Source organism: Lyngbya sp. PCC 8106, assembly GCF_000169095.1.
Classification (GTDB): domain Bacteria; phylum Cyanobacteriota; class Cyanobacteriia; order Cyanobacteriales; family Microcoleaceae; genus Capilliphycus.
On sequence record NZ_AAVU01000036.1, the window covers coordinates 1 to 57671 of the forward strand.

Consider the following 57671-nt stretch of genomic DNA (forward strand, 5'->3'; position numbering starts at 1 on the left):
ACCCTAGCGGTAAGCTATGATCATGATTTATTGTGTTGTTTAGTTAAAGATAGGTTCACTGAACTTCATCATTATTTCACGATTCCTACTCGGTACTACGCTCCTACTCCCAAAAATACTCTGCATCTACTTCTGACACTCACGAACCGAGTATCGTTGCACGCAAATGTCATACTTGAAGTAAAGACTCTTGTTGACTGACCACTACACCAATAAACCCTATGCTACGCACCTTCTTTGGAAAAACTTTACTCGTAGGGATAGCAACTCTTTTACTGAGTTGTAATACGCAGACAACGGCTGAAAACCCAGAATCAACTGAACCTCCCGTCAACTCGGAGTTAACAGGAACCATCATCGTTGGAGATGTCACCAGTCAACCGGCCAAAAAAATTAAGCGTTTTCAACCCTTAGCTGACTATTTAGCGGCGAATCTGGGAGAATTCGGCATCGGTATTGGCGAAGTCAAAGTTGCCCCGGATGTAGAAGCAATGGCAAGCTTGCTCAAGTCAGGTCAGGTTGATATCTACTTCGACAGTCCCTATCCATCGATGCTAGTGAGCGAACTCTCAAATGCCCAACCCATTCTTCGACGGTGGAAAGGAGGCGATGCGGCTTATTATACGATCATCTTCGCGATGACAGACAGTGGATTTACCAGTTTACAGGATTTAACCGGTCACAAGATCGCGTTTGATGACCCCACCTCCACTTCGGGCTATGTGTTACCGATGGTTCACATGATGGAAGCGGGTTTAAATATGGTCAAGAAAGAATCTTCTGATGAAAGCGTAGAATCTGATCAGGTGGGTTATGTCTTTAGTCAAGACGACCAAAACAATATTCAATGGGTAATTAGTAGTCGAGTTGATGCGGCAGCTATCGATCATCGCAGTTTTTTAAACATTCCCGCTGAAAGTCGCGAAGCCATGACCGTATTGGCGGAAACTGAAGAAGTTGCTCGTCACGTCGTTTTAGTCAGAGGTGGACTTGATCCGAAATTGGTTGAACAAATTAAACAAATTCTACTCAATATGGATCAGTCTCCTGAAGGACGGGAGGTGATGGAGAAATTTGAAGAAACAACTAAATTTGATAATTTCCCCACCGAGGGAGATATCGACAGAATGCGAGAATTGTATGAGAAGGTCAAAAACAAGTGAGTTGGATGCGCCTTTTTGGGATCAGACGGGTGTCGCTAGCAACCAAGTTAACATTGGCGATGACAAGCTTGGTCATTGTTGCTGTGGTCAGCGTTACTTGGCTATCCCTACGTCGTGAACAACAAACCTTTCGCAAAGAACTTGAACAACAAGCCAGAATTCTTTTAGATGCGTTGGCAGTGACAACAGCGGACTCTCTGTATACGCTCAATGCTGACTTCATGGAAGAAATTATGGAGCAACTCGGAGCCGATCAAGTTCTCTCCGCCGGACGTATTTATGAAAGGCAAGGTCGAATTGTTGCTGATGCTTACAGTGATAGTGTCTTGGTGCATCGAGTTAAAGCTGATCCCTTTGGTCAAACCTTGGTTCAAAGTGATAAAACGATATTTCTCTGGGAAGAAGATCAGTTACTCGCCGGAAAAGCGGTTAAAGTCGGGCGTCAACGCTTAGGAGCGGTTAGTGTTGGTTTATCGACAGATCCTTTAGAAGCAAAAATGGCAGCCGTTCGTAACCAAGGGTTGATCGTTGCTCTAACGGCGGCAACAGCCGGAACTGCTCTGGCTTTGATTTTGAGTCGTTCGATCACTGAACCGCTTAAGCAAATGACTTCTGCAACCCAACGTTTAGCTAAGGGGGATTTGACTCAAAAAATTACGATTCAAACTCAAGATGAATTGGAGTTATTAGCTGATTCTTTTAATCGGATGACTGATCAGTTGCGAGAACTGATTGAAAGTAAGGAAAAATTGATTCAAAGTTTGGAACATCGAGCCGAAGCTCTCCGTCAAAGTGAAGCTAAAAATCGCGCCTTACTGAATGCGATTCCAGATTTAATGTTTCGCTTCAGTCGAGAAGGTATTTTTCTAGATTTTAAAGTGCCTCGAAATGAAGATTTGCTTAAGTCTTTGAGTAAGTATCTCAATAAAACAGTCTATGATCTGTTCCCGGAACACGTCGCTAAACAGTATATGGAATACGTTCTAGAGAGTCTGAGAACGAATGAGATACAAATTTTTGAATATGAATGGTTTATCAAGGGAAAGCGACACCATTTTGAAGCTCGAATTGTTGTGAGTGGTCGAGATGAAGTTCTGGCTATTGTTCGAGATATTACAGATAATAAGTTAGCTCAAATTGAGTTACAACAAGCTAAAGAAGCGGCTGAAGCGGCCAACCAAGCAAAAAGTGAATTTTTAGCCAGTATGAGCCATGAGTTACGGACTCCTTTAAATGCAATTATTGGATATAGTGATTTACTCCGAGAAGATGCTGAAGATTATGGTTATACGGATTTTGTTCCCGACTTAGAACAGATTAAATCTTCGGGTTTACATTTGCTTTCTCTGATTCAAGATATTTTAGATATTTCTAAATTAGAATCGGGGGAGATGAATCTTTATTTGGAACATTTTGATATTGCAACGTTGATCAATGAAGTTCAAGCGATTATTCAACCCTTAGTTAATCAAAACCAGAATCAATTTAAGATAGATTGTGTTCAGCCTATTGGTTCTATGTATGCTGATCGTACTAAAGTTAAGCAAGCTTTGTTGAATTTATTGAGTAATGCGGCAAAGTTTACCAAAGAAGGGACGGTGACTTTAAAAGTAACTCGTACCCTGTTTCCCCTTCAAAATGGTCAAACTCACTCTGACCCAAAATCTATCAATCATTCTCATCATTCTGAAAAAAGATTGTCTGAAGATTGGGTCACTTTTTCGGTAGAAGATACAGGAATTGGGATGACTCCCGAACAAGTTGAAAAGATATTTGATCCGTTTGTTCAAGCTGATAATTCCACCACGAAGCAATATGGTGGGACAGGTTTAGGATTATCCATCAGTCAGCGTTTTTGTGAGATGATGATGGGTAAAATTACCGTTGAAAGTACAATAAAGGTTGGTTCCACTTTTAGCATTAAACTTCCGGCTGTTGTGCCTGAATTTTTAACTAAAAAAGAAAAAAAGAAGCTGGCTTCTCATTAGGCAATAGGCAATAGGCAACAGGCAATAGGCAATAGGCAATAGGCAACGGGCAATTCTAAACCTCAGACTTCTGACTTCTCAATTCCCCAGGTGTGCATCTGTTCAATTAAAGGCTGAAGACTCTCTCCCTTTGGGGTTAGCGAATATTCAACTTTCGGGGGAATCTCTGCATAAACTTTTCGATTGACCAGACCATCGGCTTCCATTTCTCGTAGATGTTGTGTTAACATCTTTTGAGTAATTCCAGTTAGCGATCGCTGAAGTTCATTAAACCGTTTTACCTGGGAAAACAATTCTCGCCAAATCAACAACTTCCACCGTCCATTAATCATTGATAGTGTCGTCTCAGCCGGACAATGTTCTTTCTTAGACTTTTCTTTGGGAGCTTGCATAGTTACTTTTTGGATACAGACTGACATCAAAGTGCTTCCTTCACAGTTTACCCCAATTTGATCTACCCTCAAAGTAGAAAGATTTATCTCAATAAATTTTAGGAGTGTTAAACAATGATTACCCTTCGTAAATCTCAAGAAAGAGGACAGGTAAACTTTGGATGGTTAAACAGTTTTCATACCTTTTCTTTTGGTCATTATTATAACCCAAAACTGATGGGCTTTCATGCTTTACGAGTCATTAACGAAGATCGAATTAGTCCCAGTAAAGGCTTTGGCACCCACGGACATCAAGATATGGAAATTATTACTTATATCTTAGAAGGTTCACTCAAACATCAAGATAGCACCGGAACGGGTACAATCATACAAAAGGGAGAAGTTCAACGAATGAGTGCTGGAACTGGGATTTTTCACAGTGAGTTCAACGCTTCTCAAACCGAACCCGTTCATTTGCTACAAATTTGGATACTTCCCAATCAAACCGGACTCAAGCCCAGCTACGAACAAAAAGTCTTTAACTTATTAGAAACTCCAGGTCAATTTCAACTGATTGGATCTGCAAACCCTACCAATGGCTCATTAACCATTCATCAAGATGTAAACTTGTATGGTGCTATTTTACCGTCCGGGGGTCGTAATACCTATTCCCTCTCCCCCCAACGCCATGCTTGGGTGCAAGTAGTTCGAGGTGAACTCCGGGTTGATGATATGGCTTTAAAATCAGGGGATGGAGTCGCGATCAGTGATCAAAGACAAATTATCCTTGAAGCAACACAAGAAGCGGAAATATTATTATTCGATCTCGCACTCGTAAAGTCCAAGCCAAAAGATTACCATCTATGAGCCAATTAATGATATTCTAAGCATTAGCGAATCGAAAACTGCGACCCGCAAATAGTCAGTTAGGGGCGGTTTGGACAAAATGTTGATTGATCAAATAGGTTATAAAGTGATCACCGTTCACCCACCAAAACAGATAGAGATAGCCCTATCGTGTTTTGACCCTGAAAAAGACACAACTCAGAAGTCAAAAGTCAAGAATATTTTACAGTTTGTCTCCTCTGGTTAAGGAATTTGAGAGCAAAAACGGCAATATTGGGATCATCCGTCCGCATCCATTACCCCGATGTGTTTCTGTTTCGCTTTAAAATCCAAAGATATTGTAAAGTTATCAGCAAGCCCCTATCTGTTTTCTCTCTACTCAAGTTAAATTACTATGGCTATTGGCTATCTCGCTCTGGTTCTTCATGCTCATCTGCCTTTTGTCCGACATCCAGAGAGCGATTATGTCTTAGAGGAAGAATGGCTGTTTGAAGCGATCTCAGAAACCTATGTCCCCCTGATCAAAATGTTTGAAGGGTTAAAACGGGATGGGGTTGAATTTAAAATGACCATGAGTTTGACACCGCCTTTAGTGTCAATGTTACGTGACCCCCTCTTACAAGACCGCTTTGACAAGCATCTCAGACAACTTCAACACCTTGTCGAACAAGAAGCAACCCGCAACAAACATCACGGCCATCTTCGCTACCTAGCGGAACACTACATTCAAGAATTTATTGAAGTTCGAGAAGTTTGGGAACGCTACCAGGGAGACTTAGTTGCAGCCTTTAAGCAATTTCAAGACACTAATAATCTAGAGATTATCACCTGCGGGGCAACTCATGGTTATTTACCGTTAATGAAAATGTACCCCCAGGCGGTTTGGGCGCAAATCAAAGTCGCCTGTGAACATTATGAGGAAAATTTTGGTTGTCCACCGAGGGGAATTTGGCTCCCGGAATGTGCCTATTTTGATGGTTTAGACCGCCAAATTGCCGATGCAGGTTTACGCTATTTTCTCACCGATTGTCACGGGGTTCTCTACGCCCGTCCTCGTCCCCGTTTTGGCACCTATACTCCCATTTTTACTGAATCGGGTACTGCTGTTTTTGCACGGGATCATGAATCTTCTCAACAGGTGTGGTCTTCGGAGGTGGGCTATCCGGGCGCACCGGAATATCGAGAGTTTTATAAAGATTTGGGTTGGGAAGCCGAATATGAATATATTAAGCCTTATATTATGCCCAACGGCCAACGGAAAAATACGGGCGTTAAATATCACAAAATAACAGGTCGTGGGGTTGGACTCTCTGAAAAAGAATTGTATGATCCCTACTGGGCGCGACAAAAAACAACCGAACACGCTGAAAACTTTATGCACAACCGTGGGCATCAAGTTGAACATCTCCATAGTATTATGCAGCGTCCTCCGATTATTGTCTCGCCCTATGACGCTGAACTGTTTGGACATTGGTGGTATGAAGGCCCCTGGTTCTTGGATTCTTTATTCCGCAAGACCTGGTTTGACCAAAAAACCTACAGCATGATTCACTTGGCCGATTATCTCAAAAAACATCCCACGAATCAAGTCTGCAAACCTGCTCAGTCAAGTTGGGGTTACAAAGGGTTCCATGAATATTGGCTCAACCATACTAATAGTTGGATTTATCCCCACCTTCACAAAGCGGCTGAACGGATGATTACGATGGCTTGTCGAGAACCCACGGATGAACTCGAACGTCGCGCCCTCAACCAAGCCGCACGGGAATTGCTCTTAGCTCAATCTTCGGACTGGGCGTTTATTATGAGTACCGGAACAATGGTTCCTTACGCAGTGCGTCGGACTCAATCTCACCTGATGCGCTTTAATAAGCTTTTTGAGGATGTTCTGCAAGGTAAAATCGACTCCGGTTGGTTGCAAAAAGTCGAAGCCATCGACAATATTTTTCCCAATATTGATTATCACGCCTATAGACCTCTCCTGTAATTTGAAATACTTAAATGTTTGCGACCATCATTGATCGGGTTCGGGGAAGTTAGGGAGTTGAGGAGATGGGGAGGAGATCTTGATCTCACGACTTCTGACGTTATCTCTCAGTCTGATCAGCCATAGCACTTCGCGAATACATTATTGTCATTTCTAAATTCTAAAACCCCTTCACTGTCTACTGTTCCCTCTCTTGGTGCGCGTTCGTGATTGCGAGGAAACCTTGCGCTTAGTCGCACCGCTGTTCCCTAGCGCTATAGGAGCTTTTTTTTGAGCAATGCACAGGAGAGACGATTGCGTTTGTCTGGATTTAATGTAAAGATTTGTAAAGATTTGTAATTAAAACTCATTTTGTAAAATACGCTACAGAATTTTCGTGTATGATGAAAGAGTGAGTAAAAGAAACAGACTCACTAGACCGCATTAACCCCCTAAGGAGAAACAGAAAAATGGGTACTGAAGACCAAGCACGGGCGTTGATGATGCGCCACCACCACCTGATCAAAAACCGTCAGCAATCGATGCTGAATCGCACCGCTGATGAAGTCGGTTTAGAAGCCGGAAATTACTGGAATCATATTCAAGGAAAGCCCCACCCCACTTTCAGCCAAAACTATGATCGCAGCAATGCTTCCATGAGCTAAAAGTGAGCTAGGGTTACTCTGAGAATTCATTACAATTCTTTAAGAAAAAATCAAGATTAATTTACATCTGAGGAGAGAAATCAAAATGGGTACTCAAGATCAAGCACGTTCTTTAATGATGCGCCATCACATGATGGTTAAAAATCGTCAACAAGCAATGCTCAATCGCGTCGCCGATGAAGTGGGTATTGAAGTCGGTGACTATCACAGCACGATTCAAGGTAAGCCGACTGAAAGCTTCCGCAGCAGCTATGATCGTAGTCACGCTTCCATGAGCTAGTTTAATGTGTCACTAAAGATGATTATTTATGAAAGTCCTGCCCCCAACACTTCGCTTTGGGGGTAGGATTTTCACGATTATATTTTTCAACACGATATTGATCAGATTATAATATAAATTCTGAGACTTGACCCCACCGTAGAATTGCGTTGTCAGACGTAGGTTGGTGGGTTATCTGGTTTAAAATTAAACAATTGTATGGATTTTTTTGTATGATTAATAAATGGAATCAGCAAAAATTTTGGATTTGGGGTCTACTCCTCGTCGGATTAAGTTGGAGTTTGATTCCGGGAGCGATCGCCGCACCCCTGTCTGATATTTCTGCACAAAGTCTGTTTCGTCAAGCTTATGAAAACCGTTATACTTGGGATGAAAATTTTCCCGGTTACACGGCTGAAGTTTCAGTAAATTATCGCGGAAATCTGGATCAAGGACTGATTCGAGTTGAACCTGATCTGAGTATATCAGTGAGTAATCTTGAAGATGAAGAAGTCGCGGAAATTATTCAAAGTCAGTTGCAAATGGAAGCGATTCACCGACGATCTGTTTCCTTTGATAAATTACACGGAAAACATCAATTTAAACTCGATGGACAAGAAGAAACAGGCGTGATTAATATTGAAGAAATTGCAGGCGATCGCCCCGAATCTTATTATCAAGTCAAAGACAAGCAAATTACTCAAGTGAATCGAGTTTTTGGGCAAATTGCCGTTAAAGTTAATACGTTAGGCACAACTGATACACCCGAAGGTTATTTAGTGAGTCATTTTCAAACCTTTTTTTATAATGCTGATACCGGAGATCTTTTAGAACGAGAAGATGTTCGAGACTTCCATGAAAAAATCGGCAAATACTACTTGTTAACTAATCGCACCATTCGCTATGCTGAGGAGGAAAATCCCGAAGATAAACTGACAGCCGATCTTTTGATTCGCTTCAACGACATTCAACCGTTGTAGCTGAGTCTGTTCACGATCCTATTGATCGGTTTAAAAAAAAGCATGAGGATACCCGATAAAACGCAGAATTGCGGTTGAAATGCTGATTTTAAACAAAATATTGAGGGAGCAAAGCCAAGCATTGACTGAGCTTTGCCTACCCCTTAATTCTAGACCAAAAATCGATTACTCTGCGGTGTTTTGTGAGACTGATTCCAAATAAGCTCGGATCATGGCTTGTGTACCTTGAGAAGCCCCTTCTTCATCAAGATTACTGACAACTTGGAATAACTTATCCGCTAATTCTACACCCGGTAAAGCATTTTCTGACGGTAAAACATCGTGAACCAATCGCAAATCTTTGAGAATATGTTGAATCATAAACCCAGGTGCAAAATCAGAATTTGCTACTTTTTCACCTAAATTCGATAACGCCCAGGAACCTGCTGCCCCGGTACTACAAATTTCAATCACCAATTGAGGATCTATTCCTTGTCGTTTTGCCAACAACATCGCTTCACATAACCCGACCATATGCAGAGAACATAACACTTGATTGCATAGTTTAACTGCTTGACCACTACCACTCGGCCCACAATAAAAGATTGTTTTTCCCATCGTTTCTAAAATGGGTTTGCAGGTTTCAAACGCTTCGCGATCGCCTCCAACCATAATCGTTAGTGTACCTTTTTCTGCCCCAATATCTCCTCCAGAAATCGGCGCATCCAAAAAAGAAAGTTGGCGAGACTGAACTTGAGAGGAAATCCGGCGTACCGCTTCTGGCCCAATGGTACTAAAATCTATAATAATCGCTCCGGGTTTAGCTGATCGAACAGCGCCATTTTTCCCCAAAACCACTTCTTCGACATCGGGAACATCCCCAACACAAATACAAATCACATCTGCTGACTCTATCGCCTCGTTAATGGATGAGACGATGTTGGCACCGCCAGAAGCTGCTATTTTGGTTCCTGGGCGGTTTGGAGTACGGTTCCAGGCGTTAACGGAGTAGCCACTCTTGGCGAGGTTCGCCGCCATATGACCACCCATGACTCCTAAACCAAGAAATGCAGTTTTCATTGTCGATTTTATTCCTTTTCCCACAAGTTTACTCTCACTAGGTAGGGTAGCACTCACTCAACAGCCTTTTCAGTTTACAGTTCACCGTCAGCAATGATCCGTTTTTTTTCTAGTCACCCCTTCACCTATTTTTTGAGGGTTTGAGTTTCTATTGAGACAGAATTTGAATCAATTGATGCACATAATTCTAGATTTTTCGTTGAGAACAGTGTTGAGATGGAATCCGACAATAACGACATTCTTCTCGACTCGGACAGGGTTTAAATGTTTTTGATTTACAAAGACTAGCAATCAAATCATGCAAACGTCGCTTGAAGTTGCGGTCAATTGTCCAGGCCGGAATCTCGACAATTTCATTATTGTAAATAATCCGTCCGTGAGGAACTTTGTTCTGACAAATATCTTGAGTTTCTGGTGCTAAAGGCAAAAGCAACATATACAATTTAACTTGCATTTCGTGAGAAGATTTTGGTTTACCCGTTTTGATATCTTCGACGACAACCCAATCATTTTTTACTGCAACAATATCGGGTCTACCTGCCACACAAATATTAAAGCTTTTACCCTGAACTTTAAACGAATTGGCATTTTCTACATAAACGGTAAACCCTTCGGCTTGCAATTTTGCCGCCCGTTTGATCACTTTTTCATCGTGTTCGGAAGCGTCGTAATCGCCCGAATTTCGTTCAAACTGATGATGAATTTGTTGTTGAATAGCATAGGTACAGTTCTTTTCTCCCGCCAACAGTTGAGCTAACCAAGTTACCCAAGCGTAGGGCTGTTTTCTGGGTTTGGGGAGGTTTGGTTTTTGATTAAAGTTTGGATAATTCATGTTTTGTTCTATTGAAACAACTGAACTCTATCCTATGAATTTAATTCTAGATTGTAAATTAATTCAGGTGACAACTTTTCAGGGGTAAATCAATATAAATGACCGCAAATTACATGAAATAACGTTAAATACAACCAAATGACAGCAAATGACAAACTTGTTAAACTCGCTCACATTTCCTAAAGTTGGGGTTATGATAAAAAAAATTGAGTTAATATTTTGGTGAACGAGATGGGCGAACAGCAATCTATCCAACAACAGTTTATCCGTGAAATTGCGGATTCTATCTTTCAACAATCAGTTAACGGAAAAGATTCGGAAGAAAAATGCTTTTTTAAGTTGCGGTTCGATCCGGAGAATGAACAACTAGATAACCAAAATAAGAATAATAACGATATTGTTAGTTTAATGAATCAAAAATTGGGTTATTCTTCGAGCAATATTCAGAGGCTTCAAACAAAGGTAATTCAAACCCTTGTTAACCAATACGAACAACAGATGAAAGCCGATGAATTAGACATTGAGAGTATTAGTAATCCCAAACGAGGAGATAAAGGAATTTGGAAGGAGGTTTATAGTTGGCTGTGGGAATATCAATTTCCCCGCTATCTCTGGGAAAAGTTGAGAAAAGAAGCGGACAAAAAAAATCAAGATTGGATTCGTTTTGTAGATGACAGTAGCTTGGTATCCAGCGAACGGGAATTCATTATAAAAACCGCTAAAAAAGAACCCAAAACTATCCCGATAAATCAATCATTAGATTTGGAAATCAAGGTTGATCCTGATTACTGTAACTATCATTTATTACTGTTTAATCAGAATTTAAAAGGTTTTCATTTGATTTGTCCAACGGAAATATTTGCGCCCAAAAGCCAAATTGAAGAAATTCCCTGGTCAATGCCAACTGAAGGATCTATTACGTTTATTACTACTGGAACAGAAGAATTTTTAGGTATTGTAATCGAACAGCCTTTAGAGTTAGAATGGTTAAAGCTATCGGAAAACCTGCAATTTGAGCCTAAACATTTAGTCAAATTGTGGGAACAGTTGGAAAAAAATCAGAACAGGCGATTATTTTATCAATCGTTTGAGGTAATAGAAAATAGTTTGTTGTAGGGCTTCAGCCCTTGACTGGCGCTAAATCGCAACTATGAACTTGAGGATAAAATTGCTTTGAGGTTTAATACAAATCCCGGCAAAATGTCTTCACTGGATAACGTTTCTGGGGCGTTTAAGACTTCGGCGGCTTTTTCGGGGTGATAAATTTCGACTTGGTGATCTTGACGGTTAATTAACCATCCAAGCCGCACACCATTCTCAATGTATTCTTGCATTTTTTCTCGCAAATCTTCTAAGCGGTCGCTCGGAGACATCAACTCTAATAAAAAGTCGGGCGCAATGGGTGGAAATTTTTCTTTTTGTTCGGGGGTAAGTGCATCCCAACGTTCTTGTTTTATCCACGCGACATCGGGCGATCGCTGGGCGCTATTGGACAACTTAAAACAGGTGGAAGAATCAAAACAAACTCCGAGTTTAGTTTGACGGTTCCAAATGGCAAAATCGGCAGCAATTTCAAAGTTATAATTTCCTGTTGTGCCTCCAGTCGGTGACATAATTGTGATTTCTCCTTTGGCATTGCGTTCAAACTTGACATCGGGGTTGTCCCGACAGAGTTGATAAAACTGTTCGTCTGTAAACCGAATAATTGAGTTGAAATTAACCGTGACATTAACCATAATTATTTTTACCGCTCTAATTTTAGGTTACACCAGAAATAGCTGAATGTTTGGGTCGGTTGAAAAATTGTTAAAAGATTAGTTTTGGAGAACGGCAAATGAACGAAGAACAAACCGAAGTTTATTATAATTTTTTGATGGATGTATTACAAGCTGTTGCAGAGAGTGTGGTTGCAGATCATACAAATCTAAATTCTGTTTATTCCTTGCTAGGGGAAAATCTAGATAAACTCGATGAAAATCTGGGGTTAGTTCTAGAGGAATGGGCTAGTCAAATTCTCTCTACTCTTACACCAGAGTTATCACCTGGTGTTGCGGAGGTTATTTTTGAATTTAGTAGTTGTATTGCACAGTTGTCCTTGGGCAATAAATCCCACAATTTAGAAATTGCGATCGTTGGAAACAAAAGTATTCTCAAAGTTTACACCTGCGAACTCTTTCCCGAAGATTGGGCTAAAACTCAATACAACTTGGGTTGTGCTTACCGGGAGCGCATCGAAGGAGACAAAGCTGATAATCTTGAACAAGGGATCATCTACTATACCGAAGCACTGCAAGTCTATACTCGTGAAGCCTTCCCTCTATATTGGGCAATGACTCAAAACAACTTGGGTAATGCCTACAGTGAACGCATCAATGGAGACAAGGCAGACAACCTCGAACTCGCTATAGCTGCCTATACCCAAGCCTTGCAAGTTTATACCTGCGAAAGTTTCCCTGAAGATTGGGCAATGACTCAAAACAACTTGGGTAATGCCTACAGTGAACGCATCAAAGAAGACAAGGAAGACAACCTCAAACAAGCTATTGATGCCTATACCCAAGCCTTGCAAGTTCGCACCTATGAAGCTTTTCCTTATGAATGGGCAATGACTCAAAATAGTTTGGGAAATGTCTATGGTAATAGAATCACAGGTGAGGAAGCTGACAACATTGAATTAGCTATCACCGCTTTCCAGAAGGCTTTAAAAGTTCGTACTTTTGAGACTTTTCCTTGTGATTGGGCAATGACTCAAAATAACTTGGGTAACGCCTACAGTGAACGTATCAAAGAAGACAAAGCAGACAACCTCGAACTCGCAATAGAGGCTTATACTCAAGCCTTGAAGGTCCATACCCATGAAGTTTTTCCCTATGAATGGGCAATGACTCAAAACAACTTGGGTAACGCCTACAGAGAACGCATCAAAGAAGACAAGGAAGACAACCTCACACAAGCTATTGATGCCTATACCCAAGCCTTGCAAGTCAGAACCCGTGAAGCTTTTCCTTATGAATGGGCAATGACTCAAAACAACTTGGGTAATGCCTACAGTGAACGCATCAAAGGAGACAAGTCAAACAACCTCGAACTTGCCATAGATGCTTATACTGCTTTCCAAAATGCTCTACAAGTCCACATTCCAAAAAGTTTACCTTTAGAATCTCTTAAAACCAGTCGGAATTTAGGAGATTTAGCATTAAAACAGGGGAACTGGCAACTGGCTATCAAAGCCTATGATTTGGCTATTGAATCAATTGAAATCACTCGAAATTGGGCAAGAACAGACAAACGCCGTCAGGAAATTTTAGCAAAATCAATGGATGTCTATGGGAACATGATTCAGGCTTGTATTAATCAGAGTCACCTCGAACAAAAACGGGGCAAACTTCAGCAAGCCCAAGACTTATTAGAGAAAGCCTTAGAAACTTCCGAACGTTCTCGCTGTCGTCAACTGGCGGATTTATTTGCGGTTCGGGATCTCTATCCCGATGGAAATATTCCCCCGGAAATTGAACAATACAATCAACTCCAGCAGCAAATTTATAATCTTCGCGATCATTATTCATCAGATAATACCCGACAACTCACCCAAACGGGAACTCATTCCCAAACTCGCGCCCAATTTAAAGCGGAAACAGAGGAAATCAAACAGCTAGAAGATAAAAAGAATAAAATCTGGGAAAAAATTCGCAGTTATGATCCGGTTTTGGCGGGACAGCTTCAGGTTGATCCGCTCGAAATTAAAGACATCCAAGCTTTAATTCCCGATGAAAAAACCGCTCTTTTAAGTTTCTACACGACCAAAAACGATACTTATATTTTTATTCTGCGAAACATCGGAGAGAAATTAGACAAAAGATCGGTTAATCTCCACATTTGCAAAAATCAAGGTATTGAAACGCTGCAAGATTGGATAGATGATAACTGGTTTATTCCCTATATTAATAATAACCAACTCTGGCGGAATAACATGGCGCATTTTCTGGCTGAACTTTCCGAACGTTTACAACTCAAGTCGTTGGTTGATGAACATTTAACGGGAATTGAAGAATTAATTCTTGTTCCTCATTTGTCTTTGCATCAAATACCGTTTGCAGCTTTACCCATTGAACCCAAACCAACAACCCCAGAATTAAGTGATGAAATTAACTCCCCATCCGGCGAATTTTACCAAGAAGAAACAACCAGAGAATTTACTATTACTCCCCGAACTTATCAGCCCCAAACTCCCGTAAAAGTTACCCCCAAACCGGGCGAATATTTTGGCGATCGCTTTCGGTTGCGAGTGGTTCCAAGCTGTCAAATATTGAACTTTTGTTATCGGCGAGATCCAATTTCATCGGCTAAAATGGGAATCGTTGAAAATGCGACGGGCGATTTAGTATTTACCGAATACGAGTGTAAAATATTGAGTCAATTGTATCAAGTTCCCGACAGTCAACGATTATATTATCAAAATGCAACCTTTGAAAATTATCAAAATCTAATTAAAAATGTACAGTTTATTCACTCCAGCCATCATGCGAGTTCTCGCCTCGATAACCCCCTAGACTCAAAACTTACATTGTACGAAGGAGAAGTCACTCTCAGCCAACTGTTAACTTGGCGTTTACCGGAACTTTCGGATGTGTTTCTTTCCTGCTGTGAAACACATTTTACACTGACACAAATTACCGATGATACCTTAACTTTGGCGGCGGGTTTTCTCTGTGTGGGGGCGAGAAGTGTGGTGTGTACGTTATGGTCGGTTAACGACTTGTCAACGGCGTTATTTTGTTTGTTTTATTATCAAAATATTCAACAAAATTTAACTCGTTCTGAAGCGTTGCAGAAAGCACAGGTTCAACTCAGAACTCTAACGGGTAAACAGTTAGAAAAACAATATAAAGCCGAACTGGATAACTATCTATCGACAGAAGACAGTCAGAAATTATTTAATAAAAAGTTACCCTTTGAGAGTCCTTACTATTGGGCGGGTTTTGTGTCTCAGGGTTTGTCATAGAATCCTCAATTTTTGATTACAAATTTATTTTTTTTAGAAATCGTTTTAAAAATATATTTTCTCTCTAGAGTGCTTTTACTTATTTCTTAACCTGTGTTATTATAAACTAACTTTAGTTTTTATTTGTATTATAAACAGGAATAGTTACAAGGTCTACCCGAACCCGAATATTGAAAGAGAATTATCCTTGACTGAATTTGATTTAAGCCGATTGACTCAAATCTTGCGGATATAGCGAGAGTAATATTGAGGTATTATGTATCGGATATGATTGCCAAGTCTAGCCCAAATTCGCGCCGCCCGCCTCTGTTCACCGGACAAAATTTTGATTGAGTGCTGTTGCGGTGATTCTAACGATGAAAGAATTAAAGAATTCAGTTGCTTTCAGGGTGGAATCGATTAAACTGATCTAAAAGTGAGTCGAACAATATGGATGAACTGCTTAACCAAGTCTATCACGAAATTATCTACAACCTGCTAATTCATCCCCCCAATCAAGCCCTTAATGTGCTGAAAACTCATGCTCAGGTGGTTGATGATGACTTTTTGCAAGTTCTACGACAAACCGTAACCACTCTGGCAGAACGAAACTGTCAAGAGGATGCAGATTTTCTGAACAAGGTTGTTCTAAAAATTGAAGAATCTGGCGGCTTTTCAACTCTATTGGCAGAAGTTGCACCCCCACAAGCAACCGAAACCCCTGCGAAAAAAGTAGCTTCCCCAGAGGAAAAACCAGAGACTCCAGCAATTCCTTCACCCGAAAAAGAGTCAGCAGCAGAACAACTTTATAATCAAGGAACTCAACAATTTCAAGCCAATCAATACACCGCAGCTTTTCAATCCTGGCAACAGGCTTTACAACTTTATCGAGAACTCAAAAATCGACGGGGAGAAGTCAATTGTTTAGGAAAGTTAGGGAATGTTTATCAGTCTTTAGGACAATATCAACAAGCCATTACTTGCCATCAACAAGCTCTAGGCGTTGCTCGTAAGATTAAATATCGTCAAGCTGAAGCTAATGCTCTTAGTAGTTTAGGTCATGTCTGTTATTCTATCGGACAATATGAACAAGCGATCGAAGGATATCAGCAAGCTTTGTCAATCTCTAAAACGATTAAATATAGAGTCGGAGAAGCAAATACTCTTGGTAATTTAGGTAATGTTTATTATGTTTTAGGTCAACTCGAAGATGCCGTCAAAAACTATCAACAAGCATTAACCATTGCTCAAGACTTAAATTATCGATTTGGAGCGGTTAATTTTCTCAATAACTTAGGAAATGTTTATGCGTCTCTAGAACAATATGAACAAGCTATTGCCTATGTTGATCAAGCATTAACGTTAGCCAGAACCCTAAACTATCGATTTGGTGAGGCTTATTTTTTAAGTAATATTGGTAAAATTTATTTAGCGAAAGGAGAACCCGATCAAGCCATTGTTTACTTTGAACAATATTTAGAGTTAATTCGCAGTATTGACTCTCAACAAATGGAGGCAAATGCTTTACATCACTTAGCCAATACCTATAAAATCATGGGTGACTCTAAATCGGCGATCGCGAACTATCAAGACTCTTTAGAACTGCATCGTCAAACCCAAAACCCTCAAGGAGAAGCAATGACTTTGAGTTGTTTAGGTCAAATTCATCAAGAGTTACAACAAACAGATACCGCAATTCAAGCCTTGCTAGATTGTCTAAAAATTGCCACTCCCAAAGCCTTACCGACTGAATGTTTAACAGCAGGAAATCATTTAGGAGATCTGGGTTTAAGTACATACAATTGGCAACTTTCCTATCAAGGATATGAACAAGCCATTCAAGCAATTGAACATATTTGCAGTGGTATTAGTCCGCTTGAGGTTCGTTCACAAATCACAAAAGAATCAGAGATAATCTATCCTAAACTGATCCAAACTTGTCTCAATCTTCAGGAGACTGAAAAGGCTTTTAATTGGGTTGAAAGATGGCGTTGTCAGCAACGATTAGAGTTAACTGATTCTTCTCTGTTTCCATTGGGAGAAGTTCAACCTCATCTGAAAAAATATGAACGTTTACAACAGCAAATTTATGCTTTACATCTACGACGTCAATCGGATGAAATGAAACAGTTGACAACAGCAGGTGTGCGACTCAACAGTTCTGCAACATTTAAAACTGAGTCAGAAATTTTGGAAACTCTAGAAACAGAAAAGCAAAAAGTTTGGGAAGATATTCACCGTTTAGATCCTGTCATTGCTGAACAACTTCAAATCAATAGCTTGAGTGTTGCCGAAATTCAAGCCTTACTTCCCGATACAAAAACAGCAATTTTAAGTTTTTACAGTACCGAAGAAAATACCTATATTTTTGTCGTCTTTAAAAATCAAATTGTCTTGCATACTTGTGAGGGAGAAAGTCGAGAAAAACTACACCATTGGATTGAAGAATCTTGGATAAAAAATCAACAAAATAACCTCCGAGAATGGCGGAATGAAATGATTGAATTGTTATCTAATTTATCTCATCGACTTCAGTTAAATCAATTAATTTCTGATCATTTACTCGATTGTCATCAACTGATTATTATTCCTCATCTTCAACTGCATCATATTCCCTTTGCAGCCCTTCCTATTCAGCTTGAAGATCAAACAATCTATTTATGTGATCGCTTTAACATTCGGACAATTTCAAGTTGTCAAATGCTTAACTATAATCAACAAGAAAATCAAGCCATTTCCTCAAACTCAATGGCAATTTTAGAAGATACAACAGGAGATTTTGTTTTAACCCGTTATGAAGGTCAAAAATTAGCCGAACTCTACCAAGTCTCTGAAGAATTTTATTTGGTTGGTGAAACAGCAATGGTCAGTCAGTTTGAAAGCTTCATCAAACAAGTTCAACTGCTGTATGTGGCTTCTCCTTTGAGTTGTACCTCTGAACCTAAAGTTGATGCTCAACTACAATTTGCTGAAGGTAAAATCTCTATGGCTCAAATGTTAGCAGGTCGTTTACCCGATTTATTAGAACTCTGTATTCCCTATGTAAAAATGGAGAGTAAAACGCTGACTTTCTCCGAGTTAAATCTGAGAATTTTCAACCGATTTTTAGAGAGAGGAATACAGCGAGTTGTTTATCCATTATGGTCTTTAGAAGACATTGCAACCTCACTCTTAATCTGGTTTTATTATCAAAATTTGCAAGAAAAAAACTGTAGTGAAGCTTTGCGTCAAGCTCAAATTCAACTTAGAAGTTTAACCGGTCAAGAACTCGACCAAAAGTATAAACCTGAAATTCAAGCCTATCTCAAGCAACAAAAGGAGAGTAAAAATCAACAAAAAATCAATGATCAGCGAACTTTATTAGCTTGGAAATGTCAGCAAGACTATCCCTTTGAGAGTCCCTATTATTGGGCGAATTTTATTGTTTATGGTGGTTAATTTTAACAGAGTTATATGAATTCTTCAGAATCGTTATTTTTTATCGCTCTACTTCCGAACGTAGAAATTCAAAATGAAGTCACTGAAATCAAACAATACTTTGTCGAAAAGTATAATAGTTGTCATGCGTTAAAATCTCCACCCCACGTCACCTTACAACCCCCGTTCAAATGGTCAACTGAAAAGCTTGAACACTTAGAAGAATGTCTGGCTCATTTTTCTCAGGCTTATTCTTCCATACCTATAACTTTATCCGGTTTTGGTGCATTTCCACCTCGGGTAATTTATGTGAATGTGATCAAAACTCCAGAATTACTGACCCTCCAAAAAGAGTTGATGTCTCATTTAGAAACGACTTTAAACATTGTAGATAACGTTTCTAAACGTCGTCCTTTTTCGCCTCACATGACCGTTGCATTCAGAGATTTAACCCGTCAAAACTTTCGAGCTGCATGGCTAGAATTTGAACAAAAATCTTTAGAATTTAAGTTTACCGTCTCGCAGTTAACCCTACTCGTTCATAAGGGTCATAAATGGAATATCAAAGCAGAATTTCCGTTTAGATTCACTTAAACTTTAGAAAAACTGGCAATCCAATCCAAAATTTCTCGATGAACTAATTCAGGACATTCATCTTGAGGACAGTGACCCCCTCGTTCCAATTCTACAAACTTAATCTTAGAATTGTATTGAAGATATTTCTTCGGATTGGCAAAACTCAAAGGAATTAATCGATCTTTTTTACCCCAAAGGAGTAAAATGGGAACATTAATCTGAGGAAGAAGCGTCTTGACTCCCGGCCCCAAACGAGAACTTCCCATCACTTTAAACACAATCGAAAAAGCCCGAGCGGCGCCACGATCTGTTGCAGGTGTTGCTAAAATATCAACCAGTTCATCATTAACTGCGTCTGGATTTTCGTAAGCAAATTTAGCCCAACCCCGAACCAGTGAACGACGCCGAATAATGTAGAAAAGCGTTCTTAAAACTGGAGGAGAAGCAACCGTATTTTGAATCGCTTCAACAATGGGAAGCATCCATGCAGGAACCGCTTCCGTTTGAGCCACCGGATCAGGTAAACTAATCGCAACGACACCTTTAGCCATTTCTGGGTATTGAGCCGCAGCCACCAAAGCAACCAGTGAGCCGACAGAATTGCCGACCAAAATAGCGGGTTCTCGAATAAAGGTCAACCAAAAGTCGTGAACTAAATCAGCCCAAAGAGAGGTATCATAAGAGGCGATCGCTTTTTGGGAAGATCCAAACCCCAACAGATCAAGGGCGTAAACCGTATGAGACTGACTCAATTGCTGTAAACTATATCGCCAATGTCCAATGGATGCCCCAAACCCGTGTAAGAAAATCATGGGTAAGTCTGAATCATTTGACGGCGTTGTGCGGTTTGACTGGGATCGGATATACGTGTAACGAATTTGCCAACCTCGCCAAACCCAATCCCGCTGAAAACCGAGTCGCGGGCACCCATTTTTTGCAGTCAATTCCACACCAACTCACAACATAACTTTACATTTGTACCCTTTTATCTTAGCGTTCCTAGAATTTAAGTTAAATCTCCACCAAAATTTAATCAGACTGAGTAAAATATCACTGTATAGACCGTTAATTTATTCACTAATCGCTTCTAAAACTTTGCCAATGCCTTTGATCGACAAAAAAAGAAATCGCAATCTGCCCCAAATCAACGAAAATATCCGATTTCCACAAATCCGGGTGATCGATATTGATGGGGGTCAACTGGGTATTCTGGCTCCTCGGGATGCCCAACGACTCGCCGAAGAAAAAGAACTCGATCTCGTTCTGGTGAGTGACAAGGCTGACCCTCCCGTGTGTCGAATTATGGACTATGGGAAATACAAGTTTGAGCAAGAGAAAAGAGCCAGAGAAGCCAAGAAGAAGCAGCATAACGCTGATGTCAAGGAAGTGAAAATGCGTTATAAAATTGATGACCACGACTACCAAGTGCGGGTTAGACAAGCAGAACGCTTCCTCAAGTCTGGCGATAAGGTCAAAGCAACAATTATGTTTCGGGGCCGGGAAATTCAACACAGTAACCTCGCCAAAGAACTCTTAAATCGTATGGCAACTGATTTAGGAGAATTAGCCGAAGTACAACAATATCCCAAACAAGAAGGGCGAACGATGATGATGTTGTTGTCTCCAAAGAAGTCGTAACTTAGAAATGTAAGATACTAAGCGGGAATATCCATCTCTAGCAGACAATCTCCAGTCTTCTTTGAACAGTAAACCCTAAACAAAATGGGTTCGGGTGATTGATGAATTATCCCGATGGTGACTGGTGAAGGGAGGCGTGAGAACTGAAAAAGGGGATAGGCTCAACCAGACAAAATCATCTCGAATCTGATCAGTCTTAGCCGCCGATTCCCCTCTCTAAACTTGGTGTCACAACAATTATAATTTAGATAAAGGGTATAACAAACATCTACGTCAAGGGGTCTCAACACTGAATGGAAAAGCAAATCAGTGGCTCTACGGTTTTGGGGCAAGGGCTGCTGCGAGGTCTGAACCTACGTCCAGAAGAAGTAGATCGAACATTGTTGATGTTCTTGGTCTATACCGTGACATCAATCGGTTTAATTTGGCTAGAACTCAGTACAGTCGGTCTGTTCCTCGATCAATACGGAGCCGAAAACTTACCTTGGATTTATATTGCCAGCGCCGCAATTGGTTCGAGTTTGGGCGTTGTTTATTCCTGGCTGCAAAAAATTCTGCCTCTACGTCAGGTGATCGTCGTCATTTTACTGCTGATGGCCGTTCCCCTGTTTTTGTTTCGAGTCGGACTCGGTTTAAAAGGATTTGCCATTGCTGGCTTGAGTATTGAGTTTATTACCCTATTTTTAATGTGGCTGTGGGTAGAAGCCTGTTATTTGCTCAACGATCTCAATACCTCCATTACCGCCAACCAACTCTTTAACATTCGTGAAATCAAGCGAACTTATCCCCTCGTCAGTAGTGGATTTTTAGTCGCCGGAGTCGTCAGTGGTTTTTCTCTGCCCCTCATCTTGAAAATAGTCGGCTTGAAAAATGTGACGATTGTTTCTGGGATCATGGTGATCGTCGGTGCAAGTATACTCTTTTACCTGGCTCAACGTTACCAACAATCCTTTCCCGACTCCTCACGCTGGACACCAGAAGACGAACAGCCCGAATTTAGCAGCCGCAACCTCAAAGGCCCGCTTCAAGGCTACGTCATCCCCCTGATCGCCTTTTTCGTCATGGCAGAGGTGTTGTACGTTCTCGTAGACTTCCAATTTTTCAGCCAGCTAGAATACCAAAATCAGGCCGCAGGAGCCAGTAGTATTGTCAGCTTCCTGGGGATCTTTGAAGGCATCCTCAGCACCTTTCAAGTCGCCACCCAATGGTTCGCTTCTAGTCGCCTCGTTGAACGAACCGGAGTATTTGCCACCGCTAGCATCCTCCCGGCTGGCATTGTCGCGTTGGGAACCTTCTCCCTGATTGGCGGCATCACAGGCCTATTTACCGTATTCTTGGGCTTTGTGATCCTGCGATTTTTAGACGAACTGTTCCACTACACCTTAATCGAAACCACCGGTGCAGTCCTGTTTCAACCGCTACCCGACAATACTCGCAGTGACATTCAAACTCTGGTCAATGGCGTCTTTGAACCCATGTCTACCGGAGTCTCAGGCTTCCTGATTTTATTCATCTTGGCACTGAGTCACTGGTTACTCCCCAACGAACCCGCTAGCCAATTTGAGAATCAACAAAGTCTAGTCTTTGTCACCTTCATTATTGGTCTATCTTTAGTCTGGTTATTAGTCGTCTTAGCGATCCGCACCCAATACGTTAGTCTTCTGGTCCGAAGTGCCGAACGGGGACGTTTAGGGGTAACAGACGTCAATATGCGAGCCTTAAAGCGATCGGTTGCCGAAACCCTCTCTCAACCTAAACCCGACGCCGATAAGCGCTCCTGTATCGAACTCCTCAGTCAACTCGATCCCAAAAATGTCGGTGAAACTCTCGTTCCCCTGCTAGAAGACCTCTCCCCCAGCCTCCAGCGTCAAAGTCTGGAAATCATGCTCAACCACCCCAACCCGAGCTATTTAGGTGAAATTCGGGCTTTATCCCGTCGCGCCCTCCCCCCAGAAGTTCTCGCTTTAGCCTTGCGTTATATCTGGCTAACTGAAACCGAACCCGACATCGAACAACTCCGACCCTACCTGCAACCCCAAGTTGATCCGGTTGTACGGGGAACGGCAGCGGCTCTGATTATGCGACGAGGCGATCGCGAACAAAAAGCAGCAGCCACCAATACGATCCGCCGGATGATTACTGATCGCCAAGAACGAGAACGGGTCATGGGAGCGCGAGCCTTGGGAGAAGCGGACTATTTACAAGGGTTACGTCTCTATCTTGATGATTTGTTGCAGGATGAATCTTTGCGGGTGCGTTGCGCTCTCCTCGATGTGATCGCTTCAACTCACATGGAAGAATATTACCCCTCTCTGATCAAAGCACTCGCCTACCGTTCAACCCGAGAAGCCGCTCGACAAGCCCTCGTTCGACTCGATAACGAAGCAATTCCGTTATTAATTGCTGTTGCCGAAGATATTCATAAAAGTGATTTAGTTCGCTTGCAAGCCTGGAATGCGATTGGAGATATTGGCACCATTGAAGCCATTGATACCCTCGTCAATCATCTCATGGGCGCTTGGGGAAATACCCGTCGCAATATTATGCGAATCCTGCTGAAAATTCCTGATGATGCCGGGATTGAAGGGGTGTTGGATCGGATTGGCCGCAGTGGGGTCGAGACATTAATTGAACAAGAATTAATGTTTATGGGTCAGATTTATGCCGCCCTGATTGATTTATCTTTGCTTCCGACTGCAACGATTAATGGGGAAAGTATTAGCGGTGATTTGAATGAATCTCAATCTCCCCAACAGCTACTCGGACGCGCTCTGCGAGGATTAGAGTTTGATGCGATCGAGCGAGTATTCTTGCTGATGAAGTTTCTCTATCCATTGGGATCAATTCAAGCCGCAGCGTTTAATATTCGCTCCGATCAAGTGGGAAATGTTGCACGGGGTTTGGAAATTTTAGATAATACAGTAGATATTGCCAGTAAGCGATCGCTGATTAATATTTTGGATCGGCATTCAGAACTCGAAAAGTTGGAATATCTGGCCCCCTTAATTCCCTATCGACCCCTGAAGCCTAGCGCTCGTCTGCGTCGTTTGTTAGAATTACGTCACTTCCTCTCAGATTGGACGCTTGCTTGCTGCTTTCATTTAGCGCGTTCGGCTCACTGGAGTCTGACCGCAGAACAAACTCTGATGTGCCTGCGTCATCCCACTGGTTTTGTCCGAGAAGCTGTTTTAGCTTATTTGAAAATTGCCTCTCGACGGGCTTTGGTAGAATTATTGCCAATGCTACAAAATGATCATGATCCTCTAGTTGCGACTCAAGTCGCGCAAATGATGAATGAACTCGGAGTTAATGGCGCTAGCTCCCGGTCTTCTTAGAACCCTAAAGCCGTTGATAGTAAATGGCTTTTGATTTGCAATTCATACTCTAAAATTATGTTAACCAGCGTTGAACGCTTATTGTTTGTCAGGGGAGTCCCGATTTTTCAGGAGCTACGGGACGATTTTTTAGTGCGTTTGGCTTCTGTGATGGATGAACTTTCCTTCCCCCCCAATCACAATATATTTACTGAAGGACAAGAAGGGCGATCACTTTATATCGTTGTTTCTGGGCGAGTCAGAGTTCACATTGGAGATCACGAACTCACTAAAATGGGAAAAGGAGCTTGTTTTGGGGAGATGTCACTGTTTGATGCAGAGCCTCGTTCGGCTTCTGTCAGCACCCTAGAATCCTGCGACTGTTTGATGTTGACTCAAATGCAGCTTTATGATGCCATTGATGAAACTCCCGGTATTGCCATTAATATTATCCGAATGCTCTCGCGCCGGGTCAGAGAATTGAACTTGAAGTCAAATGCTCAAGCTTCTTCAGTCCCGGAGACGGCAAAATTAGCCTAACTTCGTTATTAATGCACAGATATTAGTGCCAAGTTTCGGTTTGCTCAGTCATCAATTTTGCTTTCAATTCCCCTTATGGTTGATGACAATAAAAACTGGTTTCAACTTGCTTTTCGAGTCAGTGGTTCTGTTATTCCCGCCATTTTGCCTCGGGTCATTTTCTGTAGTCTCTTTGGTGTCGGCTTATCGATTCTCTATAACTTGGGATTTTCCTTACCGACCCGAATTTTAGATAACTTGTTGGTTCCTGATTTAGTCTTGGGGTTGCTGCTCGTCTTTCGGACAAATACAGCCTATGATCGCTTTTGGGAAGGTCGAAAATTGTGGGGAACTTTAGTCAATACCGTCCGCAATTTTGCCCGTCAAATTTGGGTAACAATTCGAGAAAATGACCCCAACGATACCCAAGAAAAAATTGCCACCTTAAAATTATTAATTGCCTTTGCAATTGCCATGAAACTCCATCTACGAGGTGAAAAAATCAATCAAGAAATAGAAGATCTACTTTCATCTGAACAGTATTCTATGTTGAAACAGATGAATCATCCGCCTCTAGAAATTGCCTTATGGATCGGAGATTATCTTCAACGTCAATATAATCGCGACTGTCTCAACACCTATCAGTTAACCGCCATGTTTAAATTACTGGATACAATGGTTGATGTATTAGGTGCTTGTGAACGGATTATTAAAACACCGATTCCACTTGCTTACAATATCCATTTGAAGCAAATTCTGTTAATCTATTGTTTGGTTTTACCTCTACAATTAACCGACGATCTACTCTGGTATACAGGCATTGTTGTGGGAATTATTAGCTTTACATTATTTGGTATCGAAGAAATAGGTCGAGAGATTGAAAATCCTTTTGGCTATGATCCTAATGATCTAGAATTGGATGCCATTTGTCAAACCATGCAACGAAATATCGCTGATATTATTTCCATCGAACCTAGTGTTCATTGTCCTGAGAATTCATTAGATTGTCCCCTAACTAATCCGATGAACTCATCAAATTTACCCGTGGATTAATCTTTGATATAGACAGGTTTTATCTTCTCCTCAAAACCAGCAAATCGCTTCAGTAACATTCGACGTGACATGATCAACAGCTTTGTGGGTTCTGGAAGAATTTTTGAACATCTTAGCGATCGCCGCTCATTAACTTTACCCATATTGTTGAAATGAGAGTATTTTAGTCATTATCTTTTCTTTACAAATATTTTCTGAGCGTTAGTCTCCTAAAAATTATAATTTTTAATTATAATTAAATACACTAACCTCAAGCTTAAATTTTAATAAAATGCAGGATATCAACTTTGTTTATTCAGAACCCATTGATTTAACGAACTGCGATCGCGAACCTATCCATATTCCAGGTCAGATTCAACCTCATGGAGTTCTCCTCACATTCCAAGAGATTGATCTGACGATTTTACAAGCTAGTCAAAATGCTATCGATTTTTTAGGGGTTGAGGCTCAATCACTACTCGGAAAAAAATTAAATGATATTTTTGTTGATGCGGATATTCAGTTTATTACACAAGCCGTTTCCCAAAATATTGACTTTGATTATTTCAATCCTTTTGAAATTAGACCTAAAAATACTTCTTGTTATCCTCAATTTGAAGGCGTTATTCATAGAATCGATGACATTTTATGTTTGGAGTTAGAACTTAAATCTAATTCTCAAATCAGTTATCCTCTCAGCTTTTATCATTTACTCAAAGCTTCTCTAAAAAGTATTGTTAATGTTGACGATTTCCAAGAGTCTACCCATCAGCTAGTTAGGGAAGTTTCTAAAATCACAGGTTATGATCGGGTGATGATTTACCAGTTTGAAGAAGATGGCAGTGGGGTCGTGATTGCGGAAGCCAAAAAAAAAGAATTAGAATCCTATTTAGGTTTACATTATCCGACTTCTGATATTCCTCTACAGGCGAGAAAGTTATATTGTCAAAATTGGTTACGTCTGATTATGGATATCAACTATAAACCTGTAGATATTGTTCCAGTTCTCAATCCTTTAAACAATCAACCTTTAGATTTAAGTAATTCGGTGCTGAGGAGTGTTTCTCCTATTCATGTAGAATATCTGCAAAATATGGGTGTTGCGGCTTCATTATGTATTTCTTTAATTAAAGATGATCAATTATGGGGAATGATTGTTTGTCATCATTATGAAGCTAAATACGTCAATTATGAAACTCGCAAAGCCTGTGAATTTCTGGGACAATTTATGTCAATCGAACTTTTCAAAAAACATTATAAAGAGTTAGAGAAATATCAACATAAAGTTAGTGAATTACAGAAAGAGTTTAAAAATATTTTATCAATACAACCTGCAAATATTAACAATTTTCTTCAGAATAATGGAGATCGTTTACTCTCTTTAGTTAATGCGAGTGGAATTTTGATTGCTCTCGAAGATGAATTGATCGTTTTTGGGAATACGCCTCCCACTAACGCCGTCAAAAAATTATTATATTGGTTGAAAAATAATCATCAAGTCGAACTCTTTAAGACCAACAATATCAGTGAGTATTATCCTGATTTTTATCCCTACAAGAAAAATGCGAGTGGGATTTTAGTGATCTCTATTTTTTCGATGAATACTTCTTATCAAATTGTCTGGTTAAGACCTGAAAGAACTCAAACCGTAACTTGGGCAGGAAATCCCAGTAAACCTGTAACTTTAGCTAAAGATGGCACAATGCAACTATCTCCACGTCGCTCCTTTGAAGTGTGGAAACAGACAATTCAAGGCTGTTCACTTCCCTGGAAAAAAATAGAGCTTGATGCAGCTTTAGAACTCAGAAATATACTCATGCTTACTGCTTTACAATCTTCTCAGTTAGCTCTTGAACAAGTCGCTCAACGGGCGGAAATTGCCAACCAAGCCAAAAGCGAGTTTTTAGCGAATATGAGTCATGAAATTCGCACTCCTATGAACGCTATTTTAGGCTTTTGTGACTTGCTTCAAGGATTAGTTACTGAGCCGCGCCAACGTTCTTATCTAGAGTTAATTGCAGCGAGTGGAGAATCATTACTGGATCTAATTAATGATATTTTGGATCTCTCTAAAATCGAAGCTGGAAAATTTCAACTCTATTATGAACCCTTAAATTTACGACAGTTAATTGCTGAAGTTCAAAAAATTTTTACACATCGAGCTAAAGAAAAGGGATTATCTCTGATTAGTCACATTGATGATGCTGTTCCACAAGGAATTTATTTTGATGGGATACGTTTGCGGCAAATTCTCTTTAATGTTTTAGGAAATGCAATTAAGTTTACTGAGCGAGGGTTTATTCAAATTTCGATTCGCGCTCAAGTTTATACTCAAGAAAATATCAAAAAAGTCTGGCTAGAAATTGCAATAACAGATACAGGAATTGGTATTGCTAAAAACCAGCAAGATGACATTTTTGAAGCCTTTGTTCAAAGTGAAGGTCAAAGTACACGCAAATACGGAGGAACGGGATTAGGATTAGCAATTACTCGTCGCCTGACGACTTTATTAGGGGGAACGCTGGTGCTGCAAAGTGAACTGAGTCATGGTAGTAGCTTTATTTTTATCTTTCCAGAAATCGAGGTTAGTGATATATCCCTAGAATCTGAAATTGCTTCATTAGTCGATGAAGACTTAAACCAATTTTACAATTCCACAATATTAGCCATAGATGACGTATACTCTAATTTACAACTGATTCAAGGTTATTTTGAGGGAACTCAACATCATTTGCTGCTGGCACAGAATGGTGAAAGTGCTATTCAACTTGCTAAAACCGAACAACCTGATGTAATTTTGTTGGATTGGCTAATGCCAAACATGGATGGTCGAGGTGTCTTTAATGCCCTCAAACAAAATGAGAAAACTCAAAATATTCCTATATTTATTATCACGGCTTCTGTTCTCAGACAAGACTATCTTGATGTACAGTTGTTGTGCCAAGGCGTGCTTCACAAACCGACTAATCGCGCTCAACTGGTTAGTGCTTTAAAAACTGTTCTGCCCTCTACCAAGTGCCAATCAACTATTACTTCTGAGACTTCCCTCTCTCAAGTAAATAAAACTGAAGATATACAACAACTTCCTCAATTACTGGAGACGTTGAATCAAGAAAAAATTATTTGGGAACAGTTGCGAATCACCCTGAAAAAGCGTGAAGTCAAGGAATTTGCCCAACGTTTACAAACCTATGGAACAAATCATAAATGTCAGATTTTGCTAGATTATACCCAAGAGTTATTTACTCAGCTAGAGGCTTTTGATTGGCAGAATATCCCAAAAACAATAGAACATTTTTTGATAATACTACAACAGATTAACAATCAAAATAATGAGTTTTAATCCCCAGAATTTTCTCGTATTAGTTGTTGATGATATCACTCGAAATCTACAAGTGCTTGCTGATATGTTAGAGCAAGTCGGCTATGAGGTGACATTTGCAACCGACGGACAACAAGCTTTAGAACGAGCCAAAGTTGCTGAACCTGATTTGATTTTACTGGACTTAATGATGCCGAAGATGAATGGTTTAGAGGTTTGTCAAAAGTTAAAAAATGATGAAAAGTTATGTGAAATTCCTGTTATATTTCTGACAGCAAGTGAAGAAAAAGAACATTTATTAGAAGCATTTAAACAGGGTGCTGTAGATTATATTACAAAACCTTTTTATGCTCCAGAACTCTTGGCTCGTGTGCGCGTTCACCTAGAACTAAAGTATACTAAAGATGAACTCAACAAAAAATCAGCCGCTTTTGAAAAGCAAGCTATTACTGATCCCTTAACTGGAATTTTTAACCGTCGTCATCTAATGTCAATTTCGGAGATAGAGTATCAGAAGGCTGTTAACTATAACCGATTATTTTCTATTATTATGCTTGATATTGATCACTTTAAAAAAGTCAATGATACTTACGGACATATAGTCGGCGATCAAGTTCTGAAAAGAATGACTCAAGAGGTACAAAACTTACTTCGAGAGGGGGATGTGTGTGGGCGATTTGGGGGAGAAGAATTTGCAATTATTTTACCTGGGGCTGATTTAAAAATAGCTCTGAAAATAGCAGAACGCCTCCGTCAAGCAATCGCTGATTTTTATATTCCTATTTATGACTCTAATTCTTCCTCTAATCTTAAAATCAAAATTACAATTAGTTTGGGAGTTACGACTTATCATATTGATGACGATAAACTTGATAAAATGTGGAGACGAGCCGATGATGCTTTGTACCAAGCAAAGGCAAAAGGACGCAATCAAGTTTGTAGTATTTATGAGCCTGGTGAAGGCTTAAAGTCTAGATTAAAATCAGATAAAATCAATTAATTTTCCCGCCCCCAGAGAGCTAGTCCACCGCCTTTTCCTCTGGCGGCGATTGTTTTTTCTTGTATATAAAAATAGGCAAAAAAAGCTTGTTTGTTGATGCGATCGCTATAAAATTTTTGTTCGCTTTCTGCTCCGCCCCGAATATAGCCATCATACAACTTTACTCCGAAGAATAACACATTCATGCGGGTGAAATCAAACGCTAAAATATTCTTTTTTTGTTGAAATTTTACAGGCCCGCTGAGTGTTAATTTTAACCCCCCTAACTTGACTGAATTTTCCACACTTCCTACTTCAAAATACTGTTCTAAATTGGGTTGATAATAAGCAGAAGAACTGGAATAAGACAGATGAATTTTCACCCAGTTGGGAAGATAACGTCCGGGACCCAAGGCGGTGCCAATTTGACGACGAGTTTTTTGGGTTCCTGTGATAAAACATAACCGCCAAGTTCCCAAAAATTGACTAAAGTTTGACGGTTCTTTCAGTTTACTTGCGGTTTTTTCTTGTTCAATAAGTGCCTCTACAACAGCTTTTGTCGCAGGCTTTTCCGGCGATTTTGTCAAGACAGCTTTTATCGTTGTTTCCAGAAGGATAGAGCTTTGAGTTAATGAAGTCATCGGTTATAATAAAATTAAGAAGTTCTGTGAGTCAAGTCACACTAAGTTTAGTGTTTTTATCTGAATATAAACTCTAAGTATAGTGTATTCTGCTTCGATTGAACTGCAAAGATCAGACTCTCCAAATCTTGAACCCAACTGTAAAGAATTATAAAATCTAGATTAAACCCGTGACAACAGGCGAAAAATAGTCTTAAAATTACTCTATGATTCCACATAAACTGACGCTCAAAAATTTTCTCAGCTATCGAGAAGCTAGCTTGGATTTTAGCGGACTGCATACCGCTTGCATTTGCGGCTCAAATGGGGCAGGAAAATCTTCGCTACTCGAAGCGATCACCTGGGCAATTTGGGGCAGTAGTCGCGCCGCCACAGAAGATGATATCATTCATCTCGGAGAAATGGAAGCTCAAGTTAACTTTGCTTTTATTGGTGAAGGAAACCTCTATCGAGTGATTCGTAACCGTCGCCGAGGTCAGTCTGGAACTTTGGATTTTCAGGTTGCAACTCAACCCTATCAAGACATTCAAAACGGTGCAAAAATTGAGTTTCGCCCTATAGGTGAACGGGGAATGCGAGCGACGCAGCAGAAGATATTAGATCAGATCAAACTCGATTATGATACCTTTATTAATTCGGCTTATTTGCGTCAAGGACGAGCTGATGAATTTATGCTCAAACGTCCGACTGAACGCAAAGAAATTTTAGCGAATTTATTGAAACTCAATGAATATGATCACTTAGCTGATCGTGCTAAAGATTTGTCTCGACAATATAAAGGAAAAATTGAACTGTTGCAACAAACAATAGACAACACAAAGCAACAGCTTCAACAGCAAAATGAAATTACCCAAAATATCACTCAATTTGAAGCGACTCTCAACCAACTCAACACCCAACAAAACACTGAACGAGAGCAATTACAACAGCTACAAGCCAGCCAACACCATCGTCAAACCTGGCAAAAATTGCGTCAAGGTGAACAACAACAATATCAAACAATCTCTAAAGATTATCAACGACTCCAGCAAGAATTTAATACCACTCAACAGCAACAGCAAGAGCTTGAAGCTATCTTAAAACAAGCGTCTGAAATTCAAGCTGGATACACTCAATTTCAAACTCTACAAGCAACAGAAGAATGCTTATCTACAAAGTTTAAAGCCTATCAAGAAGCTCAACAAAACCGTCAGCAACTTCTAGAACAACAGCGTCAAATTTTGCAGCAATTACAGCAAAAAATACAAAATATAAACGTACAGTTGGAGGGGTTAGTCCAGCAAGAAAATGAACATTTAGAAGTCTTAAAGCAACGTTCAGAAGTAGAAGCGGCTTTACTCGAATTACAAGCTGCTCGTAACCATTTAAGTCAACTCGATGAACTTCAGGTTAAGGTGACTCCTATATTACAACAACGTCAACAATTACAAACTCAAGTTGATCGGGCTTCGGCGAGTTGTAGTGCGCGTTTAGAGGAGTTATCGAAGTCCATTCGTCAAGTGCAACACAGTTTGCAAACCCATCCTGAATTACAGCAAACTTTACAACAAGTTAATACTCAAATTAAAGAGTTAGAAAATAAGAAAGTTTATCAACAAAGAGTCCGAGAAAAAGGATTAGAACGGCATAATTTAATGGAGCGGTTGTGTGCGCGACAACGAGATTATAAAATGCAACTCTCTGAATTGGATCATAAAGTTAGCCTGTTAGGAATTCCGTCAAATGAGCAGAAAACTGATGATTCTTTGATGCCTTTATGTCCGTTGTGTGATCGCCCTCTAGATGAACATCACTGGAATTTAGTTGTTGGAAAACATCGTACTCAGCAGCAGGAAATTCGCGATCAAATGTGGGTTGTAAATGAACAGTTAGCGGTAGCCGAGCGAGAAATAAAAGGGTTTAGAGATGAGTATCGTCAGTTAGATCAGGAGTTATCACAGTATGAAGAATGTCGAGAACAACGAGGGCAAATTCAAGCAAAATTAGAGGGTATAGAAGAATCCCAGTTAAGGTTTCAAAAACTGAAATTAGAGGCGAAAGAAATTGAACAATTGCTACAAACAGGTGAGTTTGCGGCTGAATTGTATCGTGAATTGCGACAGGTTGAGCAACAGTTACAGCAGCTTAATTATCATGAGCAAAGTCATGTTTTAGCCCGTAATGAAGAAAAGCGTTGGCGCTGGGCGGAAATCAAGCAAAGTCAACTCCAAAGTGCTGAAAGTAAGCTCTCAAAAATTCAAGCTAAAAAACCAGAGTTAGAAGCAAACAAAGCCGCATTAGAACAACAGTTAACTCAACAACAAACCCACTCAGAATTAAACCAGCAAATAGTAGCATTAGATCGTTCTATTGCTGAAATCGGGTATAATTTAGAAGAACATAATCAAGTGCGTTTACACTTGCGTCAAGCCCAACAATGGTTAACTCGGGTAGAAAAGTTAAATTCAGCCCAACAACAATATCCACAAGTTCAACAACGCTTGGAAGAAATACAGCAGTTAAAAATCAGTAAAGCTCAGGATATTAAAGCGATTGAAACCCAAATTTATATTCTTGAACAAAAGCTCAAAGAAACTCCAGATTTAAACGAACAAATTCAGCAGTTAGATAGACAAATTCAACATCGTCGTCAACAGATGGATCAAACCTTAAGTCAGTTGGGAAGTCTGAAGCAGCAGCAAGCCTATTTAGAGAGTTTAAACACTCAACAAAACGAACAAAAACAACAGCTTGAAACTGCTCGTCGTCAATATCGGGTTTATAGTGAACTGGCGCAAGCTTTTGGGAAAAATGGTATTCAAGCTTTGATGATTGAGAATGTATTACCGCAGTTAGAAGCAGAAACTAATCAAATTCTCTCACGATTATCTGCCAATCAACTACATATTCAATTTATTACTCAACGAGCTGGACGCAGTAACAAATCTTCTAAAAAGAAAACGGCAAAATTAATCGATACTTTAGATATTTTAATTGCAGATGCCCAAGGGACTCGACCTTATGAAACCTATTCGGGTGGGGAAGCTTTTCGGATTAACTTTGCGATTCGATTAGCTTTAGCAAAATTACTCGCTCAACGGGCGGGAACTGCTTTACAAATGTTGATTATTGATGAAGGTTTTGGCACTCAAGATGCAGAAGGATGTAGTCGCTTAATTGCAGCTATTAATGCCATCTCCTCTGATTTTGCTTGTATTTTAACCGTTACACATATGCCTCATTTAAAAGAAGCCTTTCAAGCCAGAATAGAAGTTGAAAAATCTCCTACGGGTTCTCAACTAAGATTATTGATGTAAAGAGTATTAATTAAGCAGATTCAACATCACTTTTTTAATCTCCCCAACCTCCATCACCACCCCAGGGATTTTCACAGAAAAGTTTACGCGCCTCAAAATTTAAACCTGCTTCTTCTGCCTTTTTTTCTAAATATTTAATATCTCTAGTGCGTCTGGCTCTAGCTCTGGATGGAGTCGAACCCCCACTATTGACATATGTCCAGTCCCCATCACCCATTTTGTACTTGTATTCACAGACAAAATTACCAGCAGCCGTTCCCTCAAAGCGAACAGGAGGTATCGGTAAAGGACTCGCAGAAAGTAAGGTAATAGCCAGTAAAAAGGAGAGTTGGTTCATCGTTTGGATAGCAACAATCACTATAATGATAATATTATATCAGATAAAATATGGATCATCTTCTGGCTGTGATCGGTCTAAATTTTTTTTACAAACAGATCTGAGAATCCATCAGATTAATAAAATGAGATATTTTTAGGTTAATATGAAAGTTTATCTTGCTGAATATAAGAGTTATTTTTACGAGTGGTATTCACATCAGTAACTTCTATTATTTCTGAGGTATTAACTGTTAATTAAGCTTGACCCCCAAGCAGGATATTGACATAGATTTAGGGGAAAATCGGATTAAATTCTAGTTGAAAAAAATGAGATGATTAAATTATAGTTTACATTCTAAATTCTTTCACAAACGGTAATAGTCCCTCGGTTTCCCCGCGTAATGCGAAGTTCTTCATCGAGATCAAGCACTTCTAAAGACCCTTTAGGAGATTTTTTCATCGCGAACGAAACTTTTCCGGTTTGATGTTCTATTCCTTGAGGCGGTTCTAAACCGAATAAAAGTTTGGCAACAAAAGATTAAATTTGTTAGGCAATATTGAGAGATTTGTTTGATTTATGAGTCCCAAAAACTGATATCCAAGCTTTAATATTTTCGGAAATTTTAGGTATCAATGGTGCTATTTGTCTACCTATAAATTTTTAATATTTGTTCGTTTATAGGATAACAAAAGCCTTTATTTTTAATAATTTTTTGTAGTTTTAGCCTCAATATTAAGTCATTTTGTAAAGATATAGCTTCATGTTTTACTCAGTGTGATAAAGTAACAATTAATGATAGGGAGAAAGAGTCTATGTTTCAAAAAATTTCTCTTCAGCTTAAACTGATTGGTTCATTTTTATCTATTGTTATCGTTGTGGCTTTGATTGGTTGGATGGGTGTTTCTAGTTTAAATCAACATATTCAAACATTAGGTAACAATACTCTACCGAGTGTCGTTGGCTTATGGAAAATTAATGAAGGACAAACCCAAATTCAATCGAGTGAACGTTTTCTACTGAACCCAGATATTACGGACACAGAACGTCAACAACAACTCCAAAATATTCAAGAAGCTTGGAAACAGATTAATGAAGGTTTTCAAGAATACGAGCCTACAGAAAAAACCTCCAAAGAAAAGAAACTCTATCAAGTCTTTTTACAAGACTGGAAATTATGGAAAACATCCCATGAAAATTATCTGAAACTTGAAACAGAGTATCATCAAGCTGGAATTCGTAACCCTTGGGAATATCAACTTAAACTTCTTACAGAAAATTCAACAAATCCGAATGATTTACTCGCTGTAGAAAAAGTATTAAGTATCCGTCAAGTTTTGGAAGAACAGGAAGATATCAAACGGAGTTATTTTAATGCTGCTACTCAAAATTTATTAAACGTATTAGAAGAAAATCAAATCGTTGGAGATCAGATTTATAAAAATGCAATGCAAGATGTGAGTAGTACATCAAGGTTAATGATTATGGCTTTAATTATTAGTCCAATATTGACTATTGTAATTGGCAGATTTTTAAGTCTTGGCATCACAAAGCCAATTTTTAGCAGTATAAATTTGATCGCGACTTCTTCTTCTCAAATTAGTGCAACGATTGAACAACAAGAAAAAATTCTCGCTCAACAAGCAGCTTCAGTGAGTGAGACAACAGCCACAATAGATGAGTTAGGAATGTCATCTCGTCAAGCTGTTCAAAAAGCAGAATCAGCATCAGAAAATGCAAGTCAAGTGTTTGAATTATCTCAGGAAGGGATAACAATTGTTCAACAAACCTTAAAGGGTATTACAAATCTTCAGCAGAAAGTAGAAACTATCGCTCAGGCAATCAAAAGTTTAAGCGAAAAAATTATTCAAATCAATAAAATAAATGCTCTGGTTGCTGATATTGCCAATCAAACGAATATGCTTGCTTTGAATGCCTCTGTAGAAGCTGTTAGAGCAGGTGAAGCAGGTAAAGGATTTGCAATTGTTGCCTCTGCAATTCGTCAGTTAGCTGATGAAAGTAAGGGTTCTGCTGAAAAAATAAACATCTTGGTCAATGATATTCAAAAAGCAATTAGTTCGACCGTTACTAAAACAGAAGAAGGAAAAACAAATGCAGATCAAGGAATTAATCTATCTCAAAAAACAGCAGCAGCTTTTAAAAATATGGCCGAAGCCATTAATGAGATTATGATCTCCAATCAGCAAATTGCAATGAACGTAAAGCAACAAGCAAAAGCGATTGAACAAGTTGTGATGGCAATGAACATGATTAATCAAGGTTCACAACAAACAGTTCTAGGTGTTAGTCAAACCAAAGATAGCATTTTGCAACTTAACGAAGCAGCTCGATATTTAAAAAGATTAAGTGGATCATAGAAGCAAAGCATCCCAAAAAGAAGTTTTTGAATTAAACTTAATCAATGACTTGAAAATCAGCTATCTTCCAAATGCCATCCCAATACTCTAATTTATAGCGAATTCTTAGAGTATTAAAATTACTATCTTTAATTTTACCATTTTGATAAAATGTGGTATCTTCAGTGACGCGAACTTCAATTGTTGCTTTATTTCCAGACGCTGCAAATCGTTCAACGGTTTCTACCTTCTGCACGCCATATTCATAATACCCATCATTTTCAATTAAAAAATCAACCGCTTTTAACGTATCTTGACACAATGCACCTGTAGTAAATTGTTCTAAAGTTTGACGGTCAAAAGGGGGAGCAAAAATGCGGGATTTTGCGTTTAACCATTCACCAATCAAATCAGCCGCTTCTCCCAAAGTTAGAGAGGGGTTTTGAGCCAATAAAATTGAGTCTGAGGGAGTCAAATCACTTGTTTTTTGGATGGGTAAGGTTTCTGCAAAAATCGCTTCAGTCCACGCTAACGAGAGCAAGAAGGTTAAGGCGAAAATTCTTAGTTTCATGGCTTTTTACCAATTCGTTGTCATTCCCAAGCTGAAAATCAGTTAAAAGTTACTACAAATTGCGATCAGCAATTTTCGGCAATTCATGCTAAAAAAAATTAGTGGTAGTATAACCCATCCGACAGGGTTTATTTATCATTGAGTGACCAGTCATAATCAAGATATTTAATCTGATATTTTCCGTTCATCAAATACTCTTTTTCTGATTCATCGAGATACTGACTAAGAAAGTTTAAAACTGCACGTTCTTTATCATTACCTGTAAATTTTTCTTGAATCTTAAACTGGGAGATAAAATCCTCCCCAAACCATTTAAAAATTGAGGATAGGTAAACTTTATTATCTTGTTTGTCAATTTTAAAATTATCATTTATTGCGATAAATTTACGGGTTTGTTTGTCGAGTTGTTCGCCGAGTTTGTCTCCAGTGTAGGCTTCTTGAAGCAATATAGGACAACCAATGGAAGCACAAACTAATCCCATATGTATACGAGGTTCGTTGAATTGAACACGCAATATTTTATGTTCGATTTCATCTAATGTCACCTCTTTTCCCATGACGTTAAACTGAAGTCTTGTCCACACTCCCGGAATGTCACGAATGCTTTTAGTGGGATAGTTTTCAATAATAGCCAGCAATGTTAATGAATTATAAGTATTAATCCAAAACGCAATTTTTTCTTTCTCTGTCCAGTTGGCAAAATCATCAGGAGAAAGAGTTGCTAAAGACGCATTAAATTCATCTAATTTTTTACGATTTTCTTTCAATGCTTTGTAGTTAACCTTTCCATTTTTATCGACATAGGTAGAGAGAATTTGTTCATAATTTTGATAACTAAAGGCTTCAGTTGCGGCTAAAGTTATGCTAGACTCAGTTGAGTTTTCAGTATTGAGGTTTAACGGTGTGGTTTCCGTCGTACAACTATACATTAAAAACAGGGTTGGAATGAGTAGGGTTAAAGCTTGAAAGTTATTCATGGGTTTGAGTCGATGTTAAATTGGATTGAGATTATTTTGAGTGAATTGATGTATTTGGCTTGAATAGATGAGATTTAAAAACCATCCACAAACAGCCTAAAATAAAAGGTAGCCACATTAAAAGTCGTTCGTTTAACGTCAAATACCAACTCAAGTCTCCTAATGCTTTACGGTGTTGTAAAACGAAATAAATAAATGCTGAAATACTGACTAAACGAGTCCCTAAATTACGACTAATAACCGCAAATGGAACCAGCCAGGTAAAGTACCAAGCATGAATAATAGGAGAAAAAATTAGTAAGGAAATCAGATAAAATTCAGAGAGATAGAGTAAGTCATTAGACGGAGAAGATAAGCTGGAACTGAGTTTATTTTTTCGAGATTGGAAATACAACAATCCCCCAATTAATACTAAAACTAGCGGAATTATATAAATGGAGTTTGTTGGAGTTTCTGGTTGCCAAAATAAATCAAGAATATAGGGAAAAAATTCTGCACTTCGTCCGTTATTAACAAAAGTTGAACCTGTAGGAATAATAGGACAGCTAGCGGTTGAACAGAAGGGAACTGCACTGAGAATAAAAGGTAAAGTTCCTAATAATAATACCATTATAGCAGACTTAAACCGAGGAAGCTGTAACCAAGCAAATAAACCTAAAATGGGTAAAGACATCCATTTTATTGCAATACTAATCCCAATCAAAGCCGCAGTCCAACTTGTATTTTTATGATTTGAAATTAAATATCCTGCAACCAAGGGTAAGATGAACCAACTATCGTAGTGAGCGCCCCCTGCAAAAGTATAAATAATTAAAGGATTCCAAGCATACAGCAGTATTTTTGCATAGCTAAACCGACGACTGAGAAGCCAACAGATGCCTAAATCTGCACCAACAAAGGCTATTTTAAACAAAAGAACTGAAGGATAAATTGCTGCTAATATTCTCAATCCTAACTGAGTTAAAGGAGGATAAATTGCCGCGTGATCAAGATGATTGATCAGTGACCACCAAGCTGTATGATAGGGGATAAGTTCAGGTGAATTGGGAGGTAAAAGATAGGGATTAAATCCGAGGTTTTGAATGTAGCCTTCCCAGAGATATCGCCAGACATCATCACCGGGATACATGGGTAATAATAACAACCGAGAAAGAATTGCGATCGCCCAAAACCAAATTCCAGAAATACATTCAATTCCCCAACTCAAAATAAATCCCAAACTCATCATCGTTATTCCGATCCAAAATTGAGGAACCGCCCCAACTTGGCGAAAGTCTCCAGTGGGAATAATCCAAATACAACCAAGTATTAACAGCAGAGAACTTAACACCTTAAGAACTGGATCATTAACTAGAAATTTGTCTTTTTTGGTGTTTTTTAGTAGACGTTTGCTATACAACTTACCTAGCGTTGTGAGAATGATTGTTCCGGCTTTTAAACTTCCTGATAATGTACCCGAAATTTTAGATTTTCCGCCTTGACGATGGTGATAATTGACCGGAATTTCCCGAATACTTAAACCCAGTTCTACCGCCCTTGCTTGCATTTCTACCGTCCACCCAAAGCCTCGATCTTGCATTTGAATAGACTCTAAAGCAGAACGACGAATTAATCGCAAAGGCCCTAAATCATAATAACGATAACCCCAACCTAAATGAATCAGAAATGTTGCGAGTCCATTTCCAAAGTTTTGAACTGGAGTCATCGCCGTCTGTCCTTGAGATGTCGCCCGACGGTTTCCTAAAATAAAATCAGTGGTTTTATCGGTAAAAAATTGCGGTAACTCACTGAGATCATCACTACCATCTCCATCACAAAATAGAATCCATTCAATATCAGAAGGAAGCTGTTGCAGTCCTCGCCAACAAGCACGACCATAACCGGGTTGAGGTTCAATAACAACCTCTGCACCAGCCTGTTTTGCTTCTGCTACACTATGATCAATACTACCATTATCAACGACTCTAATCTGAGTCAAGTTCAACTGTTTTAAGGACTTAATAACCTTAGCAATTGTGGCTTCTTCATTCAAGACTGGAATAATAACGATCACCCGATCTAAATCAAGTGAATTATGGCTGTATTCGGGCAAATTTGGAGGAAAATTCGTACTGAGTCTAAGCTGCACAAATCTATGCTAAATTTAGGTAATTTACAATTTTAATTTAAGATGACTTAGATGAGTTTTACCTGAGAAACAGTTTAACTTTAACTGAATTTTAGAGTTGACAAGACTATTAGTTTATGTATAATATTACATCTTGAGCTACTTTATTACCTAAAATTAATCATAAATAGTTAAAGTTTATCGGACAAGGAAATTACAAACGTCTGCGCCAATATTTTCACAACCCAAATGTGAATAAGCCTCTAGAAGAAATCTATGCAGATTTAGATGCTTATACCTATGAAATTTTTGAAAATGAACCGGATCGCTTTAATACTGTTAGTTTTTTTGTCGTTTTACCTCCTGTTCGCTATGAAGGGCGATTAATTAAAGGTTTGTATTTGAGCTAATAAGTCGATTTGTTGAACAAAGTATTACCCCAACTGTCGCAATATTTTTTCGCTCATGCTTATTCAATGTATGCGGCTTATCCTTGGTCAAATGAGGACGTAAAAACTTTTTTAATACCTGTCTCGATCACTATTCTTATTATCAAGAAAACGTTCCTAATTATGTTCATGGACAAGCTTTTAATAACTTTTGGTTGGATTTAGCAGTTCAACAAAATTATCAAATGAGTCTGTCTGATTTTCTCTACGGACGTTCGGATAAATCTCATTTACGTGGCTTAGTCAAAATTTATAAAATCTTGAATCAATGGCTACAATTATAAGAGATTATTTTCCCAAGGGATAAGATCCTACTGGCAAAGTTTTATTAGAATCTGTCTCTATATATACATTATTTTCAATAAATCATGCTAGGATATCTCAAACGTCAAGATGGATGAGTAAATATCTATGCCTGACCAGCAAGCTCAAGTTTGCCCTGTTTGTAAAGTGAGAATCGTTAAAGCAGCAGGAGGAGATAAAGTCTTATTTTCTTCCGGGCCTCCAGGAACAAGATCCAGGTTATCAGCACGGGTTTGTCAGTTCGTGAAAAAGAATGGGTGCATTAATAAAGATCCGAATTTGATCGGAGATATTAAATCTGAAGACTACTATAAACCGGAGTTATAAATGAGTCAATTCAGGTGATTTTCAGGAGGAGATTGTTGATAAACAGGTGATGCAATCTCCTCTCAAACAATTAAACATTTGTGAAAGCGAGTATGCACTGTTTTTGGTTTAAAGTAAACTGTAAGCTGAAACTATTTACTACGAACTGAAATGACTGTTTCTATCTCAAACAACTCCAACCATGCCCTCGTCATTGGAGGAAGCATGGCTGGACTACTTGCTGCCCGAATTCTACTCAACCATTTTGAACGTGTAACTCTCGTTGAACGCGATCACTTTCCGTCCCAACCTCAACAGCGCCACGGTGTTCCTCAAGGTAGCCATGTTCATGTTTTATTAATCCAAGGACAGCAAATTCTTAATGATTTATTTCCCTGTTTAGAACAGGAACTTATTGCCGCAGAAGTTCCTCAAATTAACTGGACAGCAGAGTGGCTAACTTATAGCATTCGAGGTTGGCATCCTCGTTTTCCTTCAGACTTGAAGGTTTATGCTTGCAGTCGCAACTTTTTAGAATGGAAAATTCGGCATCTTTTAACAGCCAATCAAAAGCTAGAAATTCTAGAAGATTGTCAGGTACAAAATCTCATCGCAAATTCAGATCAATCTCAAATTATTGGTGTTGAACTCCACAACCGAAACACAAACAAAACCCAACACATTCAAACGGATTTTATTGTTGATGCGGGTGGACGTAATTCAAAAACTCCCCAATGGTTAACGACTTTAGGTTATCAACCCCCTCAAGAAACAATTATTAATTCTTTTTTAGGATACGCTAGTTGTTGGTATCAAAAACCTGATGGCTTTGAAGCAGACTGGAAAGGATTATTAATAGAAGCTGAACCCCCTAATAAGACTCGGGGTGGTGTATTATATCCCGTAGAAGGAAATCGTTGGATCGTGACTTTAATGGGTTCAGGTAAAGATTATCCACCCACAGATGAACAGGAATTTTTAGACTTTGCTCGTAGTTTACGACATCCAATTTTATCAGAAGTGATCGCCAAAACTCAACCGATTTCTCCCATTTATAGCTATCGACGCACTGAAAACCGTTTACTTCATTATGAAAAACTACCTCAACTTCCAGAGGGATTAATAGCAATTGGAGATGCAGTTTGTGCATTTAATCCGATTTATGGTCAAGGAATGACAACAGCAGCTTTAGAAGCTTTAATGCTGGATAAATGTTTACAGAAAAGAGAAAATTTAGCCCAATTTACTCCCTATTTTTATCAACAACTGTATCAAGTTATTCAAAATCCTTGGATGCTAGCAACGGGCGAAGATTTTCGCTGGAAAACGACGGTCGGGGGAAAAGCTAATCTCTCGACTTTAATTTTACAAAAATATACGGATCAACTGATGACAATGACAAACAAAAATCATAATATCTATTATATCTGGCTTAAAGTTCTTCATATGTTAGAGCAACCTACAGCTTTGTTTCATCCTCAGTTTATTTTGCAAGTTTTGCAACAGATGGCGAGAGAACCTTTCTCTACGGTTGAAGACAATTTATCAAAAATTCCGACTATTTTTTATGAATAGGAAATACTTAAATATTGGCGACTAATGATTAATAGAGAGTGAGAAGTGAACAGTAGGAGGAATTCATAAATTGCCTCTGTGCCTTGTATCCTTGTCTCAGAGTTCTCTCTGTAGTCATTTCCTACTGGGTTTAATTTTTTTGTAAATCAAGAACAGATTACTGGTATTATAAGCCATCAGTGTAGTGCCTCAAGGATAGAATTGTTTTGTTTAATGGGACAATCTAACAGCTTTGGGTACAATTTGAGTGCAAATTTGAGCTTTAGAAAGACTGAATTTGATTAAATTTGATTAAATTCTATTGAATAGAGTTGAATTTGATTTATAGTATTTAGTCTGACGATTAACCCTTTGATTAAAAATAGTAGAAGATTCTGCCCTGAACTTATTCTGTGGTTCGTTTTTCCCAACTCTCTAAAATACCATGAATCAAGACTCTCAAGAACGGCATCAAGCCTATTGGCGTGCCAATACCAAGCTCATTATCACTCTCCTACTGATTTGGGCTTTTGTTTCTTTAGGATGCGGAATTCTTCTGGTTCCTGTATTAAATAATATTTCTCTCGGCAACGTCCCGTTAGGATTTTGGTTTGCTCAACAAGGATCAATTTATGTGTTTGTCATTCTGATTTTTGTCTATGCTCATCAAATGGACAAACTAGATCGCAAATATGATATCAAAAGGAGAGATTAAATCATGTCTGTAGAAGTTTGGACGACTATTTTTGTGATCATCTCATTTATTCTTTATCTCTATATTGGTTGGAGTTCGAGAGTTCGAGATAGTAAAGAATTTTATGTAGCCGGACAAGGGGTTCCTTCCCTCGCTAATGGTGCTGCAACTGCGGCGGATTGGATGTCGGCAGCTTCGTTTATTTCGATGGCAGGATTAATCTCTTTTTTGGGATACGATGGTTCAATTTATTTGATGGGATGGACGGGTGGTTATGTATTATTAGCATTACTTCTTGCCCCCTATTTACGCAAGTTTGGGAAGTACACCGTTCCTGATTTTGTCGGCGATCGCTATTACTCAAATATTGCCCGTTTAGTGGCTGTTGTTGCGGCGATTTTTGTCTCCTTAACCTATGTCGCCGGACAAATGCGAGGCGTGGGAATTGTCTTTAGTCGGTTCCTACAAGTCAACATCGAAACAGGTGTGATCATTGGCATGGTAATTGTTGGATTTTTTGCCGTTTTAGGCGGCATGAAAGGCATTACTTGGACACAAGTTGCTCAATATGTTGTGTTAATTTTTGCCTTCTTAATTCCAGCGATCGCAATTTCTATTCTTCTGACTGGAAATCCCGTTCCCCAAGTCAGTTTTGCCTTCAGTGATATCATTCCCAAACTCAACCAAATTCAAACGGATTTAGGGTTTCAAGAATACACCCAACCCTTTGTGAATAAATCCATGTTAGACGTGCTGTTTATCACTATTGCTTTAATGGTGGGAACAGCCGGTTTACCTCATGTGATCGTCCGCTTTTATACCGTTCCTGATGTTCGTGCTGCTCGATATTCAGCCGGTTGGGCGTTATTATTTATTGCCCTGTTATATACTACTGCACCTGCACTTGCTTCCTTTGCTCGTTACAACTTAATTACCACCTTACATGACCAACCCATCGAAGAAGTACGTCAATTAGATTGGGTGAATAAATGGGAACAAACCGGACTTTTAGCCTTTGAAGACAAGAACAACGACGGACGCTTTCAACTCACTCCTAATGCTGAAACAAACGAAATCACAATTGACCGTGATATCATCGTTCTTTCGACTCCAGAAGTCGCTAAATTAGCCCCTTGGGTGATTGCATTAGTCGCCGCCGGAGGACTTGCCGCCGCTTTATCAACAGCTTCCGGTTTATTACTCGTTATCTCTAGTTCGGTTGCTCACGATGTTTATTATCGCATGATTAACCCCGGAGCATCAGAATCTTTGCGAGTGATGGTCGGTCGAATTATGGTCGGATTTGCGATCGCTATTGCTGGATATTTTGGGGTGAATCCCCCTGGATTTGTTGCCCAAGTTGTAGCGTTTGCATTTGGGTTAGCAGCAGCAAGTTTCTTCCCGGTTATTATTCTGGGAGTGTTTGATAAACGCACGAACCGAGAAGGCGCAATTGCGGGAATGATTGTCGGTTTAGCCTTCACAATATTCTACATTCTTGGGGTGAAATTCTACAACATGGAACCCTGGTTTTTTGGGGTTTCGGCTGAGGGAATTGGCACCTTAGGGATGATTCTCAACTTCATCGTCACTTTTGGGGTTTCTCGCGTAACACCACCCCCACCTGAGTCGGTTCAAAGGTTAGTTGAGGAGTTAAGAACTCCCGGTGATGAACCGCCTGCAATTGAAGAAGTTGGAGAAGACTATTTGGATTAATTTTAATCCGTTTGGAGGACATGGCATTCCTATGTCCTTCAATCAAGCCGATTTTAAAAGCACTTGAAATAATTGCCTAACTTTGTCTAAATCTTTATCACCGGGAGACTGTTCAACACCACTTGATAAATCAATTCCATCCGGTTTTAATAAATTTAACGCTTCTAATACGTTATCCGGTGTTAAACCGCCTGCCAATAACCACCGGATTGACGGACGAAATTGTTGTAAACTATTCCAATCTAAAGTGTGACCTGTTCCTCCTAATTGTTGAGGATGATAGGCATCTAGGAGTAAAGTATCAACGTGATCAATATAAGTTTCAGCTAAATCTAACGCTTCTGGGGTTTTCACTCGAATAGCTTTAATAATTTCTAAATGGGGGAATGATTGACGGAGGCGATCGCAAAATTCCAAAGATTCGCCACCATGTAGTTGAATTCCAGTCAAGTCTGCTGCCAATAGAGTTTGACTAATTTCCTCTAGGCTAGCATTAGCAAAAACCCCGATTCGTTCTACCGTTATCGGTAAAAGTTCAATAACTGCTTGAATATTTTGAGGAGTGATAAACCGAGGCGAACTCTGAACACAAATAAATCCTAGAGTCGTCGCCCCCAACTCAGCGATCGCTTTTCCCTGATCGGGTTTCGTAATTCCACAAATTTTAACCCGCATTTGAATACCTAAGTCTCTATTTTTTTTATTTTAAACTCAAATCCTGATCACGACCTTGATAAATCTATCGGAAGTTAGATGAAAAAATTTCTTAATCTAGTTTAGAGTTGTTGCAAGTTTTAACAAATATGTTAATTATTTCAACAATTTTATACTTTCGGCAAACTCATCCCTATAATACCAGATAACCTTAAACCTGACCGCATTTTAAGCATCAATTAATTTAAGAGGAGAACCCAATTTGATTTACTCTATGTTACATCTGGCTGTGCAATCTACCGTTCCCTCTACATCGCAGTGGTCGCCGAAAGTCGCACTGATTATGATTCTCTGTAACTTATTTGCGATCGCCATTGGATTTTATGCGATTCCTCAAAAAAATCGAGGTCGAGGCCCTGCTCTTCCGGTGCAATTACCCGGTTTATTTGCAGGCTTCGGTGTTCCTGAATTGTTAGCAACAGCCAGTTTCGGACATTTATTAGGTGCCGGAATGATTCTCGGATTGAGTAACGCAGGTGTCCTCTAAACCCGAGCTGAGGAGCGTTGTTGGTACACTAGAAAGAGAACATAATCAATCCTGGGTATCAACAACAGGAATAGCGAGAGTTAAGGATATAAAGCCCATGCAAGCAGGTTGGCGAATAGGATCAATATTTGGGATTCCGCTCTATATCGATTCTTCTTGGTTTTTGATTTTGCTACTTGTAACCCTTGCCAATAGCCAGGATTACTTAAAGTGGGGGCAAATCCTGTCGTGGAGTGCCGGGTTTGCCCTCTCACTATTACTATTTGGCTCTGTATTATTGCATGAGCTAGGGCATAGTTTAGTTGCCAAATCTCAAGGAATTCAAGTCAATTCTATCACCTTATTTTTATTTGGAGGAATTGCATCAATTGATCGCGAATCCAAAACCCCAGGTCAAGCTTTTCAAGTCGCAATTGCTGGGCCTTTGGTCAGTTTAGCACTGTTTTTTGTTTTGAGTTTAATGGCTCAGATTTTGCCTGAATCGAGTTTAACGGGCGCTTTAGCCAATCGCCTTGCGGGAATTAACCTTGTTTTAGCTTTATTTAACATGATTCCCGGCTTACCCTTAGATGGGGGTCAAGTGTTAAAAGCAGCCATTTGGAAATTTACAGGAAGTCGTTTTGCAGGCGTTCGCTGGGCGGCGAGAACAGGTCAAGCCATCGGTTGGATCGCGATCTCTTTAGGACTAACAATCTTTTTATTAGAAAATCAATTTGGCGGTTTGTGGATTGCTTTTATTGGATGGTTTGCGGTGCGGAATGCCACCTCTTATAATCGCATGACTGATTTACAAGAAATCTTGCTCAAAGTCACCGCAGAAAAAACAATGACCCGAGAATTTAGAGTCGTTGATGCAGATTTAACCCTACGAGAATTTGCCGACGAATATCTAATTACACCGGACACCGTTCCCGTCTATTTTGCGGCTTCTAATGGTCGTTATCGAGGGTTGGTTTCGATTGATGCTCTACGAGTCATTGAACGTAGCCAATGGAATATTCAAACCCTAAATGATGTGGTTAAACCCCTCGAACAATTAGTCACGATCTTGGAAAAAACACCTTTATTTGAGGTGATTAACAATCTAGAAATACAAAAACTTTCTCGGATCACTGTTTTATCTCCAGCCGGGGCTGTAGCAGGTATAATTGATCGCGGTGATATTGTTCGGGCTGTATTAACTGAAATGAAAGTTCCGGTTCCTGAAGGTGAGATTAAACGCATTAAATCAGAAGGAAATTATCCACCCGGATTACCTCTAGTTTCCATCGCCCAAACAACTGCTTCTTATAGCAAAGCTTAAAGATTTTTTCTAGAGTTCAGTACCACTCTCTCGGATTATTTTCTGGGAGTTTTGTTTTATAGTATAGCCTCAACTCTCTCTTGATTGTATGAAAAACACCTGAACTCAATGAGTAAGCGTTATCATAGGAATGATTAAATCCGATCAAATCTGTTGGTGGCTATGTAAATGAAACCGTTTGTTCATCTGTTGACTCAGATTTTCACTAGACTACCCCTGCGAGTTGTTTTGATTGTTCCCTTTATATTGCAAATTTTCGGGACAGTTGGACTGGTTGGGTATCTTTCTTTTAAAAACGGACAACAAGCCGTTGAAGACTTAGCACAGCAGTTAATGGATGAGGTGGGAGATCGGGTTGAGCAGAATTTTTCTAGTTATTTGAATACCCTAGAAAAAATCACCAAAAATAATGCAGAAGCCTTAAAAATGGGGATTTTACCTGCGGAAAATCTCGAAGTGTTACAGCGTTATTTTTGGCAGCAAATACAAATTTTTGAGCGAGCTAATGCTATCGGAATTGCTACAGAAAACAAAGATTTTTTAATAATTGAAACTCCCAGACTGGGAACACTAATTCTGAGAATTTATAATCAATCCACTCAAGGACAACAATATAACTACCAACTGAATGACCAAGGAAATCCGATTCAACTGGTTGAAACTCATTCTTATGATCCTCATAACGATCCGCCCGGTAATCCTTGGTATAGCCGAACAAAAAAGGCAGGAAAATCAATCTGGATACACAGTGTTTCTGCGCCTTTAGGTTATGACAAACCTATTGTAACTCTCGTTAATTTTCAACCCTTTTATAATCAGCAAGGCAAATTTTCAGGAGTGGTTACTGCGGCTTTTCATCTCTCTCAAATTGGAGAGTTTTTAGCAAAGCTGGAAATTGGAAAAACGGGAGAGGCATTTATTATTGATGGCGAAGGATTTTTGATTGCCACTTCTACAGGAGAACTCCCTTTTATTCAGAATTTTGATATTGATAAAGCCCGAACGCTCGATCCGAAAAGACGGAAAAAGTTAGCAATTAAAAGTGAAAGTTTTCTGGTTCAAAATGCCACCCAAACCCTGTTAGATAGTTTTAAAAGTTTAAAGCAAATTGATCGCCGTCAACAGCTTAATTTTAAATTTTATAATCAAAAGTATTTTTTACAAGTTACTCCCGCTCAACAAGATAAAGGCTTAGAGTTTTTTACGGTAATTGTTGTACCGGAATCGGACTTTATGGCTCAAATTTATGCCAATACTCGCACAACCGTTATTTTATGTATTATTGCTTTAAGCGTAGCCCTAATTTTAGGCATTCTCACAACTCGTTGGGTGATAAAACCTATCCTAAAATTAAATCAAGCTGCTAAAGATATCGCCCAGGGAAAATGGGATAAAACGATAGAAACAAAACGCAGCGATGAACTAGGAGAACTCGCCCATTCTTTTAACCAAATGGCACATCAACTACAAGCTTCTTTTGCCGAACTTAAAGATAGTGAAAGTCGCTTATTTCAATACCTTGAAGCCTTACCTGTAGGAGTATCTGTTCACGATATCACCGGAAAACTGTATTATGCAAATCAAACCAGTAGACAACTGTTAAATATTCAAACTCTTTTGGATGCTCAAGCAAAAGAACTGAGTCAAGCTTACCAAATTTATCAAGCGGGAACCGGAAAACTTTATCCCACAAATGCTTTACCTGCGGTTCGGGCTTTAAAAGGAGAAATTGTTTACATTGATGATCTGGAAATTCACTACCCGAATAAAATTTTACCCATAGAAGTTTGGGCAACTCCAATTTATAATGAACAAGGTCAAATCATATATGCGATCGCTGCTTTTCAAGATATTACCCAACGTAAACAAGCCGAACAACTATTAGCCGACTACAACTGCACCTTAGAAGCACAAGTGACTCAACGCACCCAAGAACTCGCAGAAGCCAAAGAAAAAGCCGAAGTAGCCAACGTTGCTAAAAGTGCTTTTATTGCCAATATGAGCCATGAATTACGCACTCCACTGAATGCGATTTTGGGATTTTCTCAAATTATGAATCGTTCATCTAATCTTCCCAATGAACATCAAGAAAGTGTCAAAATTATTAACCGTAGTGGAGAGTATTTACTCACCCTGATTAATAATATTTTAGATGTGTCTAAAATCGAAGCCGGAAAAATCACACTCAACTCTAAGAATTTTTATCTGGTTCGACTCTTAGATGAAATTGAAGAATTATTTAAGCTAAAATCGATCAATCAAGGACTACAATTATATTTTGAACGTGAAGATAATATTCCTCAATATATTCAAACCGATGAGTTGAAATTACGGGAAGTTTTAATTAACTTACTCAGCAATGCCATGAAGTTCACCCAGGTTGGAGGTATTTATCTGAGAGTGAAAACTAGATCAACTCCCGAAACAGAACCCTCAACTCAAACCCTCTATTTTGAAGTCGAAGATACAGGAGTGGGAATTTTATCAGAAGAACTCAGTCAACTATTTGAAGCTTTTAGTCAGACTCAAAGCGGAAAACAAGCCCAAGAAGGAACAGGTTTAGGGTTAGCCATTAGTCAGAAATTTGTAGAACTTATGGGCGGTGAAATTAACGTTAAAAGTCAAGCAGGAGTCGGAACTATTTTTAGCTTTAATATTCAGGTAAACGTAGTTCAACCTACAGAAGTAGAAACCCAAACCTCTCCTCGGAAAATTATTGCCCTTGAACCCCATCAACCTTGTTATAAACTTCTAATTGTTGATGATAACCTGATTAACCGTAAACTGTTAATTCAACTGCTGAATCCTTTTGGGTTTGAACTCAAAGAAGCAACAAATGGCAAAGAAGCAATTGAAATTTGGCAAGACTGGGAACCGCATTTGATTTGGATGGATATGAGAATGCCTGTGATGGATGGTTATGCAGCCACAACCCAGATTAAAACCACAACCAAAGGACAAGCAACGGCGATTATTGCGATTACGGCTAGCGTATTAGAAGAGGATAGAAATATTATTCTCTCAGCCGGATGTGATGACTTTGTGCGGAAACCCTTTCAAGAATCTATAATATTTGAAATGCTGGAAAAACATTTAGGAGTTCGTTTTATTTATGAAGAAATTAATGTCTCTACGAAACAAGAAATTAGTTCTACTTTAGATGTAGATAGCTTAAAAGTCATGCCACCCGATTGGTTAGAGGAACTTTATCAAGCCTCAATGGATTTAGATGATGACTGGGTTTTAACACTTATTACTCAAATTCCTGAAAATCAAGCTTCTCTGGCAACAGCTTTAACCTATTGTGTTAAAAATTTTCGTTTGGATAAAATTATTGATTTAATTGAAATTATAAAAAGATGAATAACCTTTTAACATCTTCTCAACCCGAAAATATTTTAATTGTTGATGATCATCCCGAAAATCTAAAAATTTTAACTCAGATGCTCTCTCAGAAAAATTATAAATTGCGAAAAGCAATTAATGGGGAAATGGCTTTAAACGCAGCCTTTTCTAAGCCACCTGATTTGATTTTACTCGATATTGTTATGCCTGAAATGGATGGTTATCAAGTTTGTCAACATATCAAAGAAAATCCAATTACATCTGAGATTCCTGTGATTTTTATCAGTGCGCTTGATGAAGCCTTTAATAAAGTGAAAGCTTTTGAGATGGGCGGAGTTGATTATATTACCAAACCTTTTCAAATCAAAGAAGTCTTAGCGAGAGTTCAGCTTCAGTTACGACTCCAACACCAAACACAACAATTAAAAGAACAAAATCAGAAACTTCAACAGGAAATTAACACACGAAAGGAATTAGAAATTCAATTAAATTTATTTAATCAAGCGATCTTTACTTGTCGCAATGGCGTGATTATTACCGATGCTACTCAAAGCGATAATCCGATTATTTATGTTAATCAAGCGTTTGAAAAAATTACTGGGTATTCTGTGTCAGAAGTTTGGGGTAAAAATTGCCGTTTTTTACAAGGTGAAGATCGAGATCAACCGAATTTAGATATTATCCGCAACGCCCTAAAAAATGACGAAGATTGTTTGGTAATAATACGGAACTATCGCAAAGATGGAACTCTGTTTTGGAATGAAGTCTCGATTTCTCCAGTGCGAGATGCTGGAGGAAATATTACTCACTATATTGGTATTCAAAGTGATATTACTGAACGTCATCGAATGCAAATCGCTTTAGAAGAAGCCAACCGAAAGTTACAGCATTTAGCTAATATTGATGGTTTAACTCAAATTGCCAATCGTCGCAGCTTTGATGAAACTTTAGAGCAAGAATGGAAACGTTGTTTTCGTGAACAACAACCGATTGCTTTAATTCTTTGTGATGTGGATTATTTTAAAGCTTACAACGATTATTATGGTCATTTACAAGGCGATGAATGTTTAATCCAAGTTGCTCAAGCCATCAGTCAAGTCATTAAACGTCCAGCCGATTTAGTTGCTCGTTATGGGGGCGAAGAATTTGTGGTGATTTTACCGAATACAGATGGTTCGGGGGCGCGACAAGTTGCACAATTGATTCAGGATCAAATTCGACAACTGCAAAGCCCTCATGTCAAGTCTGATGTTAGTTCATATATCACCCTAAGTTTAGGGATTTCGAGTATAATTCCGAGTGGTATGACGAGTCCAGAGCAGTTAGTCAATGCAGCCGATTCCGCTCTCTATCAAGCCAAACAACAAGGACGAGATCAGATTGTAGTTAACCCTAATATTAACCCAAAAAAACCCCAGTCTCTCAGAGAAACTGGGGAATTGTCCTAAGCAAAGTCTAGATTATATTACGCAGCACACTTAGGCTTAAGAAGCTTCACCTTCAGCTAAAGCTGCGGTTGTTTTTTCTCGATTTAACTTCAGCATTAACACGCCCAACGGAGGTAAGCACAAATCCAACGACTGGGGATAGTTGTGGAACCACCATTCTTCTGTCCACTTACCGCCCAAGTTCCCCATATTGCTTCCGCCATATTCACGAGCATCACTATTAAACAACTCTGTATAGAAGCCCGCTTCTGGAACCCCGATGCGATAATGACTGTGAGGTTGAGGCGTGAAATTACAGACTATGACAATAAACTCATCGGTATCTTTGGCTCGACGAATAAACGACACCACACTATGACGATTATCAGTACAATCAATCCACTGGAACCCTTCCTCAGCAAAGTCCTGTTCATAGAGTGCAGGTTCAGAACGATAGAGAGCGTTCACATCCTTGAAGAAGCGGTGAATATTCTGATGACCTTCGTATTGCAGCAGTTCCCATTCCAGAGTTCCCCAAGCATTCCACTCTTTCCTTTGACCAAACTCCATCCCCATAAACATCGTTTTCTTACCGGGATGAGCAAACATATAGGCAAATAAGCAGCGGACGTTGGCAAATTTCTGCCAATCATCCCCAGGCATTTTACCCAAAATATTACTCTTACCATGTACGACCTCATCGTGAGACAAGGCTAACATGAAGTTTTCGCTGTGGTGATACCAAATACTGAAAGTAATATTATTTTGGTGGAACTGCCGGAACCAAGGGTCCATGTGGAAATAATCCAACATATCGTGCATCCAACCCATGTTCCACTTCAGGTTGTACCCTAAACCGCCTACATAGGTCGGCCAGGACACCATCGGCCATGCTGTGGATTCTTCGGCGATCATCAATGTGCCGGGATAATAGCCGAATAAGACATGATTGGTTTGACGAATGAAATCGGCCGCTTCAATATTTTCACAACCGCCATACTTGTTGGCAACCCACTCTCCATCTTCACGACAATAGTTGAGGTAAAGCATCGAAGCCACCGCATCCACCCGCATTCCATCAATATGGAATTTGTCAAACCAGAATATGGCGTTAGCAACCAAGAAGTTACGGACTTCGTTGCGACCATAGTTAAAGACCAGGGTTCCCCAACCTTTGTGTTCCCCAATCCTCGGATCGCCGTGTTCGTAGAGATGAGTCCCATCAAAGAAGGCTAAACCATGTCCATCTTTGGGGAAATGTCCAGGTACCCAGTCTACAATTACCCCAATCCCCTGTTCATGGCATTTATCTACCAAATACATAAAATCTTCGGGGGTACCAAAGCGGGAACTTGGAGCATAATAACCCGTAACTTGATAACCCCAAGAGCCATCAAACGGGTGTTCTGCAACTGGGAGCATTTCGATATGAGTATAGCCAAGTTCCTTAACGTAGGGAACCAACGTCTCAGCCATTTCTCGATAGGTTAAAAAGCGACCACCCGGATCAAGTTCAATCGCTTGAATCGCAGGTTCTACCGTGCCATCGGGTAACTTGTGGGGTTCGGACATCGATGCCCGGTTCCACGATCCGATATGACATTCATAGACGGAAATCGGCCCAGTCAGGGGTTCGGTGTGGCGGCGTTCCTCCATCCACTGAGCATCATTCCACTCGTAGGTATCGAGATCGGTGACAATTGAAGCGGTTTTGGGTCGGACTTCCTGTTGAAAACCGTAGGGATCGGATTTTTCGTAAATGTGTCCTTCCCAGTTTTTCACCTCATATTTGTAGTGAGCGCCAACTGTGACTTCCGGGATAAACAGTTCCCAAACGCCATTCCCAAACTTCCGCATTTGGTGTTTACGACCGTCCCAGTAGTTGAAGTCACCGAGTACAGAAACGTTACGAGCGCTAGGCGCCCAAACCGCGAAGTAAACGCCATTGACTCCATCAATCGTATCCGAGTGAGCGCCGAGCTTCTCATAGATGCGATGGTGATTTCCTTCCGTAAACAGGTGAATATCAAAGTCAGTCAGTTTGGGAGAACGGAAGGCATAGGTGTCATAAGTGACCCGCTCATGTTCTCCTTCTTTGTAACGAATTTGATAGTTGGCGAGTTTGGGGGTATCGAGATCAAGAATACATTCAAAGAAATGGGGGTTATGAACCGACTCCATTGCATATTCTTCTCGTTGTTCCGGCAAAATGACCCAGGCTGCTTCAGCATTGGGGAGGTAGGCTCGCACTACCCATACCGTTTTGCCATCCTTTTCGATCTGATGGGGGCCGAGAACTTCAAAGGGATCGCTATGATGATTCCAAACAATCCGGTCAATTTGATCATGTGCGATAGTGGTCATGGGGCTCACACGCTACTACTACTACAAACAGGTTAATCTCAAACGGGCAAGTTATATTACAATACATTTTTTAGCGAGTTCCAGGAATTTGTCATCTATCCCTAGCTCTAGCTTTAAAAAATTAGGCAGATCTATTAGGGATCAAGCCTTTCTCTATGCACAAATGCTTGATCACAAGTATACAAATCAGTTGACCTCTATAGGAAGTTTCTCTCATATTTCTTTGAAAGGATACGGATGATAATTTGGAAGTCGTTGATATTATTGCATAAAGCATTAATGATCTGTAACAAAAAAGAGGAATCTAGCCTTCTGAGGATAAACCCGGTGGTAAGGCTTCCCCACACAATTGATGAATCCGAGTGATATTTTCAAACAGCCAAGGATAGTTTTCTCGATAGTCGGGAATTAACGCCAGAGGACTCAATAATGCCGCCGCCGCTAGATCGGCTACACTGATGCGATCGCCGACGAGATAGGGACGCTCCCGCCAAACTTGCAACACCTCAAAGGCGATTTTTAAGCGTTGGGTGGCTAACTCCGCAGACGCTTGATCAATCCCGTATTGACGACGCACCACTTGAATCACCACTTGAGAAGACCAAGACGGATCGATCTGTTTGCCTGCACCTGCACGAAACTGATAATAAACAAATCGTGTCGCGGTGCCAATACTTTCGTCGAGCCAGTCTTCCAGCATCAACGTCTGAGTTTGCTGTTGCGGATCATCAAAATATAAGGGCGGAGTTGGACAATAAGTGTCTAAAAACTGGAAAATTCGACTCGAATCTGCAATCACACTCGGTTGATTGTCCAATTGCGGGACTAACACCGGAACTGTCGTTAAACCCGTCAGAGGTTTGAGTTTCAAAAGGTGCAATCCGGGTGTTAAATTTTGAACTTGGTAGGAAATACCTTTATAACCCAGAGCTAAACGGGCTTTACGACAATAATGAGAGGTACTGAATTGTAACAAAAGCATCGGTATAGACAGTTAAGATTGTACTTGAAGCTTGAGAAAATCTAAAAAAAACAGTCAAACTCAAAAATACTATCAATTCCGCTGTAATGCTTGAAACTTGCTAATGGTAATATGAGAAAGAAATTCTACTGCCTGTCTGAGTTTTTTTGCTGACTTCAGCTTCAATAACTGAACTTGATAACTGACTAGCGATCGTGATTGTCTAACCCTGAGCTATGACTATTGCATTCCGACCCACCCGTTCTATCTCTGAGCGCCCGTCTTCATCTCTGACTACGCCGACGACTCCGGGAAATATCATCCCCCTCGCCCCAGCCAGACTTCAACGGAAGCCGCGCACTCAACCGCTTGCTCAACCCGAATCAAATTCAACTCCGGAAATCATTGAGCTTGATGTTGTTGAAATTTTACCGAGTAGGCCCCCTCAACCGCTTTGGCTGCGATCGCTGACTACCCTACAACAAGTCTCCTCTATTGTAACTGGAGCTGTTGTCGGAATTACCCTCAGCGTCTACAGCTTAACAGCCTATCGAGAATCGGCTTGGACACAAGAATATCAGACTCTAGAACATTATCGAACCCAAGAACAACAACTACGAGCCACAAATGAAGTTCTCAAGCATCAAATCGCTCAAGGCGCCCAACAGCCCGATACCGGATTAGTCGAAAGAGAACCTCTAGATATGATCTTTTTACGTCCAGCACCCCCCCGCCCAGAAGTCTCACCGGAAGTTCCCCCCCTCGAACTTAATTTAAGTCCGACTTCTACCTCCAATAAACCTTTAGGATATTAGCCAGATCAGTAAAAATCAATCAAAAATTATCTCCGGGGTGACGATTCACTGAAAAAACGATTAACTGAATTATCATGGATTTTCCTTCTAGATCACGTTTGAATAGACCTCGTTTTTCTCGTTCTATACAGACTAAAAAGCCTGTTAATTCGTCATCTCGATTTTCGGGTTTAGATCCTCGTAAGCCTCAAAAGCCCGTTGCTCGTAAACCTGCCCAAATCAAAAGATGTAAGTCCTCTCGTCTGCGAATGGTGTGGCTCATTTTGTTGGGGGGATTATTCGGACTATTGGTGAATTTATTTCGCCTACAAATTATGATGGGGCCAATGCTCAAACAGCAAGCCCAATTTCAACAAAGTCAACGGGATCTTCCGTTTGTTCCTCGCCGTCCGATTAGTGATATGAATGGTCATATTTTAGCCATTGATCAAATCGTTTATACACTTTACGCTCATCCCAAATTATTTCAACAACTTCCTGCGGAGATCGCGGAGAAATTATCTAAGGTATTAGTGCTAAATGATTTAAAAAATCCCACCGCCAATGAACTCCTTGAACAATTTCAAGAAGCAGATAGTGGGATTAAAATTGCTGAGTCTATTAGTGAAGAAGTCGGCAACCACATCGCTAGCTTGAGAATTGATGGATTAGAACTTATCCAACAACGGAAACGCCTTTATCCTCAACAAAATATTGCTTCCGATATTGTTGGTTATGTCGATAGCGAAGGTAAAGGTCAAGCTGGAGTTGAACATAGTCAACAAGAATTACTCGAACGAGTCATGCCTTCTCTAGAGTTTCAACGTTCAGTTAATGGCAATTGGGTTCCGACTCAACTCGCTTCTGGATTTATTCAGCTTGACGACTTAGAATTGCGACTCACCATTGATACTCGTCTCCAAAGAATGGCTCGTAAAATTCTCAAAGAAAACGTTGAAAAAAATGAAGCAAAACGCGGTACTGTGGTTGTCATGGATGCTAGGAATGGTGAAATATTGACATTAGTCAATGAGCCATCCTACGATCCCAATGAGTATTGGAAATCGAATGTTGAAAACTTT

At 39.6% G+C, this 57671-nt stretch carries 44 protein-coding genes (1 of these 44 running past the window's edge); 30 read left to right on the top strand and 14 right to left on the bottom strand.

Going from position 1 to position 57671, the window contains the following annotated elements:
* Nucleotides 1-221 precede the first annotated feature (221 nt).
* Nucleotides 222-1163: a phosphate/phosphite/phosphonate ABC transporter substrate-binding protein gene (locus L8106_RS20905; RefSeq protein WP_009786440.1), complete on the top strand. Its 942-nt coding sequence runs from the start codon at nucleotides 222-224 to the stop codon at nucleotides 1161-1163.
* A 29-nt stretch (nucleotides 1164-1192) separates the two neighbouring features.
* Nucleotides 1193-3151: a sensor histidine kinase gene (locus L8106_RS20910; RefSeq protein WP_232228543.1), complete on the top strand. Its 1959-nt coding sequence runs from the start codon at nucleotides 1193-1195 to the stop codon at nucleotides 3149-3151.
* Between the two features lie 62 nt (nucleotides 3152-3213).
* Here the strand turns inward: L8106_RS20910 and L8106_RS20915 are convergent, their stop codons facing one another.
* On the bottom strand, nucleotides 3214-3543 hold the full coding sequence (locus L8106_RS20915) for a helix-turn-helix domain-containing protein (RefSeq protein WP_009786442.1): 330 nt from the start codon (nucleotides 3541-3543) through the stop codon (nucleotides 3214-3216).
* Nucleotides 3544-3657: 114 nt separating this feature from the next.
* On the opposite strand from L8106_RS20915, the gene L8106_RS20920 reads away from it, so the two are divergent.
* From L8106_RS20920 to L8106_RS20940, 5 genes are all read left to right on the top strand, one after another.
* On the top strand, nucleotides 3658-4389 hold the full coding sequence (locus tag L8106_RS20920) for a pirin family protein (RefSeq protein ID WP_009786443.1): 732 nt from the start codon (nucleotides 3658-3660) through the stop codon (nucleotides 4387-4389).
* 373 nt (nucleotides 4390-4762) lie between these two features.
* Nucleotides 4763-6355, top strand: coding sequence for a glycoside hydrolase family 57 protein (locus L8106_RS20925; RefSeq protein ID WP_009786444.1), 1593 nt, complete (start codon nucleotides 4763-4765; stop codon nucleotides 6353-6355).
* A gap of 449 nt (nucleotides 6356-6804) precedes the next feature.
* On the top strand, nucleotides 6805-6999 hold the full coding sequence (locus L8106_RS20930; RefSeq protein WP_009786445.1) for a hypothetical protein: 195 nt from the start codon (nucleotides 6805-6807) through the stop codon (nucleotides 6997-6999).
* Nucleotides 7000-7084: 85 nt separating this feature from the next.
* Nucleotides 7085-7279, top strand: a complete 195-nt coding sequence (locus L8106_RS20935; RefSeq protein ID WP_009786446.1) for a hypothetical protein — start codon at nucleotides 7085-7087, stop codon at nucleotides 7277-7279.
* A 212-nt stretch (nucleotides 7280-7491) separates the two neighbouring features.
* The gene (locus tag L8106_RS20940) at nucleotides 7492-8238 is read left to right on the top strand and encodes a DUF3386 family protein (protein ID WP_009786447.1); all 747 of its coding nucleotides are present in this window, start codon (nucleotides 7492-7494) and stop codon (nucleotides 8236-8238) included.
* 165 nt (nucleotides 8239-8403) lie between these two features.
* Here the strand turns inward: L8106_RS20940 and L8106_RS20945 are convergent, their stop codons facing one another.
* Nucleotides 8404-9297 (bottom strand): NAD(P)-dependent oxidoreductase, encoded by an 894-nt coding sequence (locus L8106_RS20945; protein WP_009786448.1) that lies wholly within the window; start codon nucleotides 9295-9297, stop codon nucleotides 8404-8406.
* 187 nt (nucleotides 9298-9484) lie between these two features.
* Nucleotides 9485-10129 carry a PD-(D/E)XK nuclease family protein gene (locus tag L8106_RS20950; RefSeq protein WP_009786449.1) on the bottom strand — a complete coding sequence of 215 codons (645 nt, stop codon included), beginning with the start codon at nucleotides 10127-10129 and terminating at the stop codon, nucleotides 9485-9487.
* Nucleotides 10130-10360: 231 nt separating this feature from the next.
* On the opposite strand from L8106_RS20950, the gene L8106_RS20955 reads away from it, so the two are divergent.
* Nucleotides 10361-11245: a hypothetical protein gene (locus L8106_RS20955; protein ID WP_009786451.1), complete on the top strand. Its 885-nt coding sequence runs from the start codon at nucleotides 10361-10363 to the stop codon at nucleotides 11243-11245.
* A 32-nt stretch (nucleotides 11246-11277) separates the two neighbouring features.
* On the opposite strand, the gene L8106_RS20960 is transcribed toward L8106_RS20955, so the two are convergent.
* The gene (locus L8106_RS20960) at nucleotides 11278-11865 is read right to left on the bottom strand and encodes a Uma2 family endonuclease (protein ID WP_009786452.1); all 588 of its coding nucleotides are present in this window, start codon (nucleotides 11863-11865) and stop codon (nucleotides 11278-11280) included.
* Between the two features lie 98 nt (nucleotides 11866-11963).
* Here L8106_RS20960 and L8106_RS20965 point away from each other — a divergent pair, with 98 nt between their 5' ends.
* The 3 genes from L8106_RS20965 (at nucleotide 11964) to L8106_RS20975 (ending at nucleotide 19121) form a co-directional block, all read left to right on the top strand.
* On the top strand, nucleotides 11964-15131 hold the full coding sequence (locus tag L8106_RS20965) for a CHAT domain-containing protein (protein WP_009786453.1): 3168 nt from the start codon (nucleotides 11964-11966) through the stop codon (nucleotides 15129-15131).
* A 429-nt stretch (nucleotides 15132-15560) separates the two neighbouring features.
* Entirely contained in the window at nucleotides 15561-18548 is a 2988-nt protein-coding gene (locus L8106_RS20970) for a tetratricopeptide repeat protein (RefSeq protein WP_009786454.1), read from the top strand.
* Between the two features lie 15 nt (nucleotides 18549-18563).
* Entirely contained in the window at nucleotides 18564-19121 is a 558-nt protein-coding gene (locus L8106_RS20975; RefSeq protein ID WP_009786455.1) for a 2'-5' RNA ligase family protein, read from the top strand.
* On the opposite strand, the gene L8106_RS20980 is transcribed toward L8106_RS20975, so the two are convergent.
* Nucleotides 19118-19915: an alpha/beta fold hydrolase gene (locus L8106_RS20980; RefSeq protein ID WP_232228544.1), complete on the bottom strand. Its 798-nt coding sequence runs from the start codon at nucleotides 19913-19915 to the stop codon at nucleotides 19118-19120. The genes L8106_RS20975 and L8106_RS20980 overlap by 4 nt on opposite strands.
* Nucleotides 19916-20204: 289 nt before the next feature.
* Between L8106_RS20980 and infC the strand changes: the two genes are divergently transcribed.
* The 6 genes from infC (at nucleotide 20205) to L8106_RS21010 (ending at nucleotide 29928) form a co-directional block, all read left to right on the top strand.
* Nucleotides 20205-20741: a translation initiation factor IF-3 gene (gene infC / locus L8106_RS20985; RefSeq protein ID WP_009786457.1), complete on the top strand. Its 537-nt coding sequence runs from the start codon at nucleotides 20205-20207 to the stop codon at nucleotides 20739-20741.
* Nucleotides 20742-21034: 293 nt separating this feature from the next.
* The gene (locus L8106_RS20990; protein ID WP_009786458.1) at nucleotides 21035-24076 is read left to right on the top strand and encodes a PBS lyase; all 3042 of its coding nucleotides are present in this window, start codon (nucleotides 21035-21037) and stop codon (nucleotides 24074-24076) included.
* A 57-nt stretch (nucleotides 24077-24133) separates the two neighbouring features.
* Complete coding sequence (locus tag L8106_RS20995) at nucleotides 24134-24595, top strand: Crp/Fnr family transcriptional regulator (RefSeq protein WP_009786459.1); 462 nt, start codon at nucleotides 24134-24136, stop codon at nucleotides 24593-24595.
* A gap of 75 nt (nucleotides 24596-24670) precedes the next feature.
* Nucleotides 24671-25627, top strand: coding sequence for a bestrophin family protein (locus L8106_RS21000; protein WP_009786460.1), 957 nt, complete (start codon nucleotides 24671-24673; stop codon nucleotides 25625-25627).
* 271 nt (nucleotides 25628-25898) lie between these two features.
* Nucleotides 25899-28949, top strand: coding sequence for an ATP-binding protein (locus tag L8106_RS21005; RefSeq protein ID WP_009786461.1), 3051 nt, complete (start codon nucleotides 25899-25901; stop codon nucleotides 28947-28949).
* The gene (locus L8106_RS21010; protein WP_009786462.1) at nucleotides 28939-29928 is read left to right on the top strand and encodes a diguanylate cyclase; all 990 of its coding nucleotides are present in this window, start codon (nucleotides 28939-28941) and stop codon (nucleotides 29926-29928) included. The genes L8106_RS21005 and L8106_RS21010 overlap by 11 nt, the downstream gene beginning before the upstream one ends.
* Here L8106_RS21010 and L8106_RS21015 read toward each other — a convergent pair.
* Nucleotides 29925-30548, bottom strand: coding sequence for a hypothetical protein (locus L8106_RS21015; protein ID WP_009786463.1), 624 nt, complete (start codon nucleotides 30546-30548; stop codon nucleotides 29925-29927). The genes L8106_RS21010 and L8106_RS21015 overlap by 4 nt on opposite strands.
* A 206-nt stretch (nucleotides 30549-30754) precedes the next feature.
* Between L8106_RS21015 and sbcC the strand changes: the two genes are divergently transcribed.
* Nucleotides 30755-33844 carry an exonuclease subunit SbcC gene (gene sbcC / locus L8106_RS21020; RefSeq protein ID WP_009786464.1) on the top strand — a complete coding sequence of 1030 codons (3090 nt, stop codon included), beginning with the start codon at nucleotides 30755-30757 and terminating at the stop codon, nucleotides 33842-33844.
* A 34-nt stretch (nucleotides 33845-33878) separates the two neighbouring features.
* Here the strand turns inward: sbcC and L8106_RS21025 are convergent, their stop codons facing one another.
* Both L8106_RS21025 and L8106_RS32470 read right to left on the bottom strand, forming a co-directional pair.
* The gene (locus L8106_RS21025; protein ID WP_156803777.1) at nucleotides 33879-34181 is read right to left on the bottom strand and encodes a hypothetical protein; all 303 of its coding nucleotides are present in this window, start codon (nucleotides 34179-34181) and stop codon (nucleotides 33879-33881) included.
* Between the two features lie 336 nt (nucleotides 34182-34517).
* Nucleotides 34518-34622, bottom strand: coding sequence for a PAP/fibrillin family protein (locus L8106_RS32470; RefSeq protein WP_009786466.1), 105 nt, complete (start codon nucleotides 34620-34622; stop codon nucleotides 34518-34520).
* A gap of 353 nt (nucleotides 34623-34975) precedes the next feature.
* Between L8106_RS32470 and L8106_RS21035 the strand changes: the two genes are divergently transcribed.
* Nucleotides 34976-36538: a methyl-accepting chemotaxis protein gene (locus L8106_RS21035; RefSeq protein ID WP_009786467.1), complete on the top strand. Its 1563-nt coding sequence runs from the start codon at nucleotides 34976-34978 to the stop codon at nucleotides 36536-36538.
* A 37-nt stretch (nucleotides 36539-36575) separates the two neighbouring features.
* Here the strand turns inward: L8106_RS21035 and L8106_RS21040 are convergent, their stop codons facing one another.
* The 3 genes from L8106_RS21040 to L8106_RS33865 all read right to left on the bottom strand — a co-directional run bounded on the left by L8106_RS21040 (nucleotide 36576) and on the right by L8106_RS33865 (nucleotide 40193).
* Nucleotides 36576-37088 (bottom strand): ARC6/PARC6 family protein, encoded by a 513-nt coding sequence (locus L8106_RS21040; protein ID WP_009786468.1) that lies wholly within the window; start codon nucleotides 37086-37088, stop codon nucleotides 36576-36578.
* 128 nt (nucleotides 37089-37216) lie between these two features.
* Nucleotides 37217-38065 carry a DUF547 domain-containing protein gene (locus L8106_RS21045; protein ID WP_009786469.1) on the bottom strand — a complete coding sequence of 283 codons (849 nt, stop codon included), beginning with the start codon at nucleotides 38063-38065 and terminating at the stop codon, nucleotides 37217-37219.
* Between the two features lie 31 nt (nucleotides 38066-38096).
* Nucleotides 38097-40193 (bottom strand): glycosyltransferase family 2 protein, encoded by a 2097-nt coding sequence (locus L8106_RS33865; RefSeq protein ID WP_009786470.1) that lies wholly within the window; start codon nucleotides 40191-40193, stop codon nucleotides 38097-38099.
* A gap of 230 nt (nucleotides 40194-40423) precedes the next feature.
* On the opposite strand from L8106_RS33865, the gene L8106_RS33870 reads away from it, so the two are divergent.
* The 5 genes from L8106_RS33870 to L8106_RS21070 all read left to right on the top strand — a co-directional run bounded on the left by L8106_RS33870 (nucleotide 40424) and on the right by L8106_RS21070 (nucleotide 45194).
* Nucleotides 40424-40582, top strand: coding sequence for a hypothetical protein (locus L8106_RS33870; protein ID WP_009786471.1), 159 nt, complete (start codon nucleotides 40424-40426; stop codon nucleotides 40580-40582).
* A gap of 450 nt (nucleotides 40583-41032) precedes the next feature.
* Nucleotides 41033-41251: a hypothetical protein gene (locus L8106_RS21055; RefSeq protein ID WP_009786473.1), complete on the top strand. Its 219-nt coding sequence runs from the start codon at nucleotides 41033-41035 to the stop codon at nucleotides 41249-41251.
* A 150-nt stretch (nucleotides 41252-41401) separates the two neighbouring features.
* Nucleotides 41402-42805: an NAD(P)/FAD-dependent oxidoreductase gene (locus L8106_RS21060; protein WP_071941431.1), complete on the top strand. Its 1404-nt coding sequence runs from the start codon at nucleotides 41402-41404 to the stop codon at nucleotides 42803-42805.
* Nucleotides 42806-43229: 424 nt separating this feature from the next.
* Nucleotides 43230-43499, top strand: coding sequence for a DUF4212 domain-containing protein (locus tag L8106_RS21065; protein WP_009786475.1), 270 nt, complete (start codon nucleotides 43230-43232; stop codon nucleotides 43497-43499).
* Between the two features lie 3 nt (nucleotides 43500-43502).
* The gene (locus tag L8106_RS21070; protein WP_009786476.1) at nucleotides 43503-45194 is read left to right on the top strand and encodes a sodium:solute symporter family protein; all 1692 of its coding nucleotides are present in this window, start codon (nucleotides 43503-43505) and stop codon (nucleotides 45192-45194) included.
* 42 nt (nucleotides 45195-45236) lie between these two features.
* On the opposite strand, the gene L8106_RS21075 is transcribed toward L8106_RS21070, so the two are convergent.
* Nucleotides 45237-45869: a phosphoribosylanthranilate isomerase gene (locus L8106_RS21075; protein WP_009786477.1), complete on the bottom strand. Its 633-nt coding sequence runs from the start codon at nucleotides 45867-45869 to the stop codon at nucleotides 45237-45239.
* A 241-nt stretch (nucleotides 45870-46110) separates the two neighbouring features.
* On the opposite strand from L8106_RS21075, the gene psaK reads away from it, so the two are divergent.
* The 4 genes from psaK (at nucleotide 46111) to L8106_RS21095 (ending at nucleotide 52491) form a co-directional block, all read left to right on the top strand.
* Nucleotides 46111-46395, top strand: coding sequence for a photosystem I reaction center subunit PsaK (gene psaK, locus L8106_RS21080; RefSeq protein WP_039896868.1), 285 nt, complete (start codon nucleotides 46111-46113; stop codon nucleotides 46393-46395).
* Between the two features lie 97 nt (nucleotides 46396-46492).
* Complete coding sequence (locus L8106_RS21085) at nucleotides 46493-47698, top strand: site-2 protease family protein (protein ID WP_009786479.1); 1206 nt, start codon at nucleotides 46493-46495, stop codon at nucleotides 47696-47698.
* A 168-nt stretch (nucleotides 47699-47866) separates the two neighbouring features.
* The gene (locus L8106_RS21090) at nucleotides 47867-51061 is read left to right on the top strand and encodes an ATP-binding protein (RefSeq protein ID WP_009786480.1); all 3195 of its coding nucleotides are present in this window, start codon (nucleotides 47867-47869) and stop codon (nucleotides 51059-51061) included.
* Nucleotides 51058-52491: a diguanylate cyclase domain-containing protein gene (locus tag L8106_RS21095; protein ID WP_009786481.1), complete on the top strand. Its 1434-nt coding sequence runs from the start codon at nucleotides 51058-51060 to the stop codon at nucleotides 52489-52491. Before L8106_RS21090 ends, L8106_RS21095 begins: the two co-directional genes overlap by 4 nt.
* A 36-nt stretch (nucleotides 52492-52527) precedes the next feature.
* On the opposite strand, the gene glgB is transcribed toward L8106_RS21095, so the two are convergent.
* Nucleotides 52528-54834, bottom strand: a complete 2307-nt coding sequence (gene glgB, locus L8106_RS21100) for a 1,4-alpha-glucan branching enzyme (protein WP_009786482.1) — start codon at nucleotides 54832-54834, stop codon at nucleotides 52528-52530.
* 304 nt (nucleotides 54835-55138) lie between these two features.
* Nucleotides 55139-55816, bottom strand: coding sequence for a glutathione S-transferase family protein (locus L8106_RS21105; protein ID WP_009786483.1), 678 nt, complete (start codon nucleotides 55814-55816; stop codon nucleotides 55139-55141).
* A gap of 215 nt (nucleotides 55817-56031) precedes the next feature.
* Here L8106_RS21105 and L8106_RS21110 point away from each other — a divergent pair, with 215 nt between their 5' ends.
* Nucleotides 56032-56610, top strand: coding sequence for a hypothetical protein (locus tag L8106_RS21110; protein WP_009786484.1), 579 nt, complete (start codon nucleotides 56032-56034; stop codon nucleotides 56608-56610).
* A gap of 74 nt (nucleotides 56611-56684) precedes the next feature.
* Nucleotides 56685-57671, top strand: the 5' portion of a protein-coding gene (locus tag L8106_RS21115) for a penicillin-binding protein 2 (RefSeq protein WP_009786485.1). Its footprint extends 924 nt past the window's final position; 987 of the gene's 1911 nt are visible here — the first part of the coding sequence; its start codon is at nucleotides 56685-56687; the stop codon falls past the right edge of the window.

Bases quoted from the DNA above. Each gene is read 5' to 3' on its own strand.
- L8106_RS21085 (WP_009786479.1), top strand. From the start codon at position 46,493: ATGCAAGCAGGTTGGCGAATAGGATCAATATTTGGGATTCCGCTCTAT.
- L8106_RS21090 (WP_009786480.1), top strand. From the start codon at position 47,867: ATGAAACCGTTTGTTCATCTGTTGACTCAGATTTTCACTAGACTACCC.
- L8106_RS21010 (WP_009786462.1), top strand. From the start codon at position 28,939: ATGAGTTTTAATCCCCAGAATTTTCTCGTATTAGTTGTTGATGATATC.
- L8106_RS21005 (WP_009786461.1), top strand. From the start codon at position 25,899: ATGCAGGATATCAACTTTGTTTATTCAGAACCCATTGATTTAACGAAC.
- L8106_RS20975 (WP_009786455.1), top strand. From the start codon at position 18,564: ATGAATTCTTCAGAATCGTTATTTTTTATCGCTCTACTTCCGAACGTA.
- L8106_RS20955 (WP_009786451.1), top strand. From the start codon at position 10,361: ATGGGCGAACAGCAATCTATCCAACAACAGTTTATCCGTGAAATTGCG.
- L8106_RS21025 (WP_156803777.1), bottom strand. From the start codon at position 34,181: ATGAACCAACTCTCCTTTTTACTGGCTATTACCTTACTTTCTGCGAGT.
- infC (WP_009786457.1), top strand. From the start codon at position 20,205: ATGCCTTTGATCGACAAAAAAAGAAATCGCAATCTGCCCCAAATCAAC.
- L8106_RS20935 (WP_009786446.1), top strand. From the start codon at position 7,085: ATGGGTACTCAAGATCAAGCACGTTCTTTAATGATGCGCCATCACATG.
- L8106_RS20990 (WP_009786458.1), top strand. From the start codon at position 21,035: ATGGAAAAGCAAATCAGTGGCTCTACGGTTTTGGGGCAAGGGCTGCTG.
- L8106_RS32470 (WP_009786466.1), bottom strand. From the start codon at position 34,622: ATGAAAAAATCTCCTAAAGGGTCTTTAGAAGTGCTTGATCTCGATGAA.
- L8106_RS20950 (WP_009786449.1), bottom strand. From the start codon at position 10,129: ATGAATTATCCAAACTTTAATCAAAAACCAAACCTCCCCAAACCCAGA.
- L8106_RS21065 (WP_009786475.1), top strand. From the start codon at position 43,230: ATGAATCAAGACTCTCAAGAACGGCATCAAGCCTATTGGCGTGCCAAT.
- L8106_RS21055 (WP_009786473.1), top strand. From the start codon at position 41,033: ATGCCTGACCAGCAAGCTCAAGTTTGCCCTGTTTGTAAAGTGAGAATC.
- L8106_RS21045 (WP_009786469.1), bottom strand. From the start codon at position 38,065: ATGAATAACTTTCAAGCTTTAACCCTACTCATTCCAACCCTGTTTTTA.
- L8106_RS20965 (WP_009786453.1), top strand. From the start codon at position 11,964: ATGAACGAAGAACAAACCGAAGTTTATTATAATTTTTTGATGGATGTA.
- L8106_RS20930 (WP_009786445.1), top strand. From the start codon at position 6,805: ATGGGTACTGAAGACCAAGCACGGGCGTTGATGATGCGCCACCACCAC.
- L8106_RS21070 (WP_009786476.1), top strand. From the start codon at position 43,503: ATGTCTGTAGAAGTTTGGACGACTATTTTTGTGATCATCTCATTTATT.
- L8106_RS20925 (WP_009786444.1), top strand. From the start codon at position 4,763: ATGGCTATTGGCTATCTCGCTCTGGTTCTTCATGCTCATCTGCCTTTT.
- L8106_RS20995 (WP_009786459.1), top strand. From the start codon at position 24,134: ATGTTAACCAGCGTTGAACGCTTATTGTTTGTCAGGGGAGTCCCGATT.
- L8106_RS20905 (WP_009786440.1), top strand. From the start codon at position 222: ATGCTACGCACCTTCTTTGGAAAAACTTTACTCGTAGGGATAGCAACT.
- L8106_RS21075 (WP_009786477.1), bottom strand. From the start codon at position 45,869: ATGCGGGTTAAAATTTGTGGAATTACGAAACCCGATCAGGGAAAAGCG.
- L8106_RS20920 (WP_009786443.1), top strand. From the start codon at position 3,658: ATGATTACCCTTCGTAAATCTCAAGAAAGAGGACAGGTAAACTTTGGA.
- L8106_RS20915 (WP_009786442.1), bottom strand. From the start codon at position 3,543: ATGCAAGCTCCCAAAGAAAAGTCTAAGAAAGAACATTGTCCGGCTGAG.
- L8106_RS21040 (WP_009786468.1), bottom strand. From the start codon at position 37,088: ATGAAACTAAGAATTTTCGCCTTAACCTTCTTGCTCTCGTTAGCGTGG.
- L8106_RS21035 (WP_009786467.1), top strand. From the start codon at position 34,976: ATGTTTCAAAAAATTTCTCTTCAGCTTAAACTGATTGGTTCATTTTTA.
- L8106_RS21060 (WP_071941431.1), top strand. From the start codon at position 41,402: ATGACTGTTTCTATCTCAAACAACTCCAACCATGCCCTCGTCATTGGA.
- L8106_RS21000 (WP_009786460.1), top strand. From the start codon at position 24,671: ATGGTTGATGACAATAAAAACTGGTTTCAACTTGCTTTTCGAGTCAGT.
- L8106_RS21105 (WP_009786483.1), bottom strand. From the start codon at position 55,816: ATGCTTTTGTTACAATTCAGTACCTCTCATTATTGTCGTAAAGCCCGT.
- L8106_RS20970 (WP_009786454.1), top strand. From the start codon at position 15,561: ATGGATGAACTGCTTAACCAAGTCTATCACGAAATTATCTACAACCTG.
- L8106_RS21110 (WP_009786484.1), top strand. From the start codon at position 56,032: ATGACTATTGCATTCCGACCCACCCGTTCTATCTCTGAGCGCCCGTCT.
- L8106_RS20940 (WP_009786447.1), top strand. From the start codon at position 7,492: ATGATTAATAAATGGAATCAGCAAAAATTTTGGATTTGGGGTCTACTC.
- glgB (WP_009786482.1), bottom strand. From the start codon at position 54,834: ATGACCACTATCGCACATGATCAAATTGACCGGATTGTTTGGAATCAT.
- L8106_RS20945 (WP_009786448.1), bottom strand. From the start codon at position 9,297: ATGAAAACTGCATTTCTTGGTTTAGGAGTCATGGGTGGTCATATGGCG.
- L8106_RS20960 (WP_009786452.1), bottom strand. From the start codon at position 11,865: ATGGTTAATGTCACGGTTAATTTCAACTCAATTATTCGGTTTACAGAC.
- sbcC (WP_009786464.1), top strand. From the start codon at position 30,755: ATGATTCCACATAAACTGACGCTCAAAAATTTTCTCAGCTATCGAGAA.
- L8106_RS20980 (WP_232228544.1), bottom strand. From the start codon at position 19,915: ATGATTTTCTTACACGGGTTTGGGGCATCCATTGGACATTGGCGATAT.
- L8106_RS21015 (WP_009786463.1), bottom strand. From the start codon at position 30,548: ATGACTTCATTAACTCAAAGCTCTATCCTTCTGGAAACAACGATAAAA.
- L8106_RS21095 (WP_009786481.1), top strand. From the start codon at position 51,058: ATGAATAACCTTTTAACATCTTCTCAACCCGAAAATATTTTAATTGTT.